Annotated in this window: 46 protein-coding genes (2 of these 46 only partly in view); 24 read left to right on the forward strand and 22 right to left on the reverse strand. The window is 55.4% G+C overall.

What is annotated here, in order from left to right:
- The 3 genes in view from B2952_RS09480 to fliB are tightly spaced (at most 44 nt apart) and all read left to right on the forward strand, a layout consistent with a single transcriptional unit that may run on beyond the window.
- Positions 1 to 284 carry the end of a prohibitin family protein gene (locus B2952_RS09480; protein ID WP_290734931.1) on the forward strand. The gene continues 484 nt to the left of window position 1, outside the view, so 284 of the gene's 768 nt are visible here — the last part of the coding sequence; its start codon lies beyond the left edge, outside the window; its stop codon occupies positions 282 to 284.
- Positions 285 to 328: 44 nt separating this feature from the next.
- On the forward strand, positions 329 to 1,084 hold the full coding sequence (locus B2952_RS09485; RefSeq protein ID WP_290734933.1) for a fibrobacter succinogenes major paralogous domain-containing protein: 756 nt from the start codon (positions 329 to 331) through the stop codon (positions 1,082 to 1,084).
- Positions 1,085 to 1,120: 36 nt separating this feature from the next.
- On the forward strand, positions 1,121 to 2,113 hold the full coding sequence (fliB, locus tag B2952_RS09490) for a flagellin lysine-N-methylase (protein WP_290734935.1): 993 nt from the start codon (positions 1,121 to 1,123) through the stop codon (positions 2,111 to 2,113).
- A gap of 4 nt (positions 2,114 to 2,117) precedes the next feature.
- On the opposite strand, the gene B2952_RS09495 is transcribed toward fliB, so the two are convergent.
- Positions 2,118 to 3,545, reverse strand: a complete 1,428-nt coding sequence (locus tag B2952_RS09495; RefSeq protein WP_290723372.1) for an MATE family efflux transporter — start codon at positions 3,543 to 3,545, stop codon at positions 2,118 to 2,120.
- A gap of 259 nt (positions 3,546 to 3,804) precedes the next feature.
- Between B2952_RS09495 and ffh the strand changes: the two genes are divergently transcribed.
- Together ffh and B2952_RS09505 are read left to right on the forward strand one after the other, a co-directional pair.
- Positions 3,805 to 5,163, forward strand: a complete 1,359-nt coding sequence (gene ffh, locus B2952_RS09500) for a signal recognition particle protein (protein WP_072809714.1) — start codon at positions 3,805 to 3,807, stop codon at positions 5,161 to 5,163.
- Positions 5,164 to 5,348: 185 nt separating this feature from the next.
- Entirely contained in the window at positions 5,349 to 6,848 is a 1,500-nt protein-coding gene (locus tag B2952_RS09505; RefSeq protein WP_290731915.1) for a glutamine synthetase family protein, read from the forward strand.
- Between the two features lie 53 nt (positions 6,849 to 6,901).
- Here the strand turns inward: B2952_RS09505 and priA are convergent, their stop codons facing one another.
- Positions 6,902 to 8,968: a replication restart helicase PriA gene (gene priA, locus B2952_RS09510; protein ID WP_290734937.1), complete on the reverse strand. Its 2,067-nt coding sequence runs from the start codon at positions 8,966 to 8,968 to the stop codon at positions 6,902 to 6,904.
- Positions 8,969 to 9,114: 146 nt separating this feature from the next.
- Between priA and B2952_RS09515 the strand changes: the two genes are divergently transcribed.
- The 3 genes from B2952_RS09515 to B2952_RS09525 all read left to right on the forward strand — a co-directional run bounded on the left by B2952_RS09515 (position 9,115) and on the right by B2952_RS09525 (position 13,358).
- On the forward strand, positions 9,115 to 12,009 hold the full coding sequence (locus tag B2952_RS09515) for a DUF349 domain-containing protein (protein WP_290734939.1): 2,895 nt from the start codon (positions 9,115 to 9,117) through the stop codon (positions 12,007 to 12,009).
- A gap of 70 nt (positions 12,010 to 12,079) precedes the next feature.
- Entirely contained in the window at positions 12,080 to 13,045 is a 966-nt protein-coding gene (locus B2952_RS09520; RefSeq protein WP_290734941.1) for an L-threonylcarbamoyladenylate synthase, read from the forward strand.
- A gap of 127 nt (positions 13,046 to 13,172) precedes the next feature.
- On the forward strand, positions 13,173 to 13,358 hold the full coding sequence (locus tag B2952_RS09525; RefSeq protein ID WP_173382264.1) for a hypothetical protein: 186 nt from the start codon (positions 13,173 to 13,175) through the stop codon (positions 13,356 to 13,358).
- 5 nt (positions 13,359 to 13,363) lie between these two features.
- On the opposite strand, the gene B2952_RS09530 is transcribed toward B2952_RS09525, so the two are convergent.
- Both B2952_RS09530 and B2952_RS09535 read right to left on the reverse strand, forming a co-directional pair.
- Complete coding sequence (locus B2952_RS09530) at positions 13,364 to 14,089, reverse strand: M15 family metallopeptidase (protein ID WP_290734944.1); 726 nt, start codon at positions 14,087 to 14,089, stop codon at positions 13,364 to 13,366.
- Positions 14,086 to 16,437 carry a hypothetical protein gene (locus B2952_RS09535; RefSeq protein WP_173382265.1) on the reverse strand — a complete coding sequence of 784 codons (2,352 nt, stop codon included), beginning with the start codon at positions 16,435 to 16,437 and terminating at the stop codon, positions 14,086 to 14,088. Before B2952_RS09535 ends, B2952_RS09530 begins: the two co-directional genes overlap by 4 nt.
- A 59-nt stretch (positions 16,438 to 16,496) precedes the next feature.
- On the opposite strand from B2952_RS09535, the gene B2952_RS09540 reads away from it, so the two are divergent.
- The 6 genes from B2952_RS09540 to nth all read left to right on the forward strand — a co-directional run bounded on the left by B2952_RS09540 (position 16,497) and on the right by nth (position 20,763).
- The gene (locus B2952_RS09540; protein ID WP_290731936.1) at positions 16,497 to 17,276 is read left to right on the forward strand and encodes a nitrilase-related carbon-nitrogen hydrolase; all 780 of its coding nucleotides are present in this window, start codon (positions 16,497 to 16,499) and stop codon (positions 17,274 to 17,276) included.
- A gap of 216 nt (positions 17,277 to 17,492) precedes the next feature.
- On the forward strand, positions 17,493 to 17,633 hold the full coding sequence (locus B2952_RS09545) for a hypothetical protein (RefSeq protein ID WP_173365295.1): 141 nt from the start codon (positions 17,493 to 17,495) through the stop codon (positions 17,631 to 17,633).
- Between the two features lie 12 nt (positions 17,634 to 17,645).
- Positions 17,646 to 18,005 (forward strand): hypothetical protein, encoded by a 360-nt coding sequence (locus B2952_RS09550; protein WP_173365315.1) that lies wholly within the window; start codon positions 17,646 to 17,648, stop codon positions 18,003 to 18,005.
- Between the two features lie 22 nt (positions 18,006 to 18,027).
- Positions 18,028 to 19,245 (forward strand): phosphotransferase, encoded by a 1,218-nt coding sequence (locus B2952_RS09555; RefSeq protein ID WP_290731939.1) that lies wholly within the window; start codon positions 18,028 to 18,030, stop codon positions 19,243 to 19,245.
- A 37-nt stretch (positions 19,246 to 19,282) separates the two neighbouring features.
- On the forward strand, positions 19,283 to 20,071 hold the full coding sequence (gene cysE, locus B2952_RS09560; RefSeq protein WP_290734946.1) for a serine O-acetyltransferase: 789 nt from the start codon (positions 19,283 to 19,285) through the stop codon (positions 20,069 to 20,071).
- A 68-nt stretch (positions 20,072 to 20,139) separates the two neighbouring features.
- Positions 20,140 to 20,763, forward strand: coding sequence for an endonuclease III (nth, locus tag B2952_RS09565; RefSeq protein WP_173382269.1), 624 nt, complete (start codon positions 20,140 to 20,142; stop codon positions 20,761 to 20,763).
- Between the two features lie 66 nt (positions 20,764 to 20,829).
- On the opposite strand, the gene B2952_RS09570 is transcribed toward nth, so the two are convergent.
- From B2952_RS09570 to B2952_RS09590, 5 genes are read right to left on the reverse strand one after another with little or no spacing between them, the layout of a single operon-like run.
- Positions 20,830 to 21,768 carry a UDP-glucuronic acid decarboxylase family protein gene (locus B2952_RS09570; protein WP_290734948.1) on the reverse strand — a complete coding sequence of 313 codons (939 nt, stop codon included), beginning with the start codon at positions 21,766 to 21,768 and terminating at the stop codon, positions 20,830 to 20,832.
- An 18-nt stretch (positions 21,769 to 21,786) separates the two neighbouring features.
- Complete coding sequence (locus B2952_RS09575; RefSeq protein WP_290731948.1) at positions 21,787 to 22,632, reverse strand: type III pantothenate kinase; 846 nt, start codon at positions 22,630 to 22,632, stop codon at positions 21,787 to 21,789.
- Between the two features lie 15 nt (positions 22,633 to 22,647).
- Positions 22,648 to 23,511, reverse strand: a complete 864-nt coding sequence (gene nadC / locus B2952_RS09580) for a carboxylating nicotinate-nucleotide diphosphorylase (RefSeq protein WP_173382272.1) — start codon at positions 23,509 to 23,511, stop codon at positions 22,648 to 22,650.
- A complete protein-coding gene (locus B2952_RS09585; RefSeq protein ID WP_173382273.1) occupies positions 23,511 to 24,962 on the reverse strand; it encodes a sugar transferase in 1,452 nt (483 codons plus the stop codon). Before B2952_RS09585 ends, nadC begins: the two co-directional genes overlap by 1 nt.
- 43 nt (positions 24,963 to 25,005) lie before the next feature.
- Entirely contained in the window at positions 25,006 to 26,295 is a 1,290-nt protein-coding gene (locus tag B2952_RS09590; protein WP_173382274.1) for a homoserine dehydrogenase, read from the reverse strand.
- A gap of 187 nt (positions 26,296 to 26,482) precedes the next feature.
- Here B2952_RS09590 and B2952_RS09595 point away from each other — a divergent pair, with 187 nt between their 5' ends.
- Both B2952_RS09595 and B2952_RS09600 read left to right on the forward strand, forming a co-directional pair.
- Complete coding sequence (locus B2952_RS09595) at positions 26,483 to 27,655, forward strand: sugar transferase (RefSeq protein WP_173365310.1); 1,173 nt, start codon at positions 26,483 to 26,485, stop codon at positions 27,653 to 27,655.
- A gap of 76 nt (positions 27,656 to 27,731) precedes the next feature.
- Positions 27,732 to 29,867, forward strand: a complete 2,136-nt coding sequence (locus tag B2952_RS09600) for a glycosyl hydrolase (protein ID WP_290731953.1) — start codon at positions 27,732 to 27,734, stop codon at positions 29,865 to 29,867.
- 78 nt (positions 29,868 to 29,945) lie between these two features.
- Here B2952_RS09600 and B2952_RS09605 read toward each other — a convergent pair whose 3' ends face one another.
- The 5 genes from B2952_RS09605 to B2952_RS09625 all read right to left on the reverse strand — a co-directional run bounded on the left by B2952_RS09605 (position 29,946) and on the right by B2952_RS09625 (position 35,483).
- A complete protein-coding gene (locus B2952_RS09605; RefSeq protein WP_173365308.1) occupies positions 29,946 to 30,584 on the reverse strand; it encodes a hypothetical protein in 639 nt (212 codons plus the stop codon).
- Positions 30,585 to 30,668: 84 nt separating this feature from the next.
- The gene (murI, locus tag B2952_RS09610; protein WP_290723415.1) at positions 30,669 to 31,478 is read right to left on the reverse strand and encodes a glutamate racemase; all 810 of its coding nucleotides are present in this window, start codon (positions 31,476 to 31,478) and stop codon (positions 30,669 to 30,671) included.
- Positions 31,475 to 33,634, reverse strand: a complete 2,160-nt coding sequence (locus B2952_RS09615) for a UvrD-helicase domain-containing protein (RefSeq protein ID WP_290731956.1) — start codon at positions 33,632 to 33,634, stop codon at positions 31,475 to 31,477. The genes murI and B2952_RS09615 overlap by 4 nt, the downstream gene beginning before the upstream one ends.
- Before the next feature lie 61 nt (positions 33,635 to 33,695).
- On the reverse strand, positions 33,696 to 34,697 hold the full coding sequence (locus B2952_RS09620; protein ID WP_173382276.1) for a lysylphosphatidylglycerol synthase transmembrane domain-containing protein: 1,002 nt from the start codon (positions 34,695 to 34,697) through the stop codon (positions 33,696 to 33,698).
- A 6-nt stretch (positions 34,698 to 34,703) separates the two neighbouring features.
- A complete protein-coding gene (locus B2952_RS09625; RefSeq protein WP_173365307.1) occupies positions 34,704 to 35,483 on the reverse strand; it encodes a class I SAM-dependent methyltransferase in 780 nt (259 codons plus the stop codon).
- Between the two features lie 262 nt (positions 35,484 to 35,745).
- On the opposite strand from B2952_RS09625, the gene B2952_RS09630 reads away from it, so the two are divergent.
- Positions 35,746 to 36,558: a sigma-70 family RNA polymerase sigma factor gene (locus B2952_RS09630; protein WP_173365306.1), complete on the forward strand. Its 813-nt coding sequence runs from the start codon at positions 35,746 to 35,748 to the stop codon at positions 36,556 to 36,558.
- A gap of 395 nt (positions 36,559 to 36,953) precedes the next feature.
- On the opposite strand, the gene B2952_RS09635 is transcribed toward B2952_RS09630, so the two are convergent.
- Complete coding sequence (locus B2952_RS09635) at positions 36,954 to 38,252, reverse strand: hypothetical protein (protein WP_173365305.1); 1,299 nt, start codon at positions 38,250 to 38,252, stop codon at positions 36,954 to 36,956.
- 100 nt (positions 38,253 to 38,352) lie between these two features.
- Between B2952_RS09635 and mutL the strand changes: the two genes are divergently transcribed.
- The gene (gene mutL, locus B2952_RS09640; RefSeq protein ID WP_290723423.1) at positions 38,353 to 40,212 is read left to right on the forward strand and encodes a DNA mismatch repair endonuclease MutL; all 1,860 of its coding nucleotides are present in this window, start codon (positions 38,353 to 38,355) and stop codon (positions 40,210 to 40,212) included.
- Here the strand turns inward: mutL and B2952_RS09645 are convergent.
- Positions 40,180 to 41,289, reverse strand: a complete 1,110-nt coding sequence (locus tag B2952_RS09645) for a lipid-A-disaccharide synthase (protein ID WP_290731961.1) — start codon at positions 41,287 to 41,289, stop codon at positions 40,180 to 40,182. The genes mutL and B2952_RS09645 overlap by 33 nt on opposite strands.
- Positions 41,290 to 41,301: 12 nt before the next feature.
- Complete coding sequence (gene dnaE, locus B2952_RS09650) at positions 41,302 to 45,090, reverse strand: DNA polymerase III subunit alpha (RefSeq protein ID WP_290734949.1); 3,789 nt, start codon at positions 45,088 to 45,090, stop codon at positions 41,302 to 41,304.
- A 77-nt stretch (positions 45,091 to 45,167) separates the two neighbouring features.
- Between dnaE and gmd the strand changes: the two genes are divergently transcribed.
- The 6 genes from gmd (at position 45,168) to B2952_RS09680 (ending at position 52,544) form a co-directional block, all read left to right on the forward strand.
- Positions 45,168 to 46,187: a GDP-mannose 4,6-dehydratase gene (gmd, locus tag B2952_RS09655; RefSeq protein WP_173365301.1), complete on the forward strand. Its 1,020-nt coding sequence runs from the start codon at positions 45,168 to 45,170 to the stop codon at positions 46,185 to 46,187.
- A complete protein-coding gene (locus B2952_RS09660) occupies positions 46,187 to 47,077 on the forward strand; it encodes a GDP-mannose 4,6-dehydratase (protein ID WP_290723430.1) in 891 nt (296 codons plus the stop codon). Before gmd ends, B2952_RS09660 begins: the two co-directional genes overlap by 1 nt.
- Before the next feature lie 7 nt (positions 47,078 to 47,084).
- On the forward strand, positions 47,085 to 48,176 hold the full coding sequence (locus B2952_RS09665) for a glycosyltransferase family 4 protein (protein ID WP_290731966.1): 1,092 nt from the start codon (positions 47,085 to 47,087) through the stop codon (positions 48,174 to 48,176).
- Positions 48,177 to 48,179: 3 nt separating this feature from the next.
- A complete protein-coding gene (locus B2952_RS09670) occupies positions 48,180 to 49,124 on the forward strand; it encodes a lysylphosphatidylglycerol synthase transmembrane domain-containing protein (RefSeq protein WP_290723433.1) in 945 nt (314 codons plus the stop codon).
- A gap of 117 nt (positions 49,125 to 49,241) precedes the next feature.
- Entirely contained in the window at positions 49,242 to 51,149 is a 1,908-nt protein-coding gene (locus tag B2952_RS09675) for a hypothetical protein (RefSeq protein WP_290731969.1), read from the forward strand.
- Positions 51,150 to 51,263: 114 nt separating this feature from the next.
- Positions 51,264 to 52,544, forward strand: coding sequence for a hypothetical protein (locus B2952_RS09680; protein WP_290731972.1), 1,281 nt, complete (start codon positions 51,264 to 51,266; stop codon positions 52,542 to 52,544).
- Positions 52,545 to 52,548: 4 nt separating this feature from the next.
- Here the strand turns inward: B2952_RS09680 and B2952_RS09685 are convergent, their stop codons facing one another.
- The 5 genes from B2952_RS09685 to B2952_RS09705 form a co-directional block, all read right to left on the reverse strand.
- On the reverse strand, positions 52,549 to 53,580 hold the full coding sequence (locus B2952_RS09685; RefSeq protein ID WP_290731975.1) for an NAD(P)H-dependent glycerol-3-phosphate dehydrogenase: 1,032 nt from the start codon (positions 53,578 to 53,580) through the stop codon (positions 52,549 to 52,551).
- 33 nt (positions 53,581 to 53,613) lie between these two features.
- On the reverse strand, positions 53,614 to 54,249 hold the full coding sequence (gene plsY, locus B2952_RS09690) for a glycerol-3-phosphate 1-O-acyltransferase PlsY (RefSeq protein ID WP_290731978.1): 636 nt from the start codon (positions 54,247 to 54,249) through the stop codon (positions 53,614 to 53,616).
- Positions 54,182 to 55,624, reverse strand: coding sequence for a ribosome biogenesis GTPase Der (gene der, locus B2952_RS09695; RefSeq protein ID WP_290731981.1), 1,443 nt, complete (start codon positions 55,622 to 55,624; stop codon positions 54,182 to 54,184). Before der ends, plsY begins: the two co-directional genes overlap by 68 nt.
- Before the next feature lie 122 nt (positions 55,625 to 55,746).
- Entirely contained in the window at positions 55,747 to 57,084 is a 1,338-nt protein-coding gene (locus tag B2952_RS09700) for an LlaJI family restriction endonuclease (protein ID WP_290731984.1), read from the reverse strand.
- Positions 57,085 to 57,671 carry the final stretch of a hypothetical protein gene (locus B2952_RS09705; RefSeq protein ID WP_290731987.1) on the reverse strand. Its footprint extends 1,519 nt past the window's final position, so 587 of the gene's 2,106 nt are visible here — the last part of the coding sequence; its start codon lies beyond the right edge, outside the window; it ends in the stop codon at positions 57,085 to 57,087. It abuts the gene before it with no gap.

A 57,671-nucleotide genomic window follows, 5' to 3' on the forward strand; every position in this document is an offset into this window, starting at 1 on the left:
AATTCCAGTTCAGCCGCGCCTTCAACGAGGCCATCGAGGCCAAGCAGGTGCAGGAGCAGGAAGCGCTCAAGGAAAAGAACATCAAGATCAAGATGGACTACCAGAACGAGCAGCGCGTCGCGAAAGCAAAAGCAGATTCAGCGGTCATCGCGCTCCAGATGGAAGCCCTCAAGAAGCAAAATGGCAAGGAATACCTGATGCTCAAGTGGATCGAGAAGTGGGATGGCAAGCTTCCGCAGGTAAATGGGAACGATAAAGTCATTCCGATGATTAATATGCAGTAAAAAATATGTTATATTAAAAAAAACATCCAAACAAAGGATTCCATATGCACGCATCTTTCATCGCATTCGTCGTCCTCGGCATCATCATCGTGGCAATCGCCGCATACCGTATCGGCGTCCACGTATCCAGGGCGGCCAAACAAGAATCCCCCGAAGCGAAAAACAAGATTTCCTTCGAAGACTGCTTGGCCAAGAACGCCAAGGCATTCAAGTACGGCTCCTTTACCGACGCCCGCGACGGCGAGACCTACCGCACCGTGAAAATCGGCAACCAGGTCTGGATGGCCGAGAACCTGCGTTTCAAGACGAACGCAAGCTTCGCTCCCGGCAACGAGGAATCCAACATCAAAAAATTCGGAAGGCTCTACACCTGGACATCCGCCCTGGACATCCCGGCGGAATTTGCAGACCAGTCCCCCGCAAAGGACCTGGCCATGTACGAGAAGATGAAAGACGCGAACTTCCAGGGCATCGCCCCGGAAGGCTGGCACATTCCGAGCAACAAGGAATGGGAAGAGCTCATGGCCAATATAGACCCCAAATCGACCGGTTCCGAGCTCCGCAGCGCATGCGTATGGCAGAAACCCGGCAAGGATTCTCTCGGGTTCTTCGCGCTGCCCGCCGGTTACCGTTTCAACGACGGAAGCTTCCGCCATTTCGGCAGGCGCGCCCGCTTCTGGAGCAAGGACGAATACGGCACGGCCAACGCCTACCGCATGAGCATCACCGAAAACTCCATCGACATCGAAGGGGTTTACAGATCCGACGCCCTTTCCGTACGCTGCGTGAAGAACGCCTAACGAGATAAGCATCTGGCGCACTCTGGACGCAGTGATTTGTCGCTGATTTTAAGAAAGCCCGACTTTTACGACAGCTTCAAGTGCATCGCCTCGCGGTGCACCGACACATGTTGCGTGGGCTGGGAAATCGACATCGACGATGCATCGCAGGAGGCATACCGCAAGGTGGCAGGGGCTTTTGGCGACAAGCTGCGCCAAAACATCGAAGACGGGCATTTCAAGCTTTTACCCCGCGACCGCTGCCCGTTCTTGGACAAGCAAAACCTCTGCGAGATCTACACGCACTTGGGCGCAGGCGCCCTCTGCGAAATCTGCCGCGAGCATCCGAGGTTCGTGGAAGTCTACGGCGACATCATGGAGCGTGGACTGGGTTTATGCTGCGAAGAAGCGGCACGGCTGTTGCTCGAAGGCAAAGGCCCGCTCGCCTTCACAAGCGAGGAATGCGATGAACCCGAAGACGAGATGGACGAAGATGACAGAGAAGTCCGCGACGAGGTGATGTTCGCCCGCGAACAGATTTTCAAGGCGCTCGCCGACACATCCATCCCTTTCAAGGAAAGGCTCCACCAAGCATTCGGCTACACAGGCGACAAACCGCTCGCACCTTTCGAAAGCACAAGCGCCATGGTAGAATTCCTAGCGCAACTGGAAAGCTACGGCCCCGACTGGGACGCGGCTCTTGCACGCATCAAGGCGAAGGTCTACGCCGCACAAGAAGCAGGACGCCTGGATAAGGATTCCACGATTCTCGAAGACCAGGGATTCTTCTCGGAAACAGAAAGCGCGAGACTACTCGCCTACCTCGTCTACCGCCATTACTCCAAGTGTCTCTTCGAAGGACGCGAGCAGGGCAAGCTCATGTTCGCCCTATTCTTCTGGAACCTAGCACGGTTCTTTACGCGCGAACTCGCGGGCAATGCGACAGCCGACGCGCAGTCCATCAAGATTGGCGCAATCAAGATTCTTTCCAAGCAGCTGGAATACGCCGAAGAAATCATGGAGATCGTCGAGATTTCGCTTGACGGATAAAGGACTAAGAAGCAGGGCGGTCTTTTTCCATCACGCACTTGCGCCACTTGCCGCTCTTCCAACGACGCCAGAAAATAATCGGCGCCGTACTGTAGACTGCAACAACAGCAATCCAGGCGTAATGGGCCGGCAGGTGATAGACGTAGGCGGCAACATACAGCGCCCCCGCCACGCACCAGTTCATGATGGCGCTAGCAAACATCACCCACAGCGTATCGCCTGCACCGCGAAGCGCTCCCGCATAGATAACAAGCAGCACCTCCACGAAGATATAGAAGGTCGCTATGCGCAGCATGAAGATGCTCATGGGGCGAGCGGCATCGAAAATCGCAATCGCCCCGGACGATGCCTCCGCCATGTCGGGCCTGAATATATCGGTCAGCACTCCCGGCAAGAATACGAAGAAAATTCCCATGACGAGGGAATACCCCCAGCCGAGTTTCAACCCGGAATAAGTTGAGCGCGATGCGGCGGCGCCGTCCCTCGCTCCCACGTAGCGCCCCACAAGGCTTGTCGATGCGACTTCGAGCCCCATCAGCGGAACGTAGGCCACCATGTCCCAGTTGAACATGACTGAGGATGCCGTCGCCGATTCCGATCCGAGAGCATGGAACATGAGAATAAGCATCTGGAACGCCGACATGTTCAGGAACATCTCGACACCCGAGGGAATCCCCTTCTGCAGAAGTTCGCGGGTAAGCGCCCCGCTAAACGCAAACGAGCGGCGCGTGCTAAAGCGGGCATTGCACGACCTGCCCCAGAATTTTGCAAACAAAATAACAGTCGATACCAGATTGCCAATCAGCGTTCCGTAAGCGGCCCCTGCAACGCCCAGTGCCGGAATAGGCCCGCAACCGAATATCAGCAAAAAATTGCAGGCCACATTCACGATCATCCCGACAAAGGCTGCCTGCATTACAATCTTGGTTTCGCCAATGCCACTAAAAAAGCAAGGGGCCACATTTCGCACAAGCGTTATGGCGCCGCCAAACATCAAGATGTTGAAGTAAGTTTTCTGATATTCCAGCTGGTCGGCCGACAGGTGTTCGAGTCCAAACACCCAGTGCCCAATGGGGATGGTCAAATACAAAAGCGGCACCGCGACTATCGAAACATAGAGCGCCTGCATAAAGACCTTCGCACAGTCCCCCTGACGTTTTGCGCCCAGGCGTTGCGCCACCATCGCAGTCGTGTAACTAATGGCTCCGGTAAAAAAGGTCGTAAGCGCAAGCTGCACCGCGCCCGCACCAAGCGCTGCGTTCATTTCGGCAGGTCCGAGCTTTGAGAGAAACAACCTGTCGATAAACGTCATGAAGGTATCGAACGACATCGACAGGAGCATCGGAAGCGCCACAACAAGCACATCCTTCACATCACCGTTTTTCTTGAACTTCGGCGGCCTATAGAACTTGTTCAGTATCGCATCGACCATAAACGCGCGTAAATATAAAAAAAGACAGGGCCTTGCAGCCCTGCCCTCCGTTTTTTTGAGGTGTATAAAAAAACGGTTTTGGGGGATGCGTCAAATATAACAAATAAAGTTTGTTTTCAATGACTAACCCCGTTTTTTCGCAAAATAACTTATTACGAATTGCTTACAGCAACATTTATGGGATTTTTCGGCAAAAACAGGCACCACGGACATCCGGTCCATCCAACGGAAAATTCGTTTTTGCTACATTTGGCCTACTATGTTTTCACAATTGACCGACTCTCTAGAATCTACCCTCAAGAACCTGCGCGGGCAGGGCAAGCTCACCGAAGAAAACGTTGCCGAATCGCTGCGCGAAGTGCGCCGCGCCTTCCTCGAAGCAGACGTGAACTTCAACGTGACCCGCGACTTCGTGAAGGCCGTCAAGGAAAAAGCCCTCGGTAGCGAGGTTCTCAATTCCGTGACCCCCGGTCAACAGATTGTGAAAATCATCCACGACGAGCTTGTGGCCGTCATGGGTGGCGAAACCAAAGAAATCAACCTCTCCGGCCCCGCTCCGGTCGGCATCATGATGGCGGGCCTCCAGGGTTCCGGCAAGACGACCTTCGCCGGCAAGATCGCCCTCTGGATGCGCAGCAAGAAGAAGAGGAAGCCGCTCCTCGTGGCAGCTGACGTGTACCGCCCGGCGGCAATCAAGCAATTGCAGGTACTCGGCAAGTCTATCGGCATCCCGGTCTACGAAGAAGGCCAGGGCGACCCGGTGGAAATTATCAAGCACGGTTACCAGTACGCCAAGGACAACGGCTTCGACCTCGTGATTTACGATACCGCGGGCCGCCTGCAGATTGACGAAGAGCTGATGCAGGAACTCGAGAAAGCTAAGGAAGCCGTCCACCCCGACGAAATCCTGTTCGTGGCCGACGCGATGATCGGTCAGGAAGCGGTGAACGTGGCCGAGACCTTCTGGCAGCGCCTCTCGTTTACGGGCGTGTGCCTCTCGAAGATGGACGGCGACACCCGCGGCGGTGCGGCCCTCAGCATCAAGAAGATGACGGGCGTGCCCATATGCTTTATCGGCGTGGGCGAAAAACTCCCCGACATCGAACTGTTCCACCCCGACCGCATGGCGAGCCGCATTCTCGGCATGGGCGATGTAGTGAGCCTCGTGGAAAAGGCACAGCAGGTCATTGACGAAAAGGATGCGAAGGACCTCAAGAAGAAGATTCTCAACAACACGTTCGACCTGAACGACTTCCTGAACCAGCTCCGCACCATCAAGAAGCTCGGCCGCATCAAGGATATCCTCGGGCTCATCCCGGGTTTGAACAAACTACCGCTCGACCAGATTGACGAGAAGCAGTTAGTTTATGTGGAAGCCATCCTCAGCTCCATGACCCCGAAGGAAAGGAAGAAGCCGCAGATTCTGGACGGAAGCCGCAAGAACCGCATCGCGAAGGGTTCGGGCACCGAGATTTCGCGCGTGAACGCCGTGCTCAAGCAATACGACGACATGAAGGAAATGTTCAAGAAGGTGGGCGACATGGCCCGCAAGCAGAACAACGGCGGCCAGATTGGGTCTAACTATACGCCGCCTAAGGTCAAAAAGAAGAGAAAATAACGACTAGGGAGGGGTTCTCCCTCGTAGGCAATTTCGGCGTTTTAGCGTAAATAATTACAAAATGACCTAATTTTACACTATATGAAAAAATTTTTCGTATAGTGTTTTCTTTTTTGTAAGAAAAATGGTAGATTGTAGACAGCAATATTTTCAAAAAACGAAAAAACAACAAAAAAGGAAAATAAATGGCATCTACCTCCTATTCCGCTAACGCGCTCGTCACGGCCCTCAAGAAACCCCGTGACAAATTCACCAAGGAAGATATCAAGAAGTACATCTTCGACAACGGCATCCGCCACCTGAACTTCATGTATGCAGGCGGAGACGGCCGTCTCAAGACCCTCAACTTCGTCATCAACGATGCCGACTACCTGGACGAAATCCTCAGCTGCGGCGAACGCGTGGACGGCTCCTCGCTGTTCAGCTACATCGAGGCCTCTTCTTCCGACCTCTACGTGGTGCCGAAATTCTCCTCCGCATTCATGGACCCGTTTGCGGAACTCCCGACCCTCTGCCTGCTCTGCTCCTTCTTCAACAAGGACGGACAGCCGCTGGAATCTTCCCCGGAATACACGCTCCACAAGGCATGCGAAGCCTTCAAGAAGGAGACCGGCATGGAATTCCAGGCCATGGGCGAACTGGAATACTACGTGATTGCCGACGACATGGGCGAATTCCCGGCAGTGGACCAGAAGGGCTACCACGAATCCGCACCGTTCGCGAAGTTCAACGAGTTCCGCCAGCAGTGCATGCTCTACATTGCACAGGCGGGCGGCCAGATCAAGTACGGCCACAGCGAAGTGGGCAATTTCACGCAAGACGGCAAGCTCTACGAGCAGAACGAAATCGAGTTCCTCCCCTGCGCCGCCGAAGATGCCGCCAACCAGCTCACCATCGCCAAGTGGATTATCCGTAACCTCGGCGCACAGCTCGGCCTCGACGTGACGTTTGCCCCGAAGATTACCGTTGGCAAGGCGGGTTCGGGCCTTCACATCCACATGCGCATCATGAAGGACGGCAACAACCAGATGCTCAAGAACGGCGTCATCAGCGAAACCGCCCGCCGCGCCATCGCCGGCATGATGAAACTCGCCCCGTCCATCACCGCGTTCGGCAACCAGAACCCGACATCTTACCTGCGCCTGGTGCCCCACCAGGAAGCCCCGACCAACGTGTGCTGGGGCGACCGCAACCGTTCCGTGCTCGTGCGCGTACCGCTCGGCTGGGCATCGAAGACCGACCTCTGCAAAATCGCGAACCCGAACGAGAAGGGCACGAGCTACGACACGCACCAGAAGCAGACCGTGGAAATGCGTTCCCCGGATGCATCCGCCAACGTGTACCTGCTCATGGCCGGCCTCTGCGTCGCCTGCCGCTACGGCCTCTCCCTCAAGGACGGCCTGAAGGTGGCCGAACAGACCTACGTGAACGTGAACATCCACAAGAAGGAAAACGCGAAGCTGTTGAGCAAGCTCGACACTCTGCCGGACAGCTGCTGGGCATCTGCCGACTGCCTTGCCAAGCAGAGGAAGGTGTACGAGGAATTCGGCGTGTTCAGCCCCGCCATGATCGACGGCATCATGGCCCAGCTCAAGGCCTTCAAGGACAAGACGCTCCGCGCCCAGGTCACGAAGTCCAAGACCGCCATGCAGAAGCTCGTGAAGACGTACTTCTACTGCGGCTAATACATCGCGCGCAATTTCAAAACAGGGTTCCGGTTTTTACCGGGACCCTTTCTTTATTCGATTTCCACCTTGATATCCACGCCAGGGAACACGGGTTTCGGCGCGTTCACGACAGGCGAAAGGATTCGGCGCACCGCCGAGAGGTCGTTCGACTTCAGGTACAGTTTTACCCAGCGAACGTTCTGCACCACGGGGATAAACGCATCCACCGGGCCCATGACCATCAGGCTCTTTTCGGCGCGGCAAAGCGCTTCCACGCGGGCGACAGCATCGCGCAGGGCGCCCTCGTCACGGCTCCCGAAGGAGACCTCCACCATTTTGCAGAACGGCGGATAGAATGCATCCTTGCGGTCGCGGGTTTCCATCTCGGCAAAGCCCGCAAAATCGTGGTGGAGCGCGAAGTTCATCACCGGCTCGTTCGGGTTCTGCGTCTGGATTAGCACGCGGCCCGTACCCCCGGCACGGCCCGCTCGCCCCGCCGTCTGGCTCAGCAACTGGAACAGCCGCTCCGTACTGCGGAAATCGGGCATCCCGAAACCGCTGTCGGCACCCACGACGCCCACGAGTTTCACGCCCGGAAAATCATGGCCCTTCGCGACCATCTGCGTGCCGAGCAGAATGTTGTATTCGCCCTTCCGGAACGATTCCAGAATCTTCTCGACCGAGCCCACGTTCTGCGTGGTATCGCGGTCCATGCGCACAATCTTTGCATCCGGCACCCACTCCAGGATTTCTTCCTCAAGCTTTTCGATGGCTCCACCGACGAACTCGTATGTTTCGGCCCCGCAGGCACGACACGGCGTGTTCACCGGGTAAAGCAGCCCGCAGTAGTGACACAGCAGGGAATTGTACTGCCTGTGGTAAACGAGCGGCACATGGCAGTTCTTGCAGTAGAGCGTCTCGCCGCATTCCCCGCAAATGCGGACCTTGGAATACCCGCGACGGTTCATGAGCACAATCGCCTGGTCGCCATCCGCAACGCACTTCACGAGGGCGTCGCGCAAATCGGGCGACATGAGGATTCCCTTCTGCTGGCGGACCTTCCCCATATCGACGATGCTCACCTCGGGCAGGCTCGCCGACGTCGCGCGTTTCTGCAACTTGAGGTATTTTAATTTATCTGTACTTGCGTTATGGAAAGTCTCGATGCACGGGGTCGCACTCCCGAGTACCACGAGCGCCCCGTACTTGTAGGCCAGGTGGAACGCGAGTTCGCGGGTATGGTAGCGCGGGGCGGGGTCCTGCTGCTTGAATGAGGAATCGTGCTCCTCGTCGAGAATGACGACATCGAAATCGAACGGTGCAAGTATCGCGCTCCGGGTCCCGAGAACCACACGCGCGCTCCCTTCCAGAATCGAGACGAAGGATTCGCGCCGCTTCGGGGCGGAGAGCGCCGAGTGCAGCACGTGCACGGGCACCCGCAAAAAGTCCTCGAACCGGCCCGCCGTCTGCGGGGTGAGCCCGATTTCGGGAACGAGAATCAAGACCTTCTTGCCACGGCACAACGCCTCGTAGGCAAGTTCCTGGTACACGCGCGTCTTGCCCGAACCGGTCACGCCATGCAAGAGCGAGCCCCGGAAGCCCGTACCCGAAAGGTCGGACACGAGCGAGTCGAGCGCCACCCGCTGTTCGTCGGTAAGCGGAGGCACGTCGGGGCGCGCGGGCATCTGGGCAGCCGCACCTTCCTCGCCAGAACGTTCCGTCTCCCGCGCCGCAAGCGCATCGAGATACTTCCCGAAATCGGCAGGCCAAAAGACATCCAGCGCCTTCATCGGTGTGCATATATAATAACGTGCCACCCACTCGAGCGATTCCATGTACCGTTCGCTAAAAACGTAGCCCGACGCATGCGGGTAGGCGCACCGCACGTTGAACGCGGGCCTTTCCGCATGCACCTTCGCGACAACCGCAAGCGATGGCGCCTTGCGTGTGGCAAACTGCACCCAGACCACGCTCCCCCGCCGGATTTCAGGGCCAGCGAACAGCCCGGAGGGCACCCCGTAGGTATAGACGGAGGGCGCCTGCGGGATATAGACCTCGCAGAACCGCTCCAGGGTTTCCGGGGCGCATTTGACCCGAATTTGCTCGGGCGCTTCCGTTTTGGGTATGCGTTTTGCCATTTTACCCCCAAAGATAGGTAAAGACAGCCCTATTTCAGCCCCCTTTATTGCCAAAAAATCGCCATTTTCTTAAACGTTCTCTTATCTTTTTATTTAGATTATGATATACGAACCTTAACCGGTTCGTCCACCTATTGGAGATTTTTATGAGCTTATTGGACGCATTTAAACCGAAATGGCAGAATTCCAACCCCGAAAAGCGCATGGAGGCCGTCACCGAGATGGATCCGCGCGAACAGAGCACCCTGGAACGAATCGCCCTTTCCGATGATGATAGTAGCGTAAGGACCGCAGCCGTAAAGAAGTTGACGATTATCCCGTCACTCGCTGCAATTTCGAAGAAGGACAGCGAGGCCGGCATCCGCCGCCTGGCTGAAACGCGCTACTTCGAAGAGGTCGCCAAGAAGCTCAAGGATTTCCGCGAACCCGCAAACGAAGAGGTCCTCCATTTCATCGACGAACTGAAAGACACGCGCTACGCCGACGAACTCGCCAAGTCCCTGCCCAGTTCCGAGCTCCGCCTCGAACTCATCAAGAAGACGGGCAAGGTGAACGTGCTCGTCCTCGCCGCGAACAGGGACGCCAAGGAAGACATCGCGAAGGCTGCCGTCGAACGCATCGAGTCCGAAGCTTCGCTCACCGACATCTCCAAGAATTCCAAGCATTCCTCCGTCCGTAAAATTGCCGCCGAGAAGCTCCGCGTCAAGAGGGAAACCGAAGACGGCGGCCGCAAGGCTGCAGCTCTCCTTGCCGGCAAGAGGAACGCGCTCGTCCAGCAGGCCCACCATTTCGCCGCCCAGAAGGATCCGCTCGCCGTCAAGCCGCAGTTCGACGCCCTGATGCAGGAAGCTAGGACCTTGGGCATGGGTCCGGACCAGGCGACCCTCGACGAAATCTACGCAAGTTTCATCAAGTTTGTGAACGAGGCCGACGCAGCACGTATCGCCGCCGAAAAGGCTGAAGCCGAAAAGGCAGAAAAGCGCACGCACCTCACCCAGACGCTCGAAGAAGTCGAAAGCATCCTCGATAGCGAGAACGCCGCCGAAAAGGCAGACCGCATCGCCGAAATCATCGACGAATGGAACGCACAGAAATCCATCATGGATGCCGCAAGCGTGAAGCGTTTCAACCTGGCACTCGTTCGCAGCCAGGAGCTCAAGAAGCAGGATCAGCCTGCCGAAGGCGAAAACCCTGCAGCGGCGACGGACGAGACCCAGGCACGCACCCAGCTGCTCGACATGCTCCGCGCTCTCGCCGACACCGACGCAAACGAAACCACTTCCAAGCACCTCCACGGAATCGTCCGCGACTGGGAGAAGCTCCCGCTGCTCGAAGGTGAAGACCCAATCCTGCAGACCTACAATTCGCTGCGCAACAAGCTCAAGGAAAAGATTTCCGCATTCGAGGATTCCGCACAAAAGACCTTCGAAGAAAATTCCGCCAAGCTCCGCGCCCTCATCGACCGCGTCAAGTCGTTCGACGAAAACGACGACTTCAAGGTCATCAGCCAGAAGCTCCGCGAAGCCTTCCAGGAATGGAAGACGATTGTCGGCGAGCAGAAGTTCAAGTACCACGACCTGTGGCTCGAATACAAGTCCGCCACCGAACGCTTCCAGGAAATGCGCCAGTGGGAATCCTGGCACAACGAAAAAGACCGTGCCACCGTCCTCGAAGAGATGGAAATGCTCGCGAAGGAGCCCGGCAGCCAGGATGTCCTCGACAAGCTGCGCGAATACAGCAACAAGTGGAAGAACATCGGTCCCGTCTCCGCCGCGAAGTTTACCGAATTCCGCGACAAGTTCCAGACCCTGTTCGAACAGATTAAGCAGAACTGCGCCCCCTTCATCGAAGAGCGCATGGCCGAACGCGTCAAGAACCTCGCCGACAAGGAAGCCCTCTGCCAGAAGGTAGACGAACTTGTCGCAAACACCGAGATGTTCTGGAAGGACAAGTACAAGGCCATGCAGGAGATCCAGGAATCCTGGAAGAACATCGGCATGGTACCCAAGGAAAACCTGAACGCCCTCATGGAGCGCTTCAAGGCATCGACCGGTGCATTCTTCGCCCAGTACAAGGAAAGCCTCAAGCAGGAAGACCAGAACCGCGAAGCGAACCTCGAAAAGAAGCTCAAGCTTTGCGAACAGGCCGAGGCGCTGCAGGAATCTTCCGACTGGAACGCAACTTCGAATAAGTTAAAGCAACTGCAGGACATGTGGAAGGCGACAGGGCCCGTGCCCAAGAGCAAGTCCGAAGAAGTCTGGACACGCTTCCGCAAGGCATGCGACTCCTTCTTCGAAAAGAAGCGCGCCCACTTCGAGACGCTCGACGCCTCCAAGCAGGAAAACCTCACCAAGAAAACGGCCCTTTGCGACAAGCTCGACACCATCGACGTAAGCAACATTACGCCCGAAGTCGTTGAACAGGTCAAGGCCATCGACGAGGAATGGAAGTCCATCGGCATGATTCCGAAGGAATCCATCGAGAGCATCAACGAACGCTTCAACAGCAAGATGAACCAGTTCATCTCGGCCCAGGCCGCGACCGACGAGGCCCTCAGCAAGCAGCTCGCCAAGATCAAGGCTCAGAAGCAGGAAATGATCGAGAAGGTGAAGCAGTTTGCCGAAAGCGCTGGCAGCAACCAGCTGGCCGACGCCGTGCGCGACCTCCAGAAGGACTGGCGCACCATCGGTTCCTGCGGCATCGAGGATACGGAACTCTACAAGGCGTTCCGCGAAGCCTGCGACGACTTCTTCACCCGCCGCCGCGACCAGCTCGACATCCAGGAACAGGCCCGCCAGAACAACCTCCAGAAGAAGGTGCTGCTCTGCGAACAGGCAGAAGCCCTCCTCGAAGGCCTGAGCGACGCGACCGTCGGCGAGGCCATGAACAAGGTCAAGCACCTGCGCCGCCTGTGGAAGGACGTGGGAGCAGTGCCGCGCGAGCAGAGCGACAAGGTCTGGAAACGCTTCAACGGAGCATGCGACAAGGTGTTCGCGTTCGGCCGCAAGGACGAACCCGCAGCACCGAGCAATCCAGCATAAAGCGCGGTAAGCAACGAAACAGGATTTAGGGATGGCACAACCGCCATCCCTTTTCTATTTTTGTGCCATAATGAAGTTCCCCCCTTGGACAAGCGTTTCAGAAGCCGCCAGGCTCCTCAAGGAAGGCGAAGTGGTCGCCATCCCGACAGAGACCGTCTATGGGCTTGCGGGGAACGCATACAATCCCGAAGCGCTCGCGAAGATTTTCGCCGCGAAGGAACGGCCCACGTTCGACCCGCTTATCGTGCATATTGCCGACATCGCGGAACTGGAGAACGTCGCCCGCGATATTCCCGATGCCGCATACCGGCTGGCAGAAGCCTTCTGGCCCGGGCCGATGACCATCATCCTCCCCAAGAAGGACTGCATCCCCGACCTTTGCACGAGCGGGCTGCCCTCGGTGGCGGTAAGGTTCCCGAGCCACCCCGTAGCGCAGGCGATTATCAAGGAATCGGGACTCCCGCTTGCGGCCCCGAGCGCAAACCTGTTCAAGCACGTGAGCCCCACCACCGCGGAACACGTGGCTGCGCAACTCGCCGACCGCATCGCGGGCATCGTCGATGGCGGCCCCTGCAGCGTCGGGGTTGAAAGCTCCATCATATCGCTCGCGGGAAAAACGCCCACGGTACTGCGCCCGGGTGCGATTACGCCCGAGATGTTCGCGAAGGTTCTCGGCAATGTCGCCGTCAAGGAATCCACATCCAAGCCCGGGCAGGCCATGCAGGCACCGGGCCAGTGCGACACGCATTACCGCCCGCAGGTGCCGCTGTACTTCGGCGAAGTACCCGCAGGCTACAAGCTGCCGGAGCGAACCGTACGCATCGCGTTCGGTAACCAGGCCGGAGCAATCCCCGCCACAGTGAACTTGTCTGCAACGGGTGATATGACCGAGGCGACCGCAAGGCTATACGCCTACATGCACGACCTGGATACGCCCGATTACGACTTGATTCTCGTGGACCCGATACCCAACAAGGGAATCGGCATCGCCCTGAACGACCGCCTGAAGCGCGCCAGTATCAAGGCTCTCCCGTAAAAAAAACGGCCAAAACGAAACATTTTCGCGTTTTGATCGTTTTTATAGGTAGGCGAGTCCGCAACGGCAGGGGCTTGCGTTTACGGAGATGGTTTAGTTATATTATTTGAAAGCACAGGAGCATGGCATGACGACGAAGGAAGATTACGAATGCTGGGCCGCCGGAAAGATCATTGCTGCTGAGGCTAAAGGTGAAGCTCGTGGCGAATCCAAAGGTCATGCAGATGCTATTGGCATCCTGAAAGACATGGGGTTTCCCGCAGAACAGATTGCCGAGGTTCAAGCAAGGCTTGACGCTAAAGCAACGAAATAGCCGCCTTACATCGGGAACAGCTTGTAGTGTTCCCGCGTATAAGTGCTCGTGTAGGCGTTGAAGTGCCACCATTCGTGTTTCAGCATCACCCAGCCGGCGGCCTTCATGATACGACGCAACTTGTTCCTGTTGTCAACCTGTTCCTGCGTCAGGCGCCCGCTTTTGAGCGCATCCGCCTCACCTACCGCGCCCGCGCAGCGTTCAAACGAATCGAAATCCGTTCCCATGTCGAGCGGCGTCCCCGTGCTATCGGTAATGCTCAGGTCCAGCGCCAAGCCGTAGTTGTGCAGGCCGCCCCTCACCGCCGACGAAACGAAGTTGGTGTACGGAGTCCCCTGCACCGTTTTCTTGAGCGCTGCCTGCGCATAAATGGGGCGCGCCGCATCGAAAATCACGAGCTTCGAGCCGGGCATCTCCTTTTCCATGATGGCAAAGGTCTTCTTGAGTTTTGCGTAGGCATCCCTGTGGACAAAGGCCCTCTGCTCGCCGCAATACAGGTCGTGCCCCGTTACGTTGTTGAAAGTTCCGTAGCGCAAGTCCATGACAAGCAGGGGTTCATTGGTTATTTCCACGAGGTCCTTGTTAGACGATGCGTATTCGATCCACTTTTGGACCTCCGCACAAAAGCGCTTCGGTTCCTTCGGCTTCGGCGGTTCGAACCTGGCGTCCGTCTCGTGCGCCATCACCGACGCTGCAAGGAGCGACAGACAAAAAAGCAGCGCTTTCATCATATTCCAAGCAGCACTTCCACGCCGAACTGGAAGTACAGTCCCATGCCCTTCGCCATGAACGGTTCGAGCCTGTAGCCATTTTCCGAATTCTTGTCGCCGTCCTTCGTGACCCAGGAACGTTCGCGGGCGTTCTCGGAACCCAGGAACTTGAGCGCATCCACGTCGAGGTTCCCGAACAAATTATCCAGTTCCAGGTAGAATCTGGATTTGCGGAACCAACCCTTGTCGCGGACAATATCGAGATTCACGCGCACATCCGTACGGAAGAAATCGGTAAATTCCTCCAGGTCGCGGAGCCTGCGCGTCCCGAGTATCTGGTTTTCCTGGTCCGAGGGCTTGATATCGTAAAAATAGAGCGGACGGTGCAACGCCGCATGGTGCGTGAGGATAATCGAGAACAGCGAATCCTTGCGCGGGTAGTAGCGGAAATGCGAAACGATATCGAATCTCGAATTCGCTTCCCACGGGAGCGAACCGGTACCTTCGAGTTCGTATTCGCCATAGACGGAACTCACGTTCGTTGACATCGAGAAATGGTGCGAAGTCTTCCAATCCACCTTCGCATTCGCACCGAGCACCCAGGCGAATTCCACGGGAGTAATGTCCCTGTACTGCGCATAGGCCTTGGGCAGGGGCAGCACCGGGTCGAAGTAGTAGCGGCCAAAGCCGCTCGCCCGCGCAATCAGGTACTTGGAATTGTAGCCAAGTCCCACCTTCGCCGAAGCGCCCGTTTCAAGCCTTCCCGTCAGGTTTCCGTCATCGTAGAGGTATTTCCAGTCACTGCGGTAGGCCGCGCTGCTGAACAGGCGCCAATACGTGGAATCCTTTTCGCTCAGGTTCTTCTCGAAATCGAGCGAGACCGTCGGGCGCGCATTGTGGTCAATAGCGTCGGCCACCGCACCGAGCGAAAAGATTGTCTGCGAATAATCCGACTTCCAGTCAAAGCGGCTCACGCCCGAAAGCACACCCGTCGTATAGTCGTCTTCCTGCTTGCCTCCAAAGTCCAGGTAACTGCGGTCGACAAAATGCTGCTCATAGAGCAGGGCACCGCTCACCTTGGAACCGAGCAGTTTCGCCTTGAATTCCTTGTCCGCACCGGCGCTAATGACCGTATGCGTCATCTCGTAGGCGTCGATAAAGGCAGCCATCTCCCTCGACGAGACGGAGTTGCGGAATCCGGTCGTATCCTGCAGGGTGTCGCCCACGTTTTCGCGCACGAATCCCGCATGCAGGCTTGTCCCGAACTTGGAATTGTATTCCGCTCCGATGACCAGGTAATCCTGGTTCCCCTTGATGATGTCGACTTCGTTCACCTGATCGTACGCAGTAGTCGTGTCCTGGCTGATGGAGTATTCGTCGGTACTGTACAGGGCCCGGAGCGCCCAGGTGTTGCCCATTGAATCGGAGCCGTTAAGTTGTGCATAGAAATCCATCGCCGAAAGATCGAAGGGGTCGGAGGATTTCACGCGACAATCATCCACGCAGTCGCCATCGCGCTTCCTGAATTCGGTGAAGAACTTTTCGCCCAGGTTCTTGAGCATCTCGCCATCGAGCCTGCGGAACGCGAAACGGAAGCTGTCCCAGAAAAGGAACGGGGAATCGAACTGGATTTCCTGCACCGTGAGGCCCGCAGCCCCCTTGAGTCCCCACTCGCCCTTCGTCTGCTCGGGAATATACTGCACCGAAGTTGCAAGACCCTGGCCGATCGGACCGCTGCCGTAGTGGTCATGAATCTCGATGCCGCTCAGTATGTGCGGGTTCACCACCGAAAGGTTGCCGGGGAACCCGACATCGAGGTGGCGCATGTTCGGGATGCGGAGCCGCCCCAGGTGGTAGGCCACGTCGCCCGCGCGGGAGCCGTCGTAGTAGAGCGCGCTGCTGAAATCCTTCTGCCCGGAAATTCCCGGCATCTGCCCCAGGTGTTCCGTCAAGTCAAAGCGCATGCCCGCCGCATCTTCGAGCTTATCGACCGACACCTTGCGTTGCGGTTCCCACTTCTCCGGTTCGCCGCCACCCACAATCGTACTCGAACCGAGGTCGCGGAGGTCGGTCGAGAGCGTCACGACCATGTCGAGCAGGTCCGCAAAATCCTGCAGGTCCACATACACGCTGTCGTAGCCTTCCTTCTGGAAAACAAGCGACGCGTTCTTCGAATCCACGGTAAATTCGAAACGTCCATTCGAGGATGTCTTGCCGAGTTTTTTGCCGGAGCGGTAGGTAATCTGAACTCCGTCAAGCGGCAGGTCCGAACCCATTTCGAGGACCACGCCCACGACAGGCGTAGGGGTCGCCGCAAACAGGTTCGCCGCCAGGAACAGGGCTATAAGGAGCAGGGATCGAAATCTCATGGATACTAAATTAGAATTTTATGCCGCCGCAGTCCACCAAATTTTATATTTCTCTGCGTATGCTCGATATTTTTCTAGTGCAGATGGAAATCGCGCCGAACGACAAGGCCAGGAATTTCGAAAAGGTCGAAACGCTCACCCGCGAAATCCGCAAACGAACCGAGGATTCCGTTCCCGGGCTCATCGTGCTGCCCGAAATGTTCGCCACAGGCTACCTTCCCTTGCACCCCGAGAGGGCCGCCGAAGACTTTTCCGACGAATCAAGCGGAGAAACGGCAAGTTTTTTGAACAAACTCGCAAGCCAGACAGGGTGCGCCGTCATGGGCGCAGGGATATCGCGCAAAGGCCCTTCGCTCGCGAACCACGCAAGCGTCTACCTGTCCGGAAACCCGCACGAATACGCAAGCTACGACAAGCGGAAGCCCTTCTTCATGGAGCAGGAAAAATTCACCGCCGGGCAGGACATTAGTTTGTTTAAAATACAGGAATGGAACATAGCGCCGACCATCTGTTTCGACCTACGATTCCCGGAGCTCTACCGCGATGCGGTCAAGGCGGGAGCGAACCTCCTGACCGTGCAGGCCGCCTGGCCTGCCGAAAGAATCCTGCACTGGGATACGCTATTGCAGGCGCGCGCCATCGAGAACCAGGCCTATGTCGTCGCCGTCAACTGCGTCACCGCCGATAGCAAATACAATGGGCATTCACGCATTATCGACCCGTTCGGAAACATTGTCGCGAAGGCCGATTCCAATACGGAATGTATCGTGTCCGCACGCATCGAAATCGAACCGCTCCTCCGCTACCGCGAGAGTTTTCCCGTCCTGAAAAGCATCTGACGCGTGACATAAATCACAGCGCGATTTTAGGCTGGAATAATACACTTTGGAGCACCAGTTTCGTAACTCCTTATTTATCAACAGATTATATTTTTCTTGCAAAAGGGGAGTGTGTGATAGACTTTACACATTGTTTCTTACCAAAAAAAATGACATGCTTTTGCCACAAAAATATTCTATTTTCTGGATGTAAAACAAAAACACCCAGAGGTTCCTATGACATCACCAGACATGAACAAGCTGAACTACGCTAGGGCCCTCATCAAAGCCGGACTTGCCCGCGATTTGATTCTGAAAATTACGCTGATTTCCAGCTACCAGTACATGCAAATCCAACGCGAAGTCCTCGCTGCATAACGCCCGCGCCGAATGCAACTCGTTCTGACTATTCCCGCGCAGCCCGCCACTCAGATGAAAGAGAGGCAGGCTGCGCTTCTTGCATGTTATAGGGACGGCACGCTCCTGCTCGACGCCCGCGATTACGAGAAGCCCGCCAGGTTCTACCTCACCCCGAAAGATGTTTTCCCCTGGGAACAGTTCCTCGCAAAGATGCTCTGTGCCTGGCAACTCGGCGACTACAGTGATGTGCCGCCGCAATTCAAGCCGCAAAAACGGATTCCGCAGTTCGTGGTGGACGGGTTTCCCGCCGAACCGCTCGAAAACAAGCTCAAGATTCTCGCGACACTCCGCACGCAGGGATATTTCCCTGCACTGACAGCCCGGAAATAGTTCTATTGCTATTTTTCAAAGCATGGATAGCATGCAAGATATCGCAAGCAAGCGCTGGTTCATGGGAAAGGGACGCAAGATCGATTCCATCGAGACCGTGGACCGCGTCGCCATCGGGGAAACGTTTCTTTCCATCGTCCGCGTGAACTTTGCCGCAAGCGAAAACTGCGAGTCCGACCTCTACGCCGTCATTGAAGACGAGACCCGCACTACAGACTTTTTCTACGACGTGTTTTCGTGCGAGAAGGCAAGATACGGCACGCAATCCGGCGAGTTTATGTTCATGCAGACAGAGCATTTCCCCGTAGATGTTTCCCTGCACGAACTTTTCAATATAGCCCCGCTCGATGCCGAGCAGAGCAATTCCGCATTCGCATCCAAGCATTTTTTCTTCAAGCTGTACCGCAGGCTTTTACCGGGCATTCACCCCGAAGTCGAAATCATGGAACAACTCGACCGCAAACGCTCCGGCGTGAGCCCACAGCTCTACGGCACATGCTACTACGCAGATGCCACGGGGAAACGCTACACCCTCGGGATTCTCGAGGAACGTGCAACCGGCATGCAGGATGCGTGGGCGTATTTCAACGGCGTGATGGACGCGCCGTGCGCCGAGGCACTCGGGATAGCGACTGCGAAGATGCACCGCGCCCTCAGGGGACTCCCGGGCACGCCTGCGCAGAATCCCGAAATACCATTTGACAAATTGGAACATCTTTTGAACTGCGCAACGGGCAGTGAAATGCGCGAACTCGCCGAAAAGGTGAAAGCGACTTTGCCGAAACTCAAGCGCATGGCGAAAGATGCGTTCGGAGCGCCAACCGGCAGCGAGTTGTTCGCACCGCAGCGCATCCACGGGGATTACCACCTGGGGCAGGTGCTGGTTGCCGCCGCAGATTTCAAGATTCTCGATTTTGAAGGCGAACCCTCCCGCACGCTCGAATACCGCAGGGCACTCCGCTCCCCACTTGTTGATGTCGCAGGCATGTTGCGCAGTTTCCAGTACGCGGAAGCAACATCCGGGTTCGACTGCACCGCATGCGAACGCGCGTTTCTTGAAGGCTACGCACAAGCCGCGCACGTAGATGCAGGCAACGCGCAAATCGACCTCGACACCCTCGAGCGTGCAGCCACCCCGTATATCCTAGCAAAGGCCGTTTACGAAGCCTGCTACGAACTCGAGTTCAGGCCCGGATGGTTCCACATCCCGGCCCGCGCGCTCATTAAACTCGCCTGCTAGACCGCAGCCGCCGCAAATTTCTATATTTGCATTCGCTATGACAGTCGAAGAAATGGAAAAGCGCCTCCGCGACGAGGCCTCGGAACTAGCCGCCAACGAACCGCTCTCGAAGCTCATGCTCGAAGAGCAGGTGTTGAGCCGCAAGAACTTTGCCGACATGCTATCCGTAACGCTCGCCTGTCAACTCGCGGGCGAAGTCATCGACCGTGCGGAACTCGAGAAGATGTTCAACGCGCTGTACATCAAGTACCCCGAACTGCTCGTTTCCGCCTGCAAGGACCTGAACGCAACCGTACTCCGCGACCCTGCCTGCACCAGCTACCTCGAACCGCTCCTGCTGTTCAAGGGTTTCCAGGGTCTGCAGGCCTACCGCGTGGCGCACGCCCTCTGGACGGAGAACCGCCCCTTCCCCGCCAAGATGCTCCAGAACATCGTGAGCCGCAAGTTCGGTATGGACATTCACCCGGCGGCAAAAATCGGGCACGGCCTGTTGATTGACCATGCGACAAACATCGTCATCGGCGAAACTGCCGTCGTCGGCAACAACGTGAGCTTCTTGCACGGCGTGACGCTCGGCGGTACCGGCAACGAAGTCGGCGACCGTCACCCGAAAATCGGGAACGGCGTGATGCTCGGCGCACACGCCCAGCTGCTCGGCAACATCCACATCGGCGACTGCGCGAAGATTGGCGCGGGCGCGGTTGTGCTCTGCGACGTTCCGCCGCACACGACATACGCAGGCGTCCCCGCCGTCGAAGTCGGCCACCCGACCGACGACATGCCCAGCTTCAACATGCAACAAGACTTCACGCGCGACTGCGACTAAACTAGACGAAAGTACGCTGCGTCGCAATGCGGCTCGCTACAGACGAAAGACGAAAGGAGGCGCAGGACATGAAAAAAACGGACAAGATCAAGTTCATCGGCGAAAAGCTGGACGAACTCTTCCCGAACCCGCCGATTCCGCTGGACTACTCAAACGCCTACACGATGCTTGTCGCCGTCGTATTGAGCGCGCAATGCACCGACATCCGCGTGAACCAGGTAACGAAGGTGTTGTTCAAGAAAGCGAAAACGCCCGCCGCCATGGTCAAGCTCGGCATCGACGCGATTGCAGAAATCATCAAGCCGTGCGGATTCTTCAACACGAAAAGCAAGAACATTTACAACCTGTCGAAAACGCTCGTCGAGAAACACGGCGGTGAAGTCCCCCGCACATTCGAAGAACTCGAATCACTCCCCGGCGTAGGCCACAAGACGGCAAGCGTCGTGATGAGCCACATCTTCAAGATTCCCGCCTTCCCCGTCGATACGCACATCCACCGCCTAGCCAAGCGCTGGGGACTATCGGACGGCAGTAGCGTGGAACAGACCGAGGCCGACCTCAAGAAAATTTTCCCGAAGGAAGAATGGGAAAAACGCCACCTGCAGATTATCTACTTCGGGCGCACGTACTGCAAGGCTATGGGTCACAAGCCCGAAAACTGCCCCATCTGCAAAATCGTAGGCAGCAAATAATTCTATTGAAAGAAACAAAGATGCCCGGTCAAGCCGGGCATGACAAGTCCTAGTATCTGCAAACTGTTAGCGCTCGCCCTTGAGCAGTTCCTCGAAGTAGACAATCGTCTTCTCGAGACCCTGGCGCAGCGGGATTGTCGGTTCCCAACCGAGTGCGGACTTGGCGAGGTCGATATTCGGGCGGCGCATCTTCGGGTCGTCACCCGGAAGCGGCTTGTACACAATCTTGCTCTTGGAACCGGTGAGGTCAAGCACTTCCTTCGCAAGTTCAAGCATTGTAAATTCGCCAGGGTTCCCGATGTTCACGGGTCCAATAATCTTGTCCTGGTTCATCATGCGCACAAAACCTTCGATGAGGTCATCCACATAGCAAAAACTGCGGGTCTGGCTGCCGTCGCCGTAAATCGTGAGATCTTCGCCCTTGAGCGCCTGCACAATAAAGTTCGACACCACGCGACCATCGTTCATAAGCATGCGCGGGCCGTACGTATTGAAAATACGCACGATGCGGATGTCCACGTTATTTTGCCTGTGGTAATCCATAAAGAGCGTTTCAGCAACGCGCTTGCCTTCGTCGTAGCAGCTGCGGATACCGATCGGGTTCACGTTGCCCCAGTAGTCTTCGGTCTGCGGGTGAACAGCCGGATCACCGTAGACTTCGCTGGTGGAAGCCTGCAGAATACGGGCCTTCACACGCTTCGCCATGCCAAGCATATTGATAGCGCCCATCACGCTCGTCTTGATGGTCTTTACCGGGTTGAACTGGTAATGAATGGGGCTCGCGGGGCACGCGAGATTAAAGATGCGGTCCACTTCCAGCAAAATCGGTTCCGTCACGTCGTGGCGAATGAGCTCGAAGTTCCGGTTATCGCGCAGGTGAGCGACATTCACCATACGACCCGTGAAATAGTTGTCAAGGCAAATCACCTCATGACCGTCGTCCAGCAGACGTTCGCACAAGTGACTTCCCAGGAATCCTGCACCACCGGTAACTAAGCAACGCATAGGGACCTCTCTTTAAAATTACTCGTCGGAGTCTCGCTCCAGTTCTGCGGCAGAATTGCCATGGAGCGCCACCAGGCGCACACCGTTCAGAGTCAGGTACGGGTCGTAGGTATCGATAACCTTGCTGTGCCCCATCACCATGCGGCCCCAGCCACCCGTCGCAAACACGGGAACCTTCTTCTTGCCCATTTCGTCCTTGATCTTTGCCACCAAGGTTTCAAGTTCCGCCATAAAACCGTACAGAAGACCCGCGCGGATGGCATCGTCAGTATTGTTTGCAATAACGTGTTCCGGCCACTCGATGCTTACCGGCAACAGGCGCGCCGCCTTCTCGGTCAAGACATCGAGGCTTGCGCTAATGCCCGGAATAATTATACCGCCAGCGAAGCCGCCGTCCTTCATCACGTCAAATGTCGTTGCCGTGCCCATATCCACCACGATGGCATCCTTGTAGCCACGGTCACGGAGTGCGATAATGTTGCACAAGCGGTCGGCACCGAGCGACGCCGGGTTCGGGTAGGCAATCGGGCAACCGAGGCAGTTCTTGGAACTTACCACCTGCACCGGGCGCTTGAGGAGCGTCTGCAGGGCCTTGATCCAGGGGCGCTCATGCGCGGGCACCACCGTCGAGAGGCCCACATGCGTAATCTCCGTCGGCTTGATTTTCGAAAAGCGCACAAGTCCGCCAATGCGGTTCATCACCTCGTCGCTCGTCGTTTCCTTGCGGGTAGTAAGCCTCCAGTGGTCCACCACCTTGTCGCCCTTGAAAATACCCAAAACCGTGTGGGAGTTGCCCACATCCACGACGAAGCTAAAAGTTTCGCGATTCGACTTCCGTACAGTTTTATCCAAATTCTTTTTCATGCGCAAATCAAAAAACTAGATTCGCATCGAGATGTCGAGAGCCTTCACGCTATGCGTGAGCGCACCGACAGAGATGTAATCGAGGCCGAGCGTCGCGATTTCCTTCGCGCGTTCGAGCGTCATGTTTCCAGAGCCTTCCACCAGGCACTTGTCACCGCTTTCCTTGATAATCTTCAGGGCCTCGGCCATCATCTCGTTGCTCATGTTGTCAAGCATGATGACGTCTACGCCCTTGTTCAAAAGAGCGCGCAGCTGGTCGAAGTTTTCCACTTCCATCTCGACCATCAGGCCCTGCGTGTTGTTCTTCTTCACCACTTCGAGTGCTTCGAGAACGCCACCTGCAGCAGCGATGTGGTTGTCCTTCACCAGCACCATGTCAAAGAGGCCCATGCGGTGGTTGGAACCGCCCCCCACGCGAACGGCATACTTCTGCAGCGTGCGGAATCCGGGAACCGTCTTGCGGGTATCGAGCACCTTCGTCTTGCCGCCCTTCAGGGCTTCCTGGAAGGTATGCGCGACCGTCGCAACGCCGGAAAGCTGCTGGATAAAGTTCAGGAGCGTACGTTCACCCGTCAAGAGTTCATGCGTCGTGCCGTCCATTTCGGCAATCAGGTCGCCCTTCTTCACCACGTCGCCATCTTTCTTGTGGAGCGTCACCTTCACGTTCGCCTTCAGTTCCTGGAACACGAGTTCAATGACCGGGAGGCCCGCAAGCACGCCATCTTCTTTTGCAATCAGGCGGGCATGCTGCTTCTGGTCGGCAGGAATGGTCCATTCGCTCGTCACGTCGCCCGTGCGCACGTCTTCGGCAAGCGCGAGGCGAATCATCGTGAGAGCATCATTAACTGGGAATACCGGAGTGGAATTGTCTCCGTACATTATTGCGCTCCTTTACCGGTCAAGACAACGTAAACAGTACGCACCAATATCTGGAAATCCAGAAGCAGGCTCATGTTCTCGTAATAATACATGTCGTACTTCAGTTTTATCTGGACATCTTCGATGCTCGTATCGTAATGGTGACGCACCTGCGCCCAGCCCGTAAGGCCCGGCTTCATCTTGAGGCGGCTGATGTAGAACGGAATCTGTTCGCGAAGCTTGCTGATAAACACGGCACGTTCAGGGCGCGGCCCCACCATGCTCATGTCACCCTTCAAAACACAAAGAATCTGCGGCAGCTCGTCGATGCGGGTCTTGCGCAGGAACTTGCCGACCTTCGTAATGCGCGGGTCGTCCTTGGTGGCCCACTGGGCGCCGAACTTTTCGGCATCGGTGCGCATAGTGCGGAACTTGTAGACCGTAAAGGGCTTGCCATACAGGCCGATGCGTTCCTGCGAATAGAAAACGGGGCCGTGGTCCTCGAGCTTGATGGCGATAGCCGCAAGCAGACAGACCGGCAAAGAGCATATCCCAAGGAACGCTCCGAACAGCACATCGATAATGCGCTTCACCCGCACCTGCCAGGGCGGCATCGTAAACGCAAAAAGTTCCTGAAGTTCGAAACCATGGACCAAGTTCGCCTTGAACTGGCCATTCACCACGGGATAGAGTCCCGGTACAATATAAATATGAAGTTGAAGTTCGCAAATCCAGACGAGGACGCGCATAATCTCCTGCGGAGAAGAACTCTCATGCGCAATCACAATCCCATCCACACGGTGCTTTTTCACAAGCGCAGGGAGATCGGCATACTTGCCGAGTACGGGGAACCCGGCAAATTCATGATCCATCACCTGGTACCTTTCATCGACGAAGCCCACCACGCGCTGTCCAAAAGCCGGCGTGTTCTTGAGATCCTCGGCAATCTTCTTGCCCGCATCGGTAGCGCCAAGCACGAGGATGTTATTCGCGCCGTAGCCCAAACGAAGCAAGCCGCGCAGGCAGAAGTAAATGAACATGCGGAATCCGGCAACAAGCACCATGGCGAGGCCGCCGTAGATAAAAATCCACGGGAAGCGCGATCCATACAAGTAGCCCTCGTTCAACGGCTGGTTGGCAAAGATCTTGCCTACAAACTCCGTTCCGAAAAGGCTGATGATAATAAGAACAACGCCTATCACCACCGCCCGCAACACGCGCAAAATCTGGTGCGTCCGCGACATCAGGAGCCATGAACGATAAAGCCCTGCGCAGGTAAACAAGACGAGCCATGCCACGTTCAGGATCAACCCCATGTTGGCGTAATCCGAGAAAAGCTTGGACGGGTCGTACTTGTCGGCAATCCAGCCGCTATGGAACTGGACCCAGAAAGCCAGCACAAAGCATATCGAAAGCGCCACGAAATCCGAAAGGATAACGAGAATGCGTTCCAATGTCGCAGCGCGTATCATAGCTATATCAAACTACAAAAATTGCAGTCCAGAAGGCCATCCGTTACGCGAGGAAGCGGATAACCTGGCTCTTTTCGACGATTTCGGGCAGAGCATCGATGGCGTCCACCGCCTTCGAGGCCTTGCAGTCTAAAGTCTTTTCGGTGATGACCACGATGGAAACCTTGCCCGGGTCCTTCACGTTCTTCTGGATAATGGTTTCAATGGAAATGTTATTTTCGGCGAGGATGCTGGTAATCTTCGCGAGCACGCCGCAGGCGTCACGGGAAGTGAAGCGCAGGTAGTAGCGGGCGCTCGTCTCGGAAATAGGCACGAGAGTCGCGGAATTGTCGACGTTGAACCAGCCCATGGGGAGCGCCTTGCGGCTGCCCTGGTCCACGGAGCGGGCCAAGGAAACAAGGTCGGCTACGACAGCGGAAGCGGTCGGGAGGCGGCCAGCACCGGCACCCGTCTGGACGGTCTCGCCCAGGTTGTCGCACTTGAGGTACACGGCATTAATCACGCCGTTCACGTTCGAGAGCAGGTTTTCGTTAGAGACAAAGCACGGATGCACGCGGGCGTCCACACGGTCGCCGTCGCGGTGGTAGATGCCGAGGAGCTTCACGCAGCAGCCAAGTTCCTTGGCGAATGCGATATCCTGGGCGGTAATTTTCGAAATACCCGTCACATGAATCTTTTCGAAGTCCACGCGCTTGCCGCTGCAGAGGCTAGCAAGGAGGGCAGTCTTATGGGCGGAGTCGATGCCTTCGATATCAAAAGTCGGGTCAGCTTCGGCAAAGCCGAGCTTCTGGGCGTCCTTCAGAACCACATCAAAGTCGAGGCCTTCGTCGGCCATGCGACTCAGGATGTAGTTGCAGGTACCGTTGATAATGCAGCTCAGGTGTTCGACGGTCGAACCGAGCAAACCTTCCTGCAAGCTACGGATAATAGGAATGCCACCGCCAACCGCGGCTTCGAACAGCACATGCAGGCCCTTTTCGGCTGCGAGCGGGAAAATCTCGTGGCCGTACTTGGCAAGGAGGGCCTTGTTCGCGGTCACCACATGCTTGCCGCTTTCGAGGGCAGCGAGAATCCACTTGCGCGGCATGTTGTAGCCGCCGGCCAGTTCAACGAGCACGTCGATATCGTTACCGGCAATCATCTCGTCGGCGTTGGTCGAAACCTTGTAGCCCTTCGCCTTGTACGGGGCGACTTCTTCTTCGGACTTCGCGCAGATGCAGGCGAGTTCGAGTTCGACACCGAGCTTTTCCTTGTACTCGGCAATCTTCTGTTCAAGAATCTGAATGACACCGCCACCGACGGTTCCAGTACCAATTAAGCCAATACGCAGCATATTGCGTCTCCATTTTAAATTTTTCGGAGACATAATATAGAAAAAACGGCATGCCCCGTTCTACCGAACAAGCCCCTCCTTTTTTCACCGCCCATTAGTAAAGATTTGTTTACGTTCAAGAAATTTGCACATTTGTGTTTTTTCCTACCAAAACAAGCCAGGTGCATTTTTTTCTAAATTTTTACGCATGGAACAGGAAATATCCAATCCGGCAATCAGCAACCTGCTCAACGAGCAGAAGCTCAAGAACATTGTCTATCCGGCACGCCTCTTCAGGACGCGCCTCAACGAGGAATTCCTAAGGGCGAACCGCACCCGCAGGCCATTCCTGTTCATCAAGATTTACTCGCACCAGTACGACTTTTTCGGCTGGGGGAGCCCCTCGCGCACCGTCGAGCGTACCTGGCGCATCAGCGTGCTCACCATGTTCTCGCACCTCAGGTTTATCGATGTCCTCGGCTACCTTTCCGACAGCAGCGGTCTCGGCATCATCCTCCTGAATTCGGACCTTTCGACGCTCGAGTCCATCCGCAAGGAAATCCTCCACAAGCTGAACGACGCAGGCCTCATCCAGGCCCTCAGGCACAAGCCCAAGTCGCCCATCTTCAAGGCATATATCTACACCGGGCTCCAGGAGAAGGACAACCTGGAACTCGAGGACAAGATCAAGGACTTCAACAGCACGAACGGAAGCTTCTTCTCGCTCGAACGCCTGAACCTCGACCACATCTGGCAGCACCCGCACAAGATACGCTACCGCCACGTTGTGAAACGCATTACGGACATCGCCTGTTCGAGCCTCGCCCTGGTTGTCCTTTCCCCGCTGCTCCTGTTCTGTGCGCTCGCGGTAAAGATCAGCGACCACAAGGGACCGGTCATTTTCAAGCAAACGCGTGTGGGCCGCAACGGCAAACTGTTTACGATGTACAAGTTCCGAAGCATGTACGTGGATGCCGAAGAACGCAAAAAAGAATTGATGGCCCAGAACGAGACGGGCGGCAAGACGTTCAAGATGAAGAACGACCCACGCATCTATCCGTTCGGCCGCATCCTCCGCAAGTTCAGCCTCGACGAACTGCCGCAGCTCGTGAACATCATCAAGGGCGACATGTCCATCGTGGGCCCGCGCCCGCCGATCCCTTCCGAAGTGGCTGAATACGAACCCTGGCACCGCATGCGCCTGTCCGTGACGCCGGGCCTGACCTGCATCTGGCAGGTGAGCGGCCGCAGCAACATCTCGTTCGAAGGGCAGATGCGACTCGACAATGACTATATCCGCCGCGACGGCAAGCTCGGAGAAGACTTCAAGCTGATCCTCAAGACGTTCAAGGTCGTGTTCAAGGGCGAAGGAGCTTACTAATTAATTGATGATTGATAATTGATGATTGATAATTGATGGTTTCTGGGGTTGGGGAGTAAAAAGAAAGGATGTGTGTATGTTTAAGAAATCCCTGACAGCGGCCTCGGTCGCCCTTGCTGCAGCATCAATAGCTTCAGCCGCAAATATCACGGTAGATCCCGCCACCACGGCACAAAAGGTCGTGGGCTTCGGTGCAGGCGCCGCCTACTACCAGAGCTGGATTACCGCCATGAGCTCTTCGATGCAGAAGGACTTCTATGACACCGCTTTTAACGGTCTCAACCTCTCACTCCTCCGCATCGGCAACTGGAAGCAGGAAGACACCACAAGCATCTCCGCCGATGCCGCCATCGTGAAGGCTGGCAAGGAACGCCTCGGCAACCGCCTCAAGATCGAGATGTCCAGCTGGTCTGCACCGGGCAGGCTCAAGCCGAGTGGCAGCGTGAACGGAAACCAGGGCCATTCTAAGGCCGACAAGACACTCAAGACTTCGAACAGCGACCCGTACGGCAAGTTCGTCTACAGCGAATTCGCCGGCTGGTGGAAAAAGAGCCTGCAGGCCTACGCCACCGCGGGCATCACTCCCGATTACATCAGCCTGCAGAACGAACCCGACATGGAAGCCGATTACGAAGAAACCCTCTTCGAGCCTACCGAAAGCAACGGGATTGCCGGTTACAAGCAGGCGCTCCAGGCCGTACGCGATTCCATCAGCACGCTTGCAAACCCGCCGAAGATTATCGGCCCCGAACCGCTCGGTATCGGCTACAGCAACTTCGAAAAGTACGCAAAGGCGCTCGACGACAAGAACCTCGACGGCTACGCCTACCACCTGTACCATGCGGGTGACGGCAACGACAACTCCGGCACCAACTACCTGAATCCGGAAAACTTCCGCAAGGCGATGACCGCCATCGGCAAAAACTACGGCAGCGACAGCAAGCCCATCATCATGACGGAATTCTGCACCATGGAATCTGCCGTGCGCGAGCAGGACATGCTCGGCCTCGCCCACATTATGCAGGTCGGCTTCACGAGCGGCAAGCTCAACGCCTATATCGCCTGGGAGCTCTTCTGGGGTGAACAGAACGGCCAGCTCATCGGCGTTTGCCCGGGCGAAGGCTGGAGCAGCTGCAAGGAAGCCAAGCTCTACATCAACCCCGAATACCACGCCATGCGCCACTACTCGAAGTTCGTGAACCCGGGTTGGCGCGTCGTGAGCAGCACCGCCGACGGCAGCAACGTCTATGCAGCCGCCTTCCGTAGCGCTGACTGCGATTCCATCTCCGTTGTCGCCATCAACAAGGGCTCGGCCCAGAACCTGAACTTCTCCGTGAACGGCTACAACCCGGTCTACGCCGTGCAGTCTACCGAAAGCGGCGAAAAGAGCAAGACAGTCACCGCAGGCGCCATCATCGACGCCCCAGCAAAGTCCATCACCACGGTCGTGTTCACCACAAGCAACACGGCAGCGCTCCAGTGCGAAGACTCCCCCATCGACGACCCGTACATTGACCCCAACCAGAACTTCGGTGATTCTCTCGTGATTGTGGACTACGCGAACGAAACTTCTGCAGCGGGCTGGAAGAGCGACGAGACCCTCGGCAAGGTCACCTTCGAGACGACCGCGCTCGACGGAATTTCCAAGTACGTGAAGGTTCCGCTCGCCGGCTGCGCGCAGGACGACTGCGGCTACCAGCACGCCCTCTTCACAATCCCCGATGCAGCCGCAGTGAAGGAACCGCTTACCAAGTGCAAGGATCTCGTGTTCACCATGCGTAGCATCGACGCCGAAGACGCCTCCGTAAACATCGGCGGCGCGGGCGGCAGCACCTGGAGCAACTACCAGTACGGAAACACCGCCCCCGCGGGCTCCTGGGCCGAAGTATCCGTCCCGCTCGCAAACGAAATTGACTCGACCGGAGCCCCCTTCGGCTCCACGCAGCTCTCGTTCAACAGCGACAACGCGGGCATCTACATCGCAAAGATTGTCGCCACCGGCTGCGGCACCAACGCCATCAAGGGCATCCGTACGAACTTCGCCGCAAGCGACATGAATGCCGAAGCGAGGGTGTTCGACCTGAACGGAAACCTCCTCTGGAGCGGAATCAAGGGTCAGGCCCTGAACGCCGACGGAACTCTCCGCCTCGACCTCAAGAAGGGCATGTACATCGTGAAGACGAGCGCCTCGACCATCAAGACTGTGAAATAAGACACCTTCGGTGCATAAGAGAAACGCCTCCGCAAAAATGCGGGGGCGTCGCTGTTTAAAAAACGGATTTAAACGTCATTACCCTTCTTCGAGGGCTTCCTTGTACTCGTCGACAGTCGCGATATACTCGTCAATCTTGTCGTCCTTCGAATCCAGGTACGAAAGAATCTGGTCGAGGTGTTCCTTCTGGAAAACAGCCTTGAGCTGGCGGCTCGCATGGCCCTTGTAACCCCATTCCTTGAGGATTTCGTCGGTCACCACGAAGGAATCGTTCATGGAGACGAAGCGCATCGGTCCGTATACAGCCCAGTTGTGCTCCATCTGCATGCATTCCGGTTCAGGAAGGTCAGGATTCGCCATGTAGCGCTGGATATGGCGCGTGCGCACATCCTTGATCTTGTCGATGCGCATGTAGCCCATAATCAGGTACTTGTTGCGGAGTTCGGAATCGCTCAACCCCTCGTAACGGGTGCCGAACAGGATGTAACGGCTCTTCGCCTTCAAGATGGCATTAATCGCCTTCACATTGTAGCAGCTCATCAGGCCGTAGGTACTGGTCTCGTAGTTGGGCTCGTAGAGGAAGCCCTTTTCGTTTTCGTTCAGCTGGTCACGAACCGGCATTTCGGACTGATGGCTAGTTTCCACGTAAAGCAGGCTACCGGCGGCGTTACCACGGTAATCCTGCCAACCTTCGAGATTTATTTGTGTCTTCGGCATATTTTCAACTCACCTATGATAAAAAAAACACAAGCGGACCTAAACAGGTTCGTCAGTTACATCCGCAATCTACATTTTTATAGACTACAAGGCCACCGATTCAGCCGAAATTCCCTCAATTCCGAACAAAAACGCCCCTTTTTCAAAAAATTCGGCAGTATCTGAGGTCAAATAGGCCGTCTTTCCGCCCTTCGAGAGGCGGGCATCCATCTCCGGATGCCGTTTGAGGTAGTCGATTGTCTTGGCGGCAACAATATCCCCCTGGAAAACGAGCCGGACCTGCGGTGGCAGTGCGGCCCGAATTTCGGATTCCAGAAGCGGGTAATGCGTACATGCCAACAGGACTGCATCGATTTGCGGGTCGGATGCCATAAGCGCATCCACGTCCTTCTTCACGAAGAACCTAGCCCCCTCCGTCCCGCGCTCGCCGTTTTCCACAATCGGGACCCACATGGGGCAGGCATGCTGAGTCACCTTCAATTCCGGGAAAAAATGCCCGATTTCGATAAGGTAGCTTCCGGACGAGACGGTCCCCGCAGTTCCAAGCACGCCGATATGTCCTCCTCGGCTGAACTTCCCGATTTCCTCCGCAGTCGGCCGGACAATTCCAAGCACGCGCCTGTCAGGAAACTCGTACGGGAGGATATCCTGCTGTATGCTCCGGAGCGCCTTCGCCGATGCCGTATTGCACGCAAGAATCACGAGGGGGCAACCGCGGCTAAAGAGTTCGCGGACAGCCTGGAGCGTATAGCGGAAAATCGTTTCGAAAGTGCGCGAGCCATAAGGTGCACGCGCGTTGTCGCCCAGATAGACAAAATCGTATTCCGGCAGGACCCGTCTCAAATCCTTCAATATGGATAGGCCGCCAAAGCCGGAATCGAAGACGCCTATCATACGGCGGCCTCCATCCGTTCACGGACAACGTGCATCACGTCCTTGCGCGGGTCAAGCGTCCCCTTCTCGGCAGCAAGCGCCTTCACGTCCAGGGGTTCAAGAACCGTCGCCGTCACCTTGCAACGTGCGGAGCTCTTGCGGTGTTCCCAGGCAAAACCGGAACCCTTGATATAGATGGGGAGAATCGTCGCTTCGGTTTCGATGGCCAACCGGAACCCGCCGCTCTTGAACGGCACCATGTTCTCGTCCTTGCCACGCGTCCCTTCCGGGAAAATAAACAGCCTCGGGGCCTTCCCCTTCGCCATCGCTTCACGAATCAGGGCCGCGCCGCCGCCCTTTTCGCGGTTGATGAGCACGCACCCAATCCGGTGCATCCAGAACCCGAGGAAGGGAATAAAGCGGAGTTCCGCCTTCGCGATAAAGCCGATAGTGCGTTCGATGGCAAGGAAAATAATCGGGATGTCCGCATACGAATTGTGGTTTCCCATCACGAACACGGGGCGCGTCCAGTCGACCTTCGAAAGAATCGCCTGGTTCTCGACATCGAGGTCGATTTTCAGGACCTTCATGCAGAATCGCGCGAAGGCCTGGATTTTCTTGTCGACCCAAAGATTCACGCTGCGATGCCGGAAGAGGATAATAAAAGGCAAGACCAGCATGTGCAGGAACATGTAGGCAAGCACAAACAAGACCACTTTTATTTTGAACAAGATAAGAGGCATGAGACAACCTTGCGAAAAACCGGGCGTCCGAGGCAAGAACCGCGACTTCTTAAATTTCCGAAGCCGCCCCTTCCAGAAACGCCGTTTACAATATAATAAAAATAGGCAAGCCTCGGCTCGGGTAACTCCCACATAGTAAAGCCGACGTTCCTCATCAAGTTGCCGTTTTCGTTCCGCACGGTCGCCTTCGCAGGTTCCCGGCGTGAGCCCCTCGCCCAGTCCCGCATAAAAAACGACAGCATACTGCAACCCCTTGGAAGCATGAACCGTTTCTACATGGATGCCGTCCTCGACCGTCAAGCCCTCCCCGAGTTCGTCGCCCGCAACCGGGAGCCTTTCGTCACGCAGGGCCTCCTCGTAGTAGAGCCGCTGCCGGTTGTAACGCACAAGAATCGCGAAATTTTTCCACGAAAGGTCATAGGCCTCGCGAAGTTCCTTTATCTTGCAGACGATCCTGCACATTTCCTCCACCGGGTTTTCGCTTGTCCAAACTTCCGGTTCGCGGTTCTCCTTGAAAATCGGATTGCCGCCAGAGCCGTTCGAGTTTCCCGCACGCAGCACCTTCCGCAAGCGCAGCGGCTTGTTTTCGAAAATGCGATTCGCCAAGTGCAATATGTTCGAAGTCGAACGGTAATTCCATTCCAGGCGAATCAACGTGCTCTCCTTGAAGTCGTCGCAGAAACGGTTGATGTTCCCGATATCGGCCCCGCGGAATCCGTATATCGCCTGGTCGTCGTCGCCCACTACGAACAAACTTTTCCTGTCGCCGAGAAGCGCCTTGACCATCCGGTACTGCGACGGGTTGATATCCTGGTATTCATCCACAAGAATTTCCGTCCACATCGACTGGAAATGCGACCGCGCTTCCGCATCACCTTCCAGAAGTTGAATGGCAAGGTAGATCAGATCTTCGAACACCACACGGCCCGACTCAAGCACCGGTTCCCGGAGTTTCGAAAGCTTGCGCTTCAGCGAAACCGGGAGGCTGTCGTCAAAGAGCCTTTCGCGTTCGAGACTTCCCGACTTGATTCCCAGGCGGGCCGCCATATCCATGAATTCGCGCCCGGAACCATCCTGCGGCACGGGAGCCTCCCGCATCCCCACACGCTCGTAGGCCATGCGTCCACCGATTTTCTGGCGCAGCATGAACAGCGCAAGCGAATGGAAAGTGCAGAGCCGTACCGCCGCATCCGGAAACAGCTTCTGCACGCGTTCGCGCATCTCGGCAGCGGCCTTCGCCGTAAAAGTCAACGCAAGGATATTTTCAGGCTTTACGCCCGACGCAATCCGGTACTGGATTCGCTTCGTCAGCACGGATGTTTTTCCCGAACCAGCTCCCGCCAAAATCAAGAGTTGCGCGCCCGACTCATGGTCATGTAAAACCGCCGCACGCTGGTCGGAATTGAGACCTTGCAAGATGCCCTCGGCATCCATAGTAACCTCTGGAAAGCGGACGCCCCCTCGGCATCCGCGCTATCTACAAAAGCAGGGACGGCTATCCCTGACGGCCTTGAGCGTCCGCCCCTCTTCCCAAGAGGAACACGAACGCCCCAAACAAACTCAAGAGCAGGCTCACGAAATACGCAAGCAGCTGGATCACTACCGATTCGAGACTCGCCACGCCGGCACGAGCAAACAGCGACTGCGCCAGGAGTTCACGGGGCCCGAATCCGCCGATGGATATCGGGAGCGCACTCACGATGGCGACCAGCGGGATGTAGTAGAAATACCACGAAATCGAAAGCGCCACCCCTACGGCCAGGCCGCAGTAGAAGTGGACAAAGATGCGTAACGACTGCGTCACAAGCGACAAGAACGAAATCTGCCACCACAGCTTGACCGAACGGAAATGCTGGAAGCGTTCGAACATGTGGACAAGCCTATCCCCGAACCTCTGCGGCAGGAACTTCGAGATAACCCGCGTCAAGAGCCGCCCGAGACGGCGACTGCAAAGGCAGGCGAACATGGCGCAGAAGCCAAGGAATATCCAAATCGACGGCCAGATAAACGCCCGCTGAGCCTCGTCATGGACAAAGAACAGGGCTCCCATCGCAAGGGCAAACAAAGTAACAAAGAAGAGGCCAAAGAGACGATCGAAAACCGTCGCGGTGAACCCGGCCCCCACGCTATCCTGCCCGCCCTGCATACGGATATCGTAGACCTTCTTCACGTCGCCGCCCACGTTGCCGGGCATGAAGTTGTTGAAGAAGAGGCCCACGTAATAAAGCTTAAGCAGATGCCCATAGCCCAAGTGCACCCCCTGCCGTTCCAGGAGCAGCTTCCACTGGAGGCAGGCCGTAAAGTTCGAAGCGGCAAGGCAGACAAGCGCAAGCACGAACGGGAGCAAGCTTTCCCTCGAAAACAGCCTGTACAGGTCGCCGATGTCCCAGTCCGGGGAACTTACGATGTTCCTATAGACAAAGTACGCAGGGACAAGCGTCACCACGAGCTTGAGCGCAAAGACCAGCGCCGATTTTATTTTGGGATTGAGAGCCATGGGATCCTAGGGCTTGCGGCCAATCACCCCGATGGAAAGCTGCGTGTAGTGCATTACCGGCACGGAGACAAGCGCATCGAGCAAGGCATCCTTCGCCTTCTGGTAGGCCGTACCGTTCAGCGGATACTTCGGAAGCTCGATTCCGAACTTGAACCCGAGTTCGCGCAGCATGCGGTAAAAGAGGTTCGGGCGCATCCAGTCGCCGTAGGCGTACTCGCACTTGAACCCGGCATCCTTCATGAGTTTCTTCAGCTGCGGCATGGTGAACTGCTTTTCCCACCCGGCGAACCACTTGTCCATCGCAATCAGGATATGCTTGATAACCGTATAGGGGTGGACCGTCTGCGGCACATCGCAAAGGCAACAGCCGCCATGCTTAAGGATGCGGTAATTTTCCCGGATGAGCGGGAGCGAATCCTTGAAGTGTTCGGCCAGTCCCTGATGAAACACCAGGTCAAACGTGTTGTCCGGGAACGGAGCCTTGAACGCATCGCCGCGTACGAGCTTCAAATTGTCGTAAAGGTTTTCCTTAGCACGGAGCGCGTCAACAATCTTCAAACTGTTTTCTGCAAAGTCAAGAACATACACGTCGGCGCCCAACCGAGCAAGCTCCGCGCTGTCGCGGCCAGTGCCCGCGCCCACCTCGAGCACCTTGAGACCTTCGAGTTTAAAATTCTTCTTTATAGCATGCAGCACAGACGGAGACGAAGGGTACACCTTGTTCATGTCGTTCTTGCGCTGCCAAAAACGGTTCCATACAGATTGATCGGGTTCTCTAATTGACATAACGCGCAAAATATACGAAAAAAGAAACAGGGAAACGACCCCGCAACGGCCAAGCAAAGCCCAGGCGGAGCTTTCACGGTCACTTTTCGAAACATAATTTTACAAAAATCATGACATTTGTTAAATTTAATGACAAATAATTCAACATTTTAGGAGAAACACTCGCCTTTTCAGGCAAAAAGCGGACTTGGACCAAAATTTTACACTTTTGGCACGCAACTTGCTAATAAAAAAAGCGATATTTAAAGGGCAAGGAAAGAAAATGCATATAGACTCTACCGATACTACCCTCAAACGTTACCTTGAAGACATCAGAAGAACTGCCCCCCTCTCCCGCGACGAGGAGCAGATCCTTTTCCAGAAAGCTAAAGAAGGTGACAAGATTGCCCGCAAGAAACTGATTTCCGCGAACATGCGTTTCGTGCTGAAGGTCGCTATCCAGTACCGCGGCTGTCCCATCCCGCTCCCGGACCTGGTGAGCGAAGGCGCCATGGGCCTCGTGCGCGCCATCGAATCGTTCGAACACACCCGCGGCCTCAAGTTCATCAGCTACGGCGTTTGGTGGATCAAGGCCTACATCACCCGCGCCATCAACGAGCAGGGTAACCTCATCCGCCTGCCGGCAAACCAGCACCTCCGCGTGCGTAAGGCTTTGCACGAGCAGTCCCGCGGCAAGGAAATCAACGAGGAAATCCGCGAGCTCATCCAGATCGGCCAGCGCGGCGTCTCTTTCGACAGCCCGCTGAAGGCAGACTCCAAGGCGACCTACGCCGAAGTGCTGCCCGACACCGGAGCCTCGAACCCGGAAGCGGATTCCGAAATCCAGAGCGTCGAGGCGCTCGCACGCGACTTGATGGAGCAGCTCCCCGAACGCGAAGCGAAGGTCATTACCGGCATCTTCGGCATCAACCAAGAAGCTCCGCAGACGCTTCGTGAAGTGGGCGAATCCATGAACATCTCCCATGAACGCGTCCGCCAGTTGCGCGACCAGGCACTCCGCCGCATCCGCAAGTACAACAGCAAGGAATTCCTGCAAGAAAAGAAGGATGCGTTCCTCGCCGCAATCAACAAGTAACCGACGATTACAAGCCTTTTAAGAGCCCGCGCAAGCGGGCTTTTTTATGAGACTAGGGAGGGGTTCGCACGACGGCCCCTCCCTAAGACCCACCCGACACGCACCTAACTGCATTCGCATTTAGGTGCTCGTGCACACCTTCGGTGTGCATGAAAAAAAGAAAGCGCCCCGTGAGGGGCACTTTCCTAAGAAGGAGAAAATATTGAGCGGTATCCGGAACCTTTAACTTATCAGGAGGGGAGCAATGATAACGTCTTGTGAGGATTTACCCTTCAACCAATCTCAACGAATCCAAATTTATCAAATTTTCTTTATGCGCGTTCTTCCAAAATGCTTATTTTTTTAGCATTCCTTCATCACGTTTTTTTCCGCAACAAAATCCAGCGCGAGGGGCTTTATTCCTCGCGGAAAATGATCTTGCACTTCGGCACAAAGCGGAAGCCACCGCGACGATGGCGTTCGATCTCGAAGAACTTCTTGACACCTTCGCCAGGCGCCCCATCCTTCTCAGCCGTGCCGTTGATATGCGCAATGACGCGGTTCAACCGGCTTTCGAAGTTCGGACGCAGGGGGTCCATGCAAATGGACGGGTCGCGCTTGAATTCACGGTTCTCGTATTCCTCGCGGCCTGTCGCCATATATTCGCGCAGGAGGTTGCGCAGGATGCGGGCGGGAACGTTGCGCATCAGGTGCTTGTTGTTTACCGAGATGGAATCGTCGCTCTTGTAGTAGATGACTTCAACGGAATCACTCATAGCGCCGAGAAGCTGTTCCTGCGCCTTCTGAATCGGCTGCCAGGCCGCGAATTCCTGCTTGACCACGGAACTCATCAGCTTGAGGAACGGTTCCTGCGTAATGACATTCGCCTTGAACCGGACATCCAGGATGTTGCTCGGAGTGCCATAGTAGCAGCCCTTGCGGAGCAGGAGCGTATTCGTCTTCGCATCGCGGACATCTTCCAGCGCAAGGACGCAGCCTACCTCGCGTTCAGGCTTGTTTTCCCATTCGAAGCCGAGTTCATCAAGGCAATCACCGAAGGTAGCAGTCCGTCCCACTAGGCGGTCTCCGACAAAGACGTTTCCATCGCGCATTTCTGCCGGGACACGATTTTCGAGAGCTTCAATAAAGGAGGTCTGGGTCGCAATGATATCCATCTGTTCGTACGCGGGCGTGTTAAGCAGAAGCGGGCCCACGCGGAACATTCCAAGAATCCAGCGAATGGGGTTAGAAACCAAGGCGCCTGGAGTCTCAAAGCGGAAGGAGATGTGCATGTTGCGCATGTCACTTTCTACTTTGTCGGACAGCACCGAGAAATGCGTCAGGAACGGATAACGCTTGGGAATAATCTCGAGGCAAAGGGCTCGAACATCCTTGGTCTGGTAGAACTGGGAAATGAAAGGCAGGTAAGAACGCAGCACTCCACGTGCGGGAACCGCTTCAAAGTCGGCGCAACGTTTTACAATTCTTTCCACGAAATCATCGGGGTTTTCGCCACGGTCATAGAGCCAGGACACCAGGTTATCCAAGATAAACCGGTAAGAACTCTCGTCCATGTAGGCACCCTCAAAGAAGAGGTCGTTCACGAGCTTCGTGTCGAAACGAGAATCGCGACGGAGCAGGGTCAAGATATCTTTCACCGGATACGATATCAACAGCTCAAAGTGCGCCAGTTGAACAAAGAAATTCGAGATCAAGGTTATCCTCCGTTTTGGATAGAAATCTTCCAATTAAAGATTTCGACTACAATTTACAAAAAAATAGACTTTTGCAAGCCGATTTGGTTATATTTGGCTCATGAAATCCGCTAAAATACACCTTTTGCCGGATGAAATCATCAACAAGATTGCGGCAGGCGAGGTAATAGAACGCCCGGCTTCGGCTGTAAAAGAGCTCATGGAGAACTCCATTGACGCTGGCGCTACCCGTATACAGGTGCAAATCGAGCAAGGCGGGAAAAAGAAAATCCTCGTTTCGGACAATGGAAAGGGAATGGACCGAGAAGACCTCCGGCTATGCTACCTGAGGCACACGACTTCCAAGCTGAACAAGGCTGACGACCTGTTCCACCTCCATACGAACGGATTCCGTGGAGAGGCAGTGGCGTCCATCGCCGCCATTTCTAAAATGACCATTTCCACCAGCACCGACAGCGGCGAGGGCGGAAGGCTCATCATCAAGGGCGGAAACGTCGAAGGCGAGGAGGATTACGCCTCGAGCCACGGGACGACATTCCTCATCGAGGACCTGTTTTTCAACACTCCCGTCCGCAGGACCTTCCTCGGAAGCGAGACCTCGGAGTGCACCAAGATTCTCGACGTCGTGCTGAAAGCGGCCATCGCGCACCCCGAAATTCGATTTGACTACAAGGTCGGGGACAAGTCCGTGTTCATCGGGGTTCCCGGCGAACTGCGCAGCCGCCTTGCCGAAGCCATAGGTTCGGGAATCGCAAAGAAGCTCTTGCCCGTCGACTATACCGAAGCGGGAGTCCACGTAACGGGGTACATTTCCCCAACGACCGAAACGAACGGCAAACGCCACCACCAGTTCCTATTCCTGCGCAACCGGCCTATCGAAAGCAAGATGATTGCGAAGGCGGTCTCGCAGGCCTACGAGCCCTACGGAGCGCAGGTCAAGCCCGTTTCCGTCCTCTTCCTCGACATGCCCGATACGGATTTTGACGTGAACGTGCATCCCGCCAAGCGCGAAGTCCGATTTGCGAACCAGAACATCGTCTTCCTCGTCGTAAGCCACGCCATTCGCGACACGTTCCAAAAAGATTTGGAAGCCAACTCCCCGTTCATCGACCTGAGCGAAGAATTCAAGAGTGATGCCAAAAGCGAACAAACTTTGTCCACAACCGCGGCTGGCAGTCCGACGGACAGCGTCCCCCAAAAAGCGACACATTCGCAATACCAGATTCCGGCCTTTAGCGCAAGCCTGAACGAAAGAAAGAAGGCAAAATCCTACAATACGCGCGACGACGTGCAGGACCTGTTTTCTCAGCCCGAAGCAGGGAAAATCATTTCGCTTGAGCCCAGCGCCGGGAACGTCCCGCCTCCGGAACCGGAGCCTGCAGCATGGAATCCGCCGACGCTTTTCCAGATTGCGGACACCTACATCGCAGGCGAAGATAGCGACGGCCTTTTGATTATCGACCAACACGCCGCCCACACAAGAATCCTTTACGAGCAGGCGCTCGAAACCCTGCAAAACGGCAGTTCGCTCGACAGCCAGGAACTCCTGTTCCCCGAACTCATCGAACTTTCCAAAATCGAGAAACAGATTCTCCCTTCCGTAAACGACCAACTCCGGAAGCTCGGATTCTACGTGGAGCATTTCGGAGGCGACACCTACCAGATCCGCGCCATCCCGAGCGGGCTTCCGCTTTCGAGAGCGGTCAAGGCGGTCCACCAGTTTTTCGAAAGCTGCATAGACGAAGGCGACAAGGGCGACCCGCTCAAGATTCAGGATTCGATAGCCAAGGCCTGGGCCCGCACCAACGCCTATCAGGCAGGCGACAAGCTCAAGCCCGAAGAAATGGCAGCACTGATGGGGCAGCTGATGATTACGGAAAATCCCCTCAAGTCCCCTTACGGAGCGCCGACCCTCATGCGCATTACGCTAGAGGAGCTCGCCAAGAAATTCAGACATTAGTTTTTCGGGGGAGAGCCCTTTCGAGAGCCGTTCCCGAAGCCTGCTCGCAAGCGCCCGCGCATCTTGCCGAGCGCACGATTCCAGAGCATTTGCCACAGCCTGTGCCGAAGCCGAACGGTTCTCGTTTCGGCTGTCGAAATAAAGTTCCGGGACCTGCATGCCACCGGACAAAATGTTCGGCAAGGCAAAAAGATCCGTCTTCACGAAATGCTTCCCGACAAAGTATGTCAGCGAATCCAGGACGTCGCATACAACCTCCGGCGTTCCCGAAAGCGCGATTTCGAGGGACCCCGTCCCCGGGGCAGTCAAAGCAAGGGAGAAACGCGCAAAGAAAGTTCCACGTTCATCGGCCGATGACGGCGCCACCGCCACAGAAATCCGATCCTTGACATCGCCCGGGGCATATCGTAGAAGCATGCTTTCGAATGCCTTTGCCAGCGAAGGCCGCGACGCAAGTACAACCGCATTTCGATGCGGATGCTTCAGGAGCCAAAGCGACGCCGATGCAACAAACAGCGGCATGTTGCGCTGCGCCTGCCGTTTGCGGCTGCCCGGCAGCAGCAAGAGAGCGCCGTTGCGCTCTGCCGAAATCCTTCCCGTGAACGGGAATTCAAGGATTTCGGCACGGCAACCCTGCTGCGCGTAAAAGTCGCGTTCAAAATCAAAGAGTACCGCAAGTTTCGCATGGCGCAGTTTTTTCGCCCTGGACCGTTTCCAAGCCCACACCTGGGGCGGTGCCACATAGAGAACCGGTTTCCCGCATCGCTGCGCCACCCGGTTCAATTCCATATTGAATCCAGGATAGTCGATAGCGACAAGAGCAATGCAATCCTTGTCCAAAAGGGCTTCTGCAAGGCGATCGCGCATGCGACGCAAACGCACAAGGTGCGGGATCACATCGCCAAATCCAGAAACCGGGAGCAGCTCATAGTTCACAATCGGTTCAAGCCCTGCCGATTGCATGCGCACTCCCCCCGCACCCACCACGCGAAAGCCTAATTTCACCGTCTCACGAACTAACGGAGCTCCAAGCGAATCGCCCGAATCTTCGCCCGCGCAAAAAAGGACGTAGGCCATGGGTGTTCTCCATCAACGTCTAGATTTAGGAGATACCCAGAACTTGAGCACTCCCATGTCGTGAACGAGCCAGTTCATCAGTTCCTGCGAGTATTCAACGCGCTTCTTTCGCAGAACAATCACATGCTCATTGAGCGTTTCGGTTTCGACATGGAACACAAGTTCGCTACCGCCATTTTCTTCGAACGGTTCAAAGCGCTGCATGCCTTCTTCCAGTTTTTGAAGGAATTCCTCAGTCAGCATCAAGGAATCCAGGCTCACATGAACATACTTGACCATGCGTCCGCGGACATAGTCCAACTGGAAGACTTCCTCCACCGCAATCTGGAGTTCCTCTGTCAACTTGCGTTCCTTATCCCGCTTGTATTCCAGCAAACCCTTGACCAGAATACGGTCATCCCCAGAAATCTTGTCGCGGAAACGTTCCCAGTCGTCTTTCTTGAAGAACAGCTCGACTTCGCTGTGGAAGTCACGGATAACGCCGATACCGATGGCACCGCCACGTTTTGTGTCGATAGACTTCATCGAGGTGACTACGCCACCCACGATAACCGTACTCCCCACCTTGCGTTTCAGTTCGTCATACGCAAGCGAAGATGTCGTAAATCCCTGAAGTTCAGGGCGGAACTCGTTGAGCGGATGCCCCGAAAGGAACAGGCCCAGCACCTCGCGTTCCTTGTTGAGCATTTCCATATCGCCCCACGGCTCGGCATCTTCCAGAACCTCGGCCGTATTCGCCATGGATGCGCCTGCCCCGCCCAAATCAAACAGGGACATCTGTCCCACGGACTTGTCCTGCTGGTATTTGGCAGCCACCTCGATAGCGCGGTCCACTGTCGCCATGAGCACCGCGCGATTTCCCGGAAGGCAATCGAGAGCGCCCGCCATAATGAGGCATTCCAAGACCTTCTTACTCAGCGGAGGATGTTTCTCCTTGAAGCTGCCCTGATATTCGGCCACGCGCTTGCAAAAATCAAAAATATCCTTGTAAGGGCCGTGTTTCTCGCGTTCGGCCACCACATCCTCGACAACGGCGATACCCACGTTCCGGATTCCGCCCAGACCATAAAGAATATTGCCATCCTTGTCGGCCGAAAACACGCCGAGAGAGACGTTGATATTCGGGGAAAGCACCGGCACGCCGATGCGCTTACATTCCTGGATGATGGTGACGATATCTTCCGTCTTGCCCATCTTGGATGTCATGGACGCCGCCATGTATTCAGGGCCATAGTTCGCCTTGAGATACGCAGTCTGATAAGCCACGTACGCATAGGCGGCCGCATGGCTCTTGTTGAATGCGTATCCGCAGAACGGGAGCACGGCATCCCACACCTTCTGAATCAGAGCCTTGTCGTACCCCTTGTCGATACACTTCTGGAAAAATTCCGGCTGGAGTTTTTCCATCTTTTCGGGCATCTTCTTGGCCATGATACGGCGGATGTTGTCAGCGCCGCCCAGCGTGTAGCCTCCCAGCACCTGAGCAAGCTGCATCACCTGTTCCTGATAGACGATAACGCCGTAGGTTTCCGAAAGGATGGGGTTCAAGTCCGGATGGTAGCAGTCAATCTCTTCGTTGCCCAGCTTGCGCGCAATGAAGTGCGGAATCTGGTCGATAGGACCCGGACGGTAAAGCGCGTTCATAGCGATAAGGTCGCCAATACGGTTCGGCTTGAGTTCGCGCAAATACTTCTGCATACCCGGAGATTCAAACTGAAACACCGTGGTCGTCATGCCCTTGCCCAAAAGGTCGAACGTCTTCTTATCGTCGAGAGGGATATGCCCCATATCCAGGTCGATGCCACGATTCTTCTTGATCATGTTCACCGCATCCTGGATGATAGACAAGTTAATAAGGCCGAGGAAGTCCATCTTCAAGAGGCCGATCGTCTCGGAATAATGCTTGTCGTACATCACCACCGGGGTATCGGCGGGGGCAGCACGGTAAAGGGGAGCAAGGTTGTAGATGGGGGTCGGCGTAATCACCACGCCGCACGCATGCACGCCCGTCTGGCGCGGCAAATCTTCGAGTCGGAGCGCGATACTCCAGAGTTCCTGGTAGCGCGAATTGCCCTCGATCAACGCCCGAAGCGGTTCCGGGCTATAATCCGGAGCAACCGGGTTCCCTTTCTTGTCGAGGCCCGTCCAGGCATCGTTGAGGCTAAAGTTGAGCACGCGTTGCGGGAAACAGGCGATAATCTGGTCGGCTTCCGTATAATGGATGTCCAGAACTCGCGCCACATCCTTGATGACCTGCTTGGACTTGAGCATGCCGTAGGTAATAATCTGGCCCACACAGTCGGCACCATACTTGCGCGTCACATAATCGATGACGCGGCCGCGGTCACGGTCAGCAATGTCCGTATCGATATCGGGCATGGACACGCGTTCGGGGTTCAGGAATCTCTCGAAAAGGAGGCCAAACTTGAGCGGGTCGATGTCGGTAATGCCGATGATGTAGGTGACGAGCGAACCCGCCGCAGATCCACGTCCCGGTCCCACGGGAATTCCGTGTTCGCGCGACCAGTTGATAAAGTCCCACACGATGAGCAGGTAGCCAGCAACGTTCATGTTGCGGATACAGTTCAGTTCCTTGTACATGCGCTGGCCCACTTCGGTGTCATGCGTCGGGAACTTGAAATCTTCGTCAGGGAAACGCCATTTGAGGCGTTCGTTGCAGAGGTGGATGATGTAGATGTCGGAATCGGAGCCCGGCTTGCAATCCTTGGCCGTAGCCTTCGCGATGGCGGCCCGGTCCTCGTCGGTGAGGCTTTCCGCATCCTTCTCATTTTTCTCGCAATACTTCTTGAGCTGCTTTTCGTAGAAGGTGGGGTATTCCGCATCGTATTCGGCCTTCATGATGGCCTTGATTTCCTGGTATTCTTCCGAGGCCAGGAATTCCTTCGGAATTTCGAATCGGGGCCAAAAGTCGTCGCCGATACCCGTCACCACCTCGAAATTGCAGCGTTCCGCAATGGAAACCGTATTCTCGATGGCTCCTGGAATATGGCCGAAGAGTTCGCGCATCTCGGCTTCGGTGCGGAAATAGAACTTGTCGCTCGGAAAGCGCTTGTCTTCAAACGTCTTGAGCTTTTCGGTCAGGGCGATACAGCGGAGCGCCTTGTGCGCCTGAGCATCCTGCTGCTTGATGTAATGGACATCGCCCACGGCAACGATTCCGCGGCCAAGTTCCTCGGCCAGCCGCACGTTGAAATCGTTCACGCGCCCCTGCAGTTCGATTCCGTTGTTGCAAACCGAAAGGTAGAGGTGGTCTCGATCAAAAATCTTGTCGAGTTCGAACATGAAGTCGCGAGCAGGAGTTTCGCGGGCCGCCGCAACGTTCTGTCCATAACGGCTAAAGTAGTCTCCAGCAATAGCTATGAGGCCCGCCTTGTGTTCGGCGACGACGCTCAAAGGGACAGACGGAATCTCCGCCCAACGGTCCGATTCCTCATAACGGAAACTGACGATACGAAGCAGATTGTAATAGCCTTCCTTGTTCTCCACCAGGAGCGTCAGGCGTTCGTAAGTGGTCGTATCCTTCTGCGTCGAACCGGGAGAATCGACATAGACATGGCACCCCAGCACCGTCTTGATGGGCGGGAGCCCCTTTTCCTTGCGCTTCTTGTTCAGGGCCTTCCCGCGTTCCTGGAATTCCAGGATACCAAACATCGCGCCATGATCCGTCAACGCGACAGCCGGAGCGTTATCGGCCGCTGCGGCAGCAAAAATATCATCTAAGCGGGCGGACGACTGTAAAATCGAGAACTCGGAATGTACTTGGAGATGAACAAAAGCCATACCCGCAATTTAACAAAAAAGCACTTACAGGAACTCCTTCAAAATATCCCTTCATCAAAAATTGTATTTTTTACAACATGAAACGCGCACTTATTACAGGCATTACCGGCCAGGACGGTTCGTACCTGGCAGAATTTCTTCTCGAGAAGGGTTACGAAGTTTATGGGCTCGTCCGCCGCAAAAGCAAGCTCGACTTCAACAACGCCGAACACCTCAAGGGCAAAGTCACCTTCATCTTCGGCGACATGACCGACTCCGCATCGCTTTTGCGTGCCATGGAAATCGCGAAACCCGACGAGATATACAACCTCGCCGCGCAGTCCTTCGTGACCACCTCCTGGGAAACCCCGCTCTCCACCGCCGATATCAACGCCATCGGCGTCACGAAACTTTTGGAAGCGGTCCGCCTCGTGAAGCCCGACACCCGCGTTTACCAGGCATCGACCAGCGAGATGTTCGGCAAGGTGCAGGCTATCCCGCAGAACGAGACTACGCCTTTCTACCCGCGCAGCCCTTATGGAGTTTCCAAGCTCTACGGGCACTGGATTATCAAGAACTACCGCGAGAGCTACGGCATGTTCGCCTGCTCCGGCATCCTCTTCAACCACGAATCTGAACGCCGCGGCGCCGAATTCGTGACCCGAAAGATTACCATCGCTGTCGCAAAGATCAAGGCAGGCAAGCAGGACGTGCTTGAACTCGGGAACATGGACGCAAGCCGCGACTGGGGTCATAGCGCCGACTACGTGCGCGCCATGTGGCTCATGCTGCAGCAGCCCGAGGCCGACGACTTCGTGGTCGCCACCGGCAAGACGCATACCGTCCGCGAGTTCGTAACGCTCGCCTTCAAGGCCGCCGGAATGGAAATCGAATTCCACGGCAAGGGCGTCGACGAATACGCGACCCTCAAGGGTACCGACAAGGTAGTCGTGAAGGTGAACCCGCAGTTCTTCCGCCCCGCCGAAGTGGACCTGCTCATCGGCGACGCAAGCAAGGCGAAGAAGGTCCTTGGCTGGGAACCGCAAATCAGCTACGAAGAACTCGCGAAGCGCATGGTCGAAAGCGACATCAAGCTCCTTGCCGAAGGAAAGATTTGATGAAAGTCGTCATCGTCGGTGCAGCCGGATTCGTAGGCAAGTACCTTACCCGCGAGCTTGAAGCCGCAGGGCATAGCGTGGTGACCGCGGATCTCCCCGAGGTGAACCTGCAGAACGCGCCCCAGGTGGAAGCGCTCATTGAAGGAGCGAAACCCGACGCCATCGTGAATCTCGCCGCCATCAGTTCGGTAGGGGCCTCCTGGAAGTGCCCCGCCGATACCATCAGCGTGAACGTGAACGGAACGCTCAACCTGCTGGAAGCTATCCGCAAGCATGCGCCGCACGCAAAGACGCTTTTAATCGGGAGCGCCGAGGAATACGCCATTCCCGAAGGGAACAAGGCGCTCAAGGAAACGGACCCGCTCGAAGCGAGCAACCCCTACGGCATCTCGAAGATTGCGCAAGAAAACTTCGCACAGCTCTACCGCAAGAAATACGGCATGCAAATCGTGTGCACGCGCTCCTTCAACCACACCGGAGTCGGGCAGACGACAACGTTTGCGCTCCCGAGTTTCGTGAAGCAGGTCGCCGAAATCGACAAGTCGGGAAAGCCCGGCAAGATTCTCGTGGGGAACCTGAGCGCCTGGCGCGATTTCTCCGATGTGGAAGACGTCGTACATGTCTACCGCATGCTGCTCGAAAACGAAAACGAGTTCGACACCTACAACGTGGGCTCCGGAATCGCAAACAGGATCGAAGATTTGCTGAAAGACGTGATTCTAAAATTCACGCCTGCCGAAATTGAAATCGTCGTGGACCCCGAGAAGGTGCGCCCGGTAGAAACTCCATACCTGTGCGCCGACAACACCCGCATAAAGAAGTATTGGAAAGGCACCGACATACGCACGACCCTCAAGAAGATGTTTGACCACTTCAGGGCAGAGGCATAGGACTTGCATGGGTAACGCCCCGAAAATCGCGATAGACGCCCGCATGGTGAGTAGGTCCGGTATAGGCACCTGCATCCAACACTGGCTTCGCGACGTGGGCTACAGCGTAGCGCTCGGCGACCCGAAGGACCTCGATGCCTACGGCGAAGTGCCCACGCACATTCCATTCATCAGCGGCATCTACGGCTACAAGGAACAGCTCAAGTTCCCCTACTGCAAGTTGCGCAAGCAAAAGCCCGACGTTTTGCACATCCCGCACTGCAACGTACCGCTCTTTTACCGCGGGAAGATGATGGTGACGGTCCACGACCTCACCCACCTTGTGCACCCCGAGTTCTTGCCGATGAAGGTAGTGCACCTGTATTTCAAGTTCATCTTCTGGTTCATCTGCAAGCGCGCGAACCGCATTCTCGCGGATTCCGAAAGCACCAAGCGCGACCTTCTGCGGTTCTACAAGGCAGACGAATCGAAAATAACTGTTGTCCCGCTGGGTTACGGGAAGGAATTCGTCCGCAAGCCCAAGGAAGAATTTGAATACCTGTACGAGAAATTCAATATCCCGCGCGACAAGAAGATTCTTTTGTACGTCGGGAACTTGCTCCCCCACAAGAACCTGAACATGCTCCTGAAAGGTTTCGCCCGCATGCAGGGGAAAGAGAATTGCAGGCTCGTGCTTGTCGGCAAGGCATTCAGTGGCCGCACGCAGGACACCCGCGAAAAAGAACTTGGACTAGAAGGCCTCACAATACACGCCGGCATGGTCAGCCAGGAAGACCTCGTGAACTTCTACAACTTGGCCGACCTGTTCGTGCTGCCCTCGCTCTACGAAGGTTTCGGGCTCCCCGTACTCGAAGCATTCGCCTGCGGCACTCCCGTCGCCTGTTCCAACACGTCGTCACTCCCCGAAGTCGGCGGGAGCGTCGCAAAATACTTCGACCCGAAGGATGCCGAAAGCATTGCCCGCACATTGGAAAATTCCATCGACGACAAGGGCAAATACGATGGCGAAATCGATGCCTGGGTAAGCAAGTTCACGTGGGAATCGAGTGCCAGGCAAATTCGCGAAATTGCTACAGAGCTCGCCGCAGAAAAAGGTTAAGGGATGCAGCAGGGTTCGGCAAAAAAAATTCTTTCGAGCGTATTGAAGGCGGCCATCAGTATCGGTGGCCTCGCCTACATATTCTACAAGGTCCCGTTTGCCGATGTAAGCAACCACTGGACAGCGCAGGCACTCCCGTGGATTGGCGTCATCCTCTTCTGCACGCTGTTCAGCATGTTCATCCAGGCGAACCGCTGGCGCGGGCTTTTACTCGAAGAAGGCAAGAAAATCAGGTTCCGCACGTTCTACGCCTACATCGCGCTCGGATATTTTTTCAACAACCTGCTCCCCAGCGGATTCGGCGGGGATGCGGTCAAGACCATCGCATTCGGAAAGCGATTCGGGAACATGGCGAACTCGGTCGCGGCAGTCGCCATCTCTCGCGTGATGGGTCTCATCGCGATGTTCATCTGCTTCTTTGTAACACTCCCGTTCGTTATCGCCCGTTACGACATTCCCGCCATGTATACGGGCGCCGTATGTGCAGTCGCTCTCGTTTCCGTCCTCATCATTGTCGGCGGGCTATTTTCGGATAAAATAAGAATCCCTAAAAAAATCGCAGGGCGCATCCCGTTCCTGACAAAGTTGCAGGACGCCTTCTCCATTTACCGCAATTACAAAAAGGCGTTCTTCCTTTCGGGACTAGATTCTATCTGGCTGCAGATTTCGTCCATCGCCATCCATTACGCATACTTCCAGGCGGTAGGCGTTCCGGTAGATATCGCGACCATCACGGTGTTCATGACAATCACCATCACGGTTTCGATGCTCCCGATTTCAATAAACGGCATCGGTATCCGCGAAGGCGTAAATGTTAGTTTATTCACAGGCCTGCTCGGCATCCCCGCCGACATCGTCCTTGCCGCAGCACTCCTCGGATACATCCCCATGGTATTCCAGGCCGTGCAGGGGGCCGTGGTTTTCGGAGCCCTCGGGAAGCGAAAATAGACGCTTTATCTCCCAAAACTTGTTCTTAAACACCTTTTTCTGACGAAAAATAAGTTTTTTGTTCTCTTCACCTCCTTTTTTCTTATTTTTCTTTACAAACAAAAAAGGATGGACAACATGAAGTTATTGAAAAAAGCCTCCATATTCACATTCTGCACCCTGGCATATTTGACCGGGTGTTCCACCAACGATGATTCATCGCCCATAAGATCCAGGGATGATTCTTCAATCGAAGAACCCCAAGAAACCAACGTGGATGTCGTTGTCGGCTGCGAAGAAATCACGGACGAAGCGGACAAGGCCAAAATCGAAAAAATCAAGAGCGACCTTACCGATGTCTACTCCACCTTCGGGGATGGCGACCTGAGCAAGGCGCAAGAAATGAGCGCCGCGACAAAGTCCTCCATCGAGGCAATCCTCAAGAAGTATCCCGGTAACTGCGAAGCGCAGCTCGCCTACACGGCATCCATCATCTCGGATATCGCGAACAACAAGAAAATCAACAACCTGGTCGATACGCTGCTCGCCCGCACGGGTAAGCCCGGCGCATCGCTCTTCTCGCGCGACATGATGGGTTCTTCCGAGGTTTCCTTCAATCTCGCCTTCCATTCCACCGACGAACTTCGCGGCATTTTGGTAAGCGACGTTCAATCCACCATCGCAACCGCCATTCCGTCGCTGGATTCCTCCATCCGCTACATGACGAACATCGCAAACGACGACGCGTTCACCTGCACCTACACCATCGACGAGCGCGATGTTGAACTTGACCGCGGTGAATTCGCCCCGGTACTTGCCGCGTTGTACGCCGCCAAGGCGACACTCACGGCAGTTGTCAGCATTAACCTCGACATCGACGAGAACGGCAAATACGACTGGATTGATTCCCTTATGGAATTAGGCGCCAAGGTAAACTACTACGACAACCACGGTATCGAGCGCCTGTTCAAGTTTATCGGGAAAGACAGCAAGTTCACCTCTGTCCATGATTCCTGGAAAAAAGAATACAAGAACATCCCGAACATGATAGACAGCGCGATTAGCTACGTGCAGTTCGGCCTGCAGTACGGACTCGAAGAAGCAAAGAACGGCCTCAAGACCCAGGAAAACGACCTCTACATCGTGGGTGACGGCGAAGAAGCCGACCTGAGTACCGCCGACGCCCAGAAGATTATCGATTCCCTGAGCACCATCAAGACCCAGCTCCGTACCGGCTTCGACATCCCCTACGCCGAAGGCAAGACCATCAAGATCGCGCCCTACAAGTGGTTTGAAAACACCGACGGTATCCAGAAGTTCCTGCCGTACCACGTGGTGAACGACAAGTCCGAATGGGTGAACCCGGACGGCGGTTTCTACTGGTCCGAAGACCTGGAATACCATGCTTACGCCCAGAGGTTCATGCAGGGTTACGTGGCCCAGGAATACTACAAGTTCAACCCCAACATTGAAAGCAACCAAGTCAGCGGATGGGAAGACGACGAGACCTCGGGAACAATCTTCATGGATGTCTACGAACCTGAACGTATCGAAGCAGAAATCGGCTACGTTGCTGACGGTTGCAAGATCAAGTTCGTCGTCAACAGCTACGTGGAAGGCGACCCCTGGGCCATGATTAATAGCGACGAGCCAATAACAAAAACCGAATGGAAGATTCCTGACGTGACGCTCCCCGCAGGAATGTGCAAGGACGACAAGGGCACCATCAAGTACGCCGTCGCCTTCTACGAGAACGAGGTTCCCAACTTCGGGTACTTTACCGACAAGGACGGCAACAAGACCGAGACTATCCAGGGCCTCCTCAACGGCAAGATGGTCGATTCCGAAATCGAGAAGTACACCTTCGAAGACCTCCGCAAGTTCATCATCTTCCCCGATGTCACGTTCGGTGGCATTTTCCCCGACATGACCGTAGACTCCTTCTGGGATGAATTCATCAAGGGCGCCATCGACGACGACTTCGACGAATACTACGAAGATGAAGAAGACTGGGACGAACAAGAAAACGAATTCGCCATTGATTAATCAACAGTGAAAGCAATCTTCAAATCACTATGCGCCATAGGCTTGACAAGTCTCCTTGCAACGCCATTGGCGTATGGTGAAACAAAAGGCCTCGCCCACTGCGGCGGGCTTTTTTTGCTGGATACCGATACCAAAGAACTGAGCGGTACTTTCTGCAATGTCGCGGACACGGCACATTCCGACAAGTATTCCGTTTTCGCCTCGTTTTCGCATTACCGCATAGACGGGCTCTGGAAAGACGGCTGGGAACTTTCTTTAAGCAGCAACCGCACGCTCGGTTCGGCGGGTATCCAGGCCGACTTTCGGAACATTACTTTCTCCGTAGCGGCAAGTGGCCTGCCGGCGCTAAAATCAAGCGTCACCATACACACTGCGGATTCTTCGCTGTACGCGACAGCACTTGTCGAGCGCGGAGCTCCGGACCTTGCGACCATCCACTGGGAATCCGAAAACGAAAACGACGAGGTCCACCTGATCGAAGGCGACTGGAATTCGCAATACCTGCGCAAGGGATTTACAGCCGGAGCAAGGTTTGCAGGCAACGAACTTGCCGCAGGCCTGCAGCACATCGGCACGACTCCGTACAACGCAAAGCGGGAATACTTTATCAAGGATTCCTCGCGCATCTGGCTCTGGAACGCCCAATACGCGCACCATTTCGAAACGAGCAAGCTCGATTTCTACTATGCGGGAATTTCTGCCGACGTGAACATTTTCGGGAACACCTGGCGCGACAACAGCACCAAGCGTTTCATGTTCGTCCCGCTAGACGCAAGCCTGCATTACGGCAGTATTCAGTGGGAAAAGGAGACCTTCGGGCTCGATGCACGCGGCATCAAGGCCGATATTCACATGGAGCGGAACAAGAAACGGTTCTTCGAGACGTTCGCCCCGAACCGCCTGCTTCCCGTGTCCATCATGCAGACGCTTTCGTTCTCATTCTTGCAGAAGAACTTCCTGGTGGATGCAGACATCGACCTTTCCGCAGTTACGCTGGGAGGGCACGTTAACCCGCAATTCGAAATCACGACGCACACGAAGGTTTCCCCGCGTATCGACTTGCACGGATACTACACCTACGACGAAATCGAGGTCGACAAGACATCTTCGACAACATCTTTCATTGGCTACAGCGCGCAGAATGAATCCTGGTCGTGGATGCTCGAGAGCTACGGGCTCGTCGCCGGGCTCGGGATTACGCTGGAGCGCGAAACCCAGGGAATTCTCCGCAATCTTTCGCTTTTCGCCAGCGCGACGCAAATCGTCCCGTTCAAGACGGACTATACCGAGCGCACGGAAACTCCATCTGACAAAAACAAAAACGCCGGACTTGAATCCGGCAAGATTTTCCGAAATGGGTTTGCCGCCCACTTCGGCGCATCAATCAGTTTCTAGGGTTTTAACCCCAGACTTCGGTCTTGAGCTCGCGACCCCACATGTCCTTGAGCACGTCTTCGACTTTTTTGCCTTCGAAGAGGAGCGCGTGGACGGAGTTCACGATAGGCATCTCGACACCGAGCTTGTCGGCGAGCGCCTTGGTGCTCTTGCAGGTGGGCACGCCTTCGGCCACCATCTTCATGCCGGCGAGAACCTGCTCGATGGTTTCGCCACGCCCGATGTGTTCACCCACGTAGCGGTTGCGGCTATGCTGCGAGAGGCAGGTCACGATGAGGTCGCCCATGCCGGCGAGGCCCGCAAACGTTTCGGACTTTGCACCGAGAGCCTTGCCCAGGCGGCACATTTCGGCCTGGCCGCGGGTAAGGAGGGCTGCACGCGTGTTGTCGCCAATCTTGTACTTGCCGCTCGCCTCGAGCCCGTAGAGCACGCCAGAGGCAATTGCAATCACGTTCTTCACAGAACCGCAGAGTTCCACGCCCACGATGTCGGTAGAACTGTAAACGCGCAGGTAAGAGCAGCTCATCACCTTCTGCACGAGCTTCGCGGATTCCTCGTTCACGCAGGCGGCCACAATCGCGGTAAGGATATGGCGGCTCACTTCTTCGGCATGCGAAGGCCCGCTGAAGGCGACCATCTTGTCGTCGGTGAGCCACGGCACGTTCGAGAGCAGCACTTCGCTCATCAGCTGGTTCGTACCTTCGAGAATGCCCTTGGTAGCGCAGACAACGATGGGTTCCTTGCCCTTCGCCGGAGTCCACTTGCCCAGGTTCTTCGCGACTCCACCCATGAACTGCGACGGCACCACGATAAGCACCATGTCGCAACCATCGAGAGCGGCATTCATGTCGGTCGTGTACTTGAAATCCGCCGGGAAGATTACGCCGGGGAGTTTGTCCTTGTACTGATGCTCCGTCGAAAGCAGATCGACTTCGGCCTGCGAGTTTGTCCAGAACGAAACTTCGCACTTATTTTCATAGACCACCTGACCGAGAGTCAGGCCCCAACCACCAGTTCCAAGTACAGTTACTTTCATGATAAAAATCCTTTTTTCAACAATCTACAATATTTATGCCTTCGGAGTCTTGCGCTTGCTGCCAAAACCGTTCTCGGTGCCGTTCAAAAGGCGCTTGATGTTCGATTTGTGCTTCACAATCACGAAAAACGCCACCAGAAGGCAGGTAATCATGAGCCCGAGGTTGATATCGTCGGGCGGGAAGGGCAACTTGAGGAAGCCCATCACGGCAAAAACGCCGAGCGCGACGCACGCGCCGATGCTACCTACCGAAACATACTTCGTGCTGAACGTGAGCACCACCCAAACGCCGAGGCAAGAAAGCGCCGTAATCGGGCAGAGCGCGAGGAACACGCCGAGCGCCGCAAGCACGCCCTTGCCACCGCGGAAACCCGCGAAGCAGGTGAAGCTGTGGCCAAGAATCACGAGGATACCCGCGACAAGCGGAACCCAGTGGGAATAGTCCGCACCACCGGCAGCGACCTGGGATTCGCACATGCGCATGGCAATCCACGGGCCGAAGAAGCCCTTGAGCAAGTCCATGAATACCACAGGGAGCGCCGGCTTCCAGCCGAGCACACGGAACGTATTGGTGAGGCCCGCATTCTTGGAGCCGTAATCCCTAATGTCGAACGACTTTCCCTTTGCGAGCTTTGCTATCCATATGGCGCTGGGGATCGACCCCAGCAAGTACGCTATTGGAAGACTCAGTAAACTGTTCAAGTTCTTCATCCTTTCTGAGGGTTAACTTCTGGTCAAAATTCAGGCGCAGGGGCGCACCCTGCAGCTGGAATTCCTCGTAAAACTTCTTGAGCAAGTAACGCTTGTACGATTCGTCTACCAGTTCGGGCGTGCGCGTCTCGATAGCGATGACGGGCGGTTCCACCATCACCTGGCAAGCGCGGGTAAGCGACACCACGCGGGCGTTGTGGCTCGGGGGCGCCTTCTCTTGCAAGAAGTTCGCAAACGATTCTGCCACGCGGTCACGGCCAAGCACACGGCGGCAGTTGGCATACACCGTCTGGATGGCCTGCACAATACGGTTCACGCGCTGGCCTTCCTTGGCGCTTGCAGAAATAATCGGCACATACTCGAGCATCGGCTCGCGTTCTAGCATTTCCTTCACCATGCGGTCGAAGGACTTTTCCGTCTTGTCCGGGTAGATATCCCACTTGTTGAGCACGAGCACCAGGCCCTTGCCCGCCTTGCGGATTTCGGTAATGATGCGGAAATCCTGCACCTCGAGCCCGCGCGTGCAATCGACCATCAGTACCGAGAGGTCGGAGCGGCGGATGCTTTCGAGCGTGCGCATGTTGCTGAAGATTTCGACTTCGTCCTCGACCTTCGCCTTCTTGCGGAGGCCCGCCGTATCGGTCACCACGAACTTCTGACCATCGACAACAAAATCGCAGTCGATGGAATCGCGGGTCGTACCCGGAATGTCAGAGACCACCGCGCGGTCTTCGTTCAGCAGGCGGTTCAACAGCGTGCTCTTGCCCGCGTTCGGGCGGCCGAGAATCGCGAAACGGATGGGGCGTTCTTCCTTGCGCTCGCCACGCACCGGCGTCGGGAGAATCGAGACAACCTCGTCGAGGAGCGAGAGGCAGGCATAGCCCGTAAGCGCACTGATGGTGCGGGGCTGACCAAAACCGAGCTTCAGGAACTCGTAGCTTTCCTGTCGGTCGCCCTGCTGCTCGCTCTTGTTCGCCACAAGGATCACCTTCTTGTCGAGCTTGCGGATAAGGCGCGCGAACTGCTGGTCGAGCTTGGTAATGCCCACGCGGACATCCACCATGAAGAGCACGAGGTCGGATTCCTCGACCGCATTGAAAATCTGCGCACGGACGCTATCGGCCAGCACGTCGATGGAATCGTCGGGCAAGAATCCGCCCGTATCGACCACCGTGAACTCGTGGCCCTTGTAGTTCGCCGTCTGGTAATGCCTATCGCGGGTAACGCCGTCACGGTCAGAAACGACAGCGGCACGCCGCCCCAGGATGCGGTTGAAAAGCGAGGACTTGCCCACGTTCGGGCGTCCGATAATGCACACGACTGGTAATTTCATCGTGTGTAAATATAGAAAAATGGCGGCTAGATATTAGAACGAAGCAATTTGCTCGGCAGTGTAGCAAGCCCTACGGACATTTCTTGAAGATCCTTGCCGATGTACTCGTACAAATATACAGTTCAAGCACCCTGTTCGTGAACGACGCTTAAAATGTAGTCAATCAACATCCGCCTAGAGGTTGATGACGAAATTTGCTTTCGCATCACGGTTTTGGTATCCAAAAGAAATCCGTAGATTTTTCTATAGCCTTCCGTGGCTTGCGTATTCCAATCGGCTTCGGCGTAACCGATGTATTTGATGCCGTTGCCGTCCGGCACATTTCCCGGTAAAATAAATACGTTGAAAATCTTGTCTGGATCAAACTTGTATTTTTCCGGGCATTTATTCGTAGGTCGTGTTCGTGACTTGTCTATAAATTCAGCGTAAGTGATTTGCTTTTGTATGGAATCCGTTCCGGGGATAGAGCCATGGTCTGCGACAGAAACCTGCGAATTATCTTCGGACACATCTGCGCCGTCAATTTTCATCGCTGCGTACGAATAGTATTTAGAATCAAGAATAAAACAACGCTTAACCCCTGTGCTATCGTCAATCATTATCGTGTCGGGCCGGAGAGGTGCATTGCATTTCAACCTTTCTCCGCTCGACCACACCCACCTTGATTTAGGATAGTAGAATCTTTCCATTTCCGAGCGGCTCACCGTTCCATACACTTCGTTAACCATGCTTTCCCATACCGTATGGAAAGAATTTGTCCCGTAAGTTGCAGAACTTATTGTGTCTTCGCTGTCGAAATTCTGGATAACGTTTTTCATGTGAACGAAGAGTTCGGCGTTCTGCTCTAGATGGGTTTCCGAAATTTTTGAGTCCAGAAAACTGACGTAATAGGCCCTGTTCTTCTTGACATCCGCTTCGTTAATAAGTCCTTGATCCGGCATCGCCGCCGTATAGAGGAATCCCAATAGTTCAAATGACTTGTAAACGCAATACTTGTGCAGTTCCGTAATGAGGCGGTCCTGCTTTATGCGGCTCTTGTGGACGATAAAATCAAGGAACGCGATGCCGCGTTCAGAAACAATCGGCTTGATTCTTTTGATGGTGCCGCTCCAGGAAATTTTCCCGGGCAGGCCATCGCCCATGATTTTTTCTTTTTCGGTGTAATAGGAACCGCGATTAAGGAAGTCTTCTATCAGGAACAGGATGCTGCCAATAGGGAAATCGTGACGCAGGTCGTTCTTGTTTATGCGGCAAACCCGTTCGCCCTGCAATTTTTCGCAGTCGCTAATTTTACGAACTAGTAAAAGAATTTCGGAACGAAGGGTTGGCGTGATTTCGACGTTATCACTTGATGTAATCGAGAAACCCATAGGGAACGTCACGCATCTGGCATCAGGCGTGATATTCAAGCCGACAAAGTCCGAACCCTTTTCGGCGACAGTGATTCGCAATCCGTTCATTTACTCGTGGTTCTTTATTTCATCGTTGGCGTTTTTCAGCGATTGAGCAAAATCTTCAACAAACACCTTGTCGAACGCATCTGTACCTGTAAAATTCTCCACTACGCCGCTCAAGTTTTCGGATTTGAAAATTTTTCCGGTATCGCGCTTGAAAACATCTGCCCACAGGTATTTCAAGACCTTGTTTGCAAACTTTTTCCCATCGATTTTTTCGCCTTCGGCTTCAATAAAGAACAGTCCCAACTGCTTGTCATCGGCATTGAAAAAGTCTCCATCGGAGATTTCGCTATTTATCGCTTTGCGGAAAGTTTCCCAACGAATATCAGTATCGCCGATTTTAGACTTAGCTTGATTCTTATGGTCTTCATCATTCCATTTGCAGATATTCGGAACAAGTTCCATATCCCAACGGCGCTGGAATGCGTTATCGAGCGTAAACACATTCTGGTCGCTGGTATTCATCGTTGCGTAGATGGAAAGGTTTGGCGGGAGGCGCAGCCCCGTGCTAGACGAGAAATGGATTCCTGAAACATCAATTGATTTTGTATCGAGTTCATCATCGCCTTTTACGTCACGGATGTAAGCGT

This window comes from Fibrobacter sp. UBA7003, assembly GCA_002449765.1.
Taxonomy (GTDB): Bacteria; Fibrobacterota; Fibrobacteria; order Fibrobacterales; family Fibrobacteraceae; genus Fibrobacter.

Excerpts from the sequence above, each read along its gene's own strand:
- B2952_RS09485 (WP_290734933.1), top strand. The coding sequence starts at position 329 with ATGCACGCATCTTTCATCGCATTCGTCGTCCTCGGCATCATCATCGTG.
- B2952_RS09495 (WP_290723372.1), bottom strand. The coding sequence starts at position 3,545 with ATGGTCGATGCGATACTGAACAAGTTCTATAGGCCGCCGAAGTTCAAG.
- ffh (WP_072809714.1), top strand. The coding sequence starts at position 3,805 with ATGTTTTCACAATTGACCGACTCTCTAGAATCTACCCTCAAGAACCTG.
- B2952_RS09505 (WP_290731915.1), top strand. The coding sequence starts at position 5,349 with ATGGCATCTACCTCCTATTCCGCTAACGCGCTCGTCACGGCCCTCAAG.
- priA (WP_290734937.1), bottom strand. The coding sequence starts at position 8,968 with ATGGCAAAACGCATACCCAAAACGGAAGCGCCCGAGCAAATTCGGGTC.
- B2952_RS09515 (WP_290734939.1), top strand. The coding sequence starts at position 9,115 with ATGAGCTTATTGGACGCATTTAAACCGAAATGGCAGAATTCCAACCCC.
- B2952_RS09520 (WP_290734941.1), top strand. The coding sequence starts at position 12,080 with ATGAAGTTCCCCCCTTGGACAAGCGTTTCAGAAGCCGCCAGGCTCCTC.
- B2952_RS09525 (WP_173382264.1), top strand. The coding sequence starts at position 13,173 with ATGACGACGAAGGAAGATTACGAATGCTGGGCCGCCGGAAAGATCATT.
- B2952_RS09530 (WP_290734944.1), bottom strand. The coding sequence starts at position 14,089 with ATGATGAAAGCGCTGCTTTTTTGTCTGTCGCTCCTTGCAGCGTCGGTG.
- B2952_RS09535 (WP_173382265.1), bottom strand. The coding sequence starts at position 16,437 with ATGAGATTTCGATCCCTGCTCCTTATAGCCCTGTTCCTGGCGGCGAAC.
- B2952_RS09540 (WP_290731936.1), top strand. The coding sequence starts at position 16,497 with ATGCTCGATATTTTTCTAGTGCAGATGGAAATCGCGCCGAACGACAAG.
- B2952_RS09545 (WP_173365295.1), top strand. The coding sequence starts at position 17,493 with ATGACATCACCAGACATGAACAAGCTGAACTACGCTAGGGCCCTCATC.
- B2952_RS09550 (WP_173365315.1), top strand. The coding sequence starts at position 17,646 with ATGCAACTCGTTCTGACTATTCCCGCGCAGCCCGCCACTCAGATGAAA.
- B2952_RS09555 (WP_290731939.1), top strand. The coding sequence starts at position 18,028 with ATGGATAGCATGCAAGATATCGCAAGCAAGCGCTGGTTCATGGGAAAG.
- cysE (WP_290734946.1), top strand. The coding sequence starts at position 19,283 with ATGACAGTCGAAGAAATGGAAAAGCGCCTCCGCGACGAGGCCTCGGAA.
- nth (WP_173382269.1), top strand. The coding sequence starts at position 20,140 with ATGAAAAAAACGGACAAGATCAAGTTCATCGGCGAAAAGCTGGACGAA.
- B2952_RS09570 (WP_290734948.1), bottom strand. The coding sequence starts at position 21,768 with ATGCGTTGCTTAGTTACCGGTGGTGCAGGATTCCTGGGAAGTCACTTG.
- B2952_RS09575 (WP_290731948.1), bottom strand. The coding sequence starts at position 22,632 with ATGAAAAAGAATTTGGATAAAACTGTACGGAAGTCGAATCGCGAAACT.
- nadC (WP_173382272.1), bottom strand. The coding sequence starts at position 23,511 with ATGTACGGAGACAATTCCACTCCGGTATTCCCAGTTAATGATGCTCTC.
- B2952_RS09585 (WP_173382273.1), bottom strand. The coding sequence starts at position 24,962 with ATGATACGCGCTGCGACATTGGAACGCATTCTCGTTATCCTTTCGGAT.
- B2952_RS09590 (WP_173382274.1), bottom strand. The coding sequence starts at position 26,295 with ATGCTGCGTATTGGCTTAATTGGTACTGGAACCGTCGGTGGCGGTGTC.
- B2952_RS09595 (WP_173365310.1), top strand. The coding sequence starts at position 26,483 with ATGGAACAGGAAATATCCAATCCGGCAATCAGCAACCTGCTCAACGAG.
- B2952_RS09600 (WP_290731953.1), top strand. The coding sequence starts at position 27,732 with ATGTTTAAGAAATCCCTGACAGCGGCCTCGGTCGCCCTTGCTGCAGCA.
- B2952_RS09605 (WP_173365308.1), bottom strand. The coding sequence starts at position 30,584 with ATGCCGAAGACACAAATAAATCTCGAAGGTTGGCAGGATTACCGTGGT.
- murI (WP_290723415.1), bottom strand. The coding sequence starts at position 31,478 with ATGATAGGCGTCTTCGATTCCGGCTTTGGCGGCCTATCCATATTGAAG.
- B2952_RS09615 (WP_290731956.1), bottom strand. The coding sequence starts at position 33,634 with ATGGATGCCGAGGGCATCTTGCAAGGTCTCAATTCCGACCAGCGTGCG.
- B2952_RS09620 (WP_173382276.1), bottom strand. The coding sequence starts at position 34,697 with ATGGCTCTCAATCCCAAAATAAAATCGGCGCTGGTCTTTGCGCTCAAG.
- B2952_RS09625 (WP_173365307.1), bottom strand. The coding sequence starts at position 35,483 with ATGTCAATTAGAGAACCCGATCAATCTGTATGGAACCGTTTTTGGCAG.
- B2952_RS09630 (WP_173365306.1), top strand. The coding sequence starts at position 35,746 with ATGCATATAGACTCTACCGATACTACCCTCAAACGTTACCTTGAAGAC.
- mutL (WP_290723423.1), top strand. The coding sequence starts at position 38,353 with ATGAAATCCGCTAAAATACACCTTTTGCCGGATGAAATCATCAACAAG.
- B2952_RS09645 (WP_290731961.1), bottom strand. The coding sequence starts at position 41,289 with ATGGCCTACGTCCTTTTTTGCGCGGGCGAAGATTCGGGCGATTCGCTT.
- dnaE (WP_290734949.1), bottom strand. The coding sequence starts at position 45,090 with ATGGCTTTTGTTCATCTCCAAGTACATTCCGAGTTCTCGATTTTACAG.
- gmd (WP_173365301.1), top strand. The coding sequence starts at position 45,168 with ATGAAACGCGCACTTATTACAGGCATTACCGGCCAGGACGGTTCGTAC.
- B2952_RS09660 (WP_290723430.1), top strand. The coding sequence starts at position 46,187 with ATGAAAGTCGTCATCGTCGGTGCAGCCGGATTCGTAGGCAAGTACCTT.
- B2952_RS09665 (WP_290731966.1), top strand. The coding sequence starts at position 47,085 with ATGGGTAACGCCCCGAAAATCGCGATAGACGCCCGCATGGTGAGTAGG.
- B2952_RS09670 (WP_290723433.1), top strand. The coding sequence starts at position 48,180 with ATGCAGCAGGGTTCGGCAAAAAAAATTCTTTCGAGCGTATTGAAGGCG.
- B2952_RS09675 (WP_290731969.1), top strand. The coding sequence starts at position 49,242 with ATGAAGTTATTGAAAAAAGCCTCCATATTCACATTCTGCACCCTGGCA.
- B2952_RS09685 (WP_290731975.1), bottom strand. The coding sequence starts at position 53,580 with ATGAAAGTAACTGTACTTGGAACTGGTGGTTGGGGCCTGACTCTCGGT.
- der (WP_290731981.1), bottom strand. The coding sequence starts at position 55,624 with ATGAAATTACCAGTCGTGTGCATTATCGGACGCCCGAACGTGGGCAAG.
- B2952_RS09700 (WP_290731984.1), bottom strand. The coding sequence starts at position 57,084 with ATGAACGGATTGCGAATCACTGTCGCCGAAAAGGGTTCGGACTTTGTC.